Origin of the sequence: Microbacterium nanhaiense, from assembly GCF_014646015.1 — a bacterium.
GTDB lineage: Bacteria > Actinomycetota > Actinomycetes > Actinomycetales > Microbacteriaceae > Microbacterium > Microbacterium nanhaiense.
Genome location: NZ_BMMQ01000010.1, coordinates 1 through 57117 on the forward strand (window position 1 = coordinate 1; position 57117 = coordinate 57117).

The 57117-nt window shown below is 70.6% G+C and carries 55 protein-coding genes and 1 pseudogene (1 of these 56 only partly in view); 23 read left to right on the plus strand and 33 right to left on the minus strand.

Going from position 1 to position 57117, the window contains the following annotated elements; genetic code table 11:
- The first annotated feature begins 693 nt into the window (after positions 1-693).
- The 8 genes from IEX05_RS13365 to IEX05_RS13400 all read left to right on the plus strand — a co-directional run bounded on the left by IEX05_RS13365 (position 694) and on the right by IEX05_RS13400 (position 8386).
- Positions 694-1284 (plus strand): amino acid deaminase, encoded by a 591-nt coding sequence (locus IEX05_RS13365; RefSeq protein WP_188702682.1) that lies wholly within the window; start codon positions 694-696, stop codon positions 1282-1284.
- A gap of 218 nt (positions 1285-1502) precedes the next feature.
- Positions 1503-2180 (plus strand): HAD family hydrolase, encoded by a 678-nt coding sequence (locus IEX05_RS13370; protein WP_229661321.1) that lies wholly within the window; start codon positions 1503-1505, stop codon positions 2178-2180.
- A 31-nt stretch (positions 2181-2211) separates the two neighbouring features.
- Positions 2212-3192, plus strand: coding sequence for a phosphate/phosphite/phosphonate ABC transporter substrate-binding protein (locus tag IEX05_RS13375; RefSeq protein WP_188702686.1), 981 nt, complete (start codon positions 2212-2214; stop codon positions 3190-3192).
- 2 nt (positions 3193-3194) lie between these two features.
- A complete protein-coding gene (phnC, locus tag IEX05_RS13380; protein ID WP_188702688.1) occupies positions 3195-4010 on the plus strand; it encodes a phosphonate ABC transporter ATP-binding protein in 816 nt (271 codons plus the stop codon).
- Positions 4007-4801 carry a phosphonate ABC transporter, permease protein PhnE gene (gene phnE / locus IEX05_RS13385; RefSeq protein WP_229661322.1) on the plus strand — a complete coding sequence of 265 codons (795 nt, stop codon included), beginning with the start codon at positions 4007-4009 and terminating at the stop codon, positions 4799-4801. Before phnC ends, phnE (IEX05_RS13385) begins: the two co-directional genes overlap by 4 nt.
- Positions 4798-5610, plus strand: coding sequence for a phosphonate ABC transporter, permease protein PhnE (gene phnE, locus IEX05_RS13390; protein WP_188702690.1), 813 nt, complete (start codon positions 4798-4800; stop codon positions 5608-5610). Before phnE (IEX05_RS13385) ends, phnE (IEX05_RS13390) begins: the two co-directional genes overlap by 4 nt.
- The gene (locus tag IEX05_RS13395; protein ID WP_188702692.1) at positions 5588-6448 is read left to right on the plus strand and encodes a MurR/RpiR family transcriptional regulator; all 861 of its coding nucleotides are present in this window, start codon (positions 5588-5590) and stop codon (positions 6446-6448) included. Before phnE (IEX05_RS13390) ends, IEX05_RS13395 begins: the two co-directional genes overlap by 23 nt.
- 465 nt (positions 6449-6913) lie before the next feature.
- On the plus strand, positions 6914-8386 hold the full coding sequence (locus tag IEX05_RS13400) for a DEAD/DEAH box helicase (protein WP_188702694.1): 1473 nt from the start codon (positions 6914-6916) through the stop codon (positions 8384-8386).
- Positions 8387-8652: 266 nt separating this feature from the next.
- Here the strand turns inward: IEX05_RS13400 and IEX05_RS13405 are convergent, their stop codons facing one another.
- The 4 genes from IEX05_RS13405 to IEX05_RS13420 all read right to left on the minus strand — a co-directional run bounded on the left by IEX05_RS13405 (position 8653) and on the right by IEX05_RS13420 (position 13367).
- Positions 8653-10026 (minus strand): FAD-dependent oxidoreductase, encoded by a 1374-nt coding sequence (locus tag IEX05_RS13405; RefSeq protein ID WP_188702696.1) that lies wholly within the window; start codon positions 10024-10026, stop codon positions 8653-8655.
- A gap of 27 nt (positions 10027-10053) precedes the next feature.
- Positions 10054-11115 (minus strand): polyprenyl synthetase family protein, encoded by a 1062-nt coding sequence (locus IEX05_RS13410; protein WP_188702698.1) that lies wholly within the window; start codon positions 11113-11115, stop codon positions 10054-10056.
- Complete coding sequence (locus IEX05_RS13415; protein WP_188702700.1) at positions 11112-11837, minus strand: class I SAM-dependent methyltransferase; 726 nt, start codon at positions 11835-11837, stop codon at positions 11112-11114. The genes IEX05_RS13410 and IEX05_RS13415 overlap by 4 nt, the downstream gene beginning before the upstream one ends.
- A 273-nt stretch (positions 11838-12110) precedes the next feature.
- Positions 12111-13367, minus strand: a complete 1257-nt coding sequence (locus IEX05_RS13420; protein WP_229661323.1) for an isochorismate synthase — start codon at positions 13365-13367, stop codon at positions 12111-12113.
- Positions 13368-13434: 67 nt separating this feature from the next.
- Between IEX05_RS13420 and IEX05_RS13425 the strand changes: the two genes are divergently transcribed.
- On the plus strand, positions 13435-13989 hold the full coding sequence (locus IEX05_RS13425; RefSeq protein ID WP_188702702.1) for a DUF402 domain-containing protein: 555 nt from the start codon (positions 13435-13437) through the stop codon (positions 13987-13989).
- A gap of 122 nt (positions 13990-14111) precedes the next feature.
- Here IEX05_RS13425 and IEX05_RS13430 read toward each other — a convergent pair whose 3' ends face one another.
- From IEX05_RS13430 to IEX05_RS13445, 4 genes are all read right to left on the minus strand, one after another.
- On the minus strand, positions 14112-15224 hold the full coding sequence (locus IEX05_RS13430) for a glycerate kinase (RefSeq protein WP_188702704.1): 1113 nt from the start codon (positions 15222-15224) through the stop codon (positions 14112-14114).
- A gap of 147 nt (positions 15225-15371) precedes the next feature.
- Complete coding sequence (gene menD, locus IEX05_RS13435) at positions 15372-16895, minus strand: 2-succinyl-5-enolpyruvyl-6-hydroxy-3-cyclohexene-1-carboxylic-acid synthase (protein ID WP_188702706.1); 1524 nt, start codon at positions 16893-16895, stop codon at positions 15372-15374.
- Entirely contained in the window at positions 16882-17286 is a 405-nt protein-coding gene (locus IEX05_RS13440; RefSeq protein ID WP_188702708.1) for a PLD nuclease N-terminal domain-containing protein, read from the minus strand. The genes menD and IEX05_RS13440 overlap by 14 nt, the downstream gene beginning before the upstream one ends.
- Positions 17287-17316: 30 nt before the next feature.
- Complete coding sequence (locus tag IEX05_RS13445; RefSeq protein ID WP_188702710.1) at positions 17317-18105, minus strand: GntR family transcriptional regulator; 789 nt, start codon at positions 18103-18105, stop codon at positions 17317-17319.
- 98 nt (positions 18106-18203) lie between these two features.
- On the opposite strand from IEX05_RS13445, the gene IEX05_RS13450 reads away from it, so the two are divergent.
- Positions 18204-18533 (plus strand): DUF4229 domain-containing protein, encoded by a 330-nt coding sequence (locus IEX05_RS13450; protein ID WP_188702712.1) that lies wholly within the window; start codon positions 18204-18206, stop codon positions 18531-18533.
- Here the strand turns inward: IEX05_RS13450 and IEX05_RS13455 are convergent.
- The 3 genes from IEX05_RS13455 to IEX05_RS13465 are packed head-to-tail and all read right to left on the minus strand — an operon-like array spanning position 18489 to position 21573.
- Positions 18489-19445 (minus strand): 1,4-dihydroxy-2-naphthoate polyprenyltransferase, encoded by a 957-nt coding sequence (locus IEX05_RS13455; protein ID WP_188702714.1) that lies wholly within the window; start codon positions 19443-19445, stop codon positions 18489-18491. The two genes, IEX05_RS13450 and IEX05_RS13455, sit on opposite strands and share 45 nt — an antisense overlap.
- Positions 19446-19482: 37 nt before the next feature.
- Entirely contained in the window at positions 19483-20607 is a 1125-nt protein-coding gene (locus IEX05_RS13460; RefSeq protein ID WP_188702716.1) for an AMP-binding protein, read from the minus strand.
- A gap of 54 nt (positions 20608-20661) precedes the next feature.
- The gene (locus IEX05_RS13465) at positions 20662-21573 is read right to left on the minus strand and encodes a 1,4-dihydroxy-2-naphthoyl-CoA synthase (protein ID WP_188702718.1); all 912 of its coding nucleotides are present in this window, start codon (positions 21571-21573) and stop codon (positions 20662-20664) included.
- A gap of 180 nt (positions 21574-21753) precedes the next feature.
- Here IEX05_RS13465 and IEX05_RS13470 point away from each other — a divergent pair, with 180 nt between their 5' ends.
- On the plus strand, positions 21754-22755 hold the full coding sequence (locus tag IEX05_RS13470; protein WP_188702720.1) for an o-succinylbenzoate synthase: 1002 nt from the start codon (positions 21754-21756) through the stop codon (positions 22753-22755).
- Here IEX05_RS13470 and IEX05_RS13475 read toward each other — a convergent pair.
- The gene (locus IEX05_RS13475) at positions 22725-23348 is read right to left on the minus strand and encodes a TetR/AcrR family transcriptional regulator (RefSeq protein WP_188702721.1); all 624 of its coding nucleotides are present in this window, start codon (positions 23346-23348) and stop codon (positions 22725-22727) included. The genes IEX05_RS13470 and IEX05_RS13475 overlap by 31 nt on opposite strands.
- Before the next feature lie 69 nt (positions 23349-23417).
- Between IEX05_RS13475 and IEX05_RS13480 the strand changes: the two genes are divergently transcribed.
- Together IEX05_RS13480 and IEX05_RS13485 are read left to right on the plus strand one after the other, a co-directional pair.
- On the plus strand, positions 23418-26141 hold the full coding sequence (locus tag IEX05_RS13480; RefSeq protein ID WP_188702723.1) for an MMPL family transporter: 2724 nt from the start codon (positions 23418-23420) through the stop codon (positions 26139-26141).
- Positions 26138-29278: a YhgE/Pip family protein gene (locus IEX05_RS13485; protein WP_188702726.1), complete on the plus strand. Its 3141-nt coding sequence runs from the start codon at positions 26138-26140 to the stop codon at positions 29276-29278. The genes IEX05_RS13480 and IEX05_RS13485 overlap by 4 nt, the downstream gene beginning before the upstream one ends.
- A 164-nt stretch (positions 29279-29442) precedes the next feature.
- On the opposite strand, the gene IEX05_RS13490 is transcribed toward IEX05_RS13485, so the two are convergent.
- The 12 genes from IEX05_RS13490 to IEX05_RS13545 form a co-directional block, all read right to left on the minus strand.
- Entirely contained in the window at positions 29443-30402 is a 960-nt protein-coding gene (locus IEX05_RS13490; RefSeq protein ID WP_188702727.1) for a putative endonuclease domain-containing protein, read from the minus strand.
- 131 nt (positions 30403-30533) lie between these two features.
- A complete protein-coding gene (locus tag IEX05_RS13495; RefSeq protein WP_188702729.1) occupies positions 30534-32084 on the minus strand; it encodes a hypothetical protein in 1551 nt (516 codons plus the stop codon).
- Between the two features lie 13 nt (positions 32085-32097).
- Entirely contained in the window at positions 32098-32715 is a 618-nt protein-coding gene (locus IEX05_RS13500) for an ABC transporter ATP-binding protein (protein WP_188702731.1), read from the minus strand.
- A 119-nt stretch (positions 32716-32834) separates the two neighbouring features.
- Complete coding sequence (locus IEX05_RS13505; RefSeq protein WP_188702733.1) at positions 32835-34808, minus strand: PTS fructose transporter subunit IIABC; 1974 nt, start codon at positions 34806-34808, stop codon at positions 32835-32837.
- A 10-nt stretch (positions 34809-34818) separates the two neighbouring features.
- Positions 34819-35805 (minus strand): 1-phosphofructokinase family hexose kinase, encoded by a 987-nt coding sequence (locus IEX05_RS13510; protein ID WP_188702735.1) that lies wholly within the window; start codon positions 35803-35805, stop codon positions 34819-34821.
- Positions 35802-36581 carry a DeoR/GlpR family DNA-binding transcription regulator gene (locus IEX05_RS13515; RefSeq protein ID WP_188702737.1) on the minus strand — a complete coding sequence of 260 codons (780 nt, stop codon included), beginning with the start codon at positions 36579-36581 and terminating at the stop codon, positions 35802-35804. The genes IEX05_RS13510 and IEX05_RS13515 overlap by 4 nt, the downstream gene beginning before the upstream one ends.
- A gap of 121 nt (positions 36582-36702) precedes the next feature.
- A complete protein-coding gene (gene ccsB, locus IEX05_RS13520; RefSeq protein WP_188702740.1) occupies positions 36703-37692 on the minus strand; it encodes a c-type cytochrome biogenesis protein CcsB in 990 nt (329 codons plus the stop codon).
- Positions 37693-37710: 18 nt separating this feature from the next.
- On the minus strand, positions 37711-39363 hold the full coding sequence (gene resB, locus IEX05_RS13525) for a cytochrome c biogenesis protein ResB (RefSeq protein ID WP_188702742.1): 1653 nt from the start codon (positions 39361-39363) through the stop codon (positions 37711-37713).
- Complete coding sequence (locus tag IEX05_RS13530; protein WP_188702744.1) at positions 39344-40093, minus strand: cytochrome c biogenesis CcdA family protein; 750 nt, start codon at positions 40091-40093, stop codon at positions 39344-39346. Before IEX05_RS13530 ends, resB begins: the two co-directional genes overlap by 20 nt.
- On the minus strand, positions 40090-40698 hold the full coding sequence (locus tag IEX05_RS13535) for a TlpA family protein disulfide reductase (RefSeq protein ID WP_229661324.1): 609 nt from the start codon (positions 40696-40698) through the stop codon (positions 40090-40092). Before IEX05_RS13535 ends, IEX05_RS13530 begins: the two co-directional genes overlap by 4 nt.
- Positions 40699-40744: 46 nt before the next feature.
- Positions 40745-41467: a Fic family protein gene (locus tag IEX05_RS13540; RefSeq protein ID WP_268237878.1), complete on the minus strand. Its 723-nt coding sequence runs from the start codon at positions 41465-41467 to the stop codon at positions 40745-40747.
- Positions 41468-41671: 204 nt separating this feature from the next.
- Complete coding sequence (locus tag IEX05_RS13545) at positions 41672-42076, minus strand: DUF3054 domain-containing protein (protein WP_188702746.1); 405 nt, start codon at positions 42074-42076, stop codon at positions 41672-41674.
- A gap of 23 nt (positions 42077-42099) precedes the next feature.
- On the opposite strand from IEX05_RS13545, the gene IEX05_RS13550 reads away from it, so the two are divergent.
- Entirely contained in the window at positions 42100-42720 is a 621-nt protein-coding gene (locus tag IEX05_RS13550) for a histidine phosphatase family protein (protein WP_188702748.1), read from the plus strand.
- Positions 42721-42727: 7 nt separating this feature from the next.
- Here IEX05_RS13550 and IEX05_RS13555 read toward each other — a convergent pair whose 3' ends face one another.
- Positions 42728-43420: a DedA family protein gene (locus IEX05_RS13555; protein WP_229661326.1), complete on the minus strand. Its 693-nt coding sequence runs from the start codon at positions 43418-43420 to the stop codon at positions 42728-42730.
- A 103-nt stretch (positions 43421-43523) separates the two neighbouring features.
- On the opposite strand from IEX05_RS13555, the gene IEX05_RS13560 reads away from it, so the two are divergent.
- The 3 genes from IEX05_RS13560 to IEX05_RS13570 all read left to right on the plus strand — a co-directional run bounded on the left by IEX05_RS13560 (position 43524) and on the right by IEX05_RS13570 (position 47605).
- A complete protein-coding gene (locus IEX05_RS13560) occupies positions 43524-45227 on the plus strand; it encodes an FUSC family protein (RefSeq protein WP_188702749.1) in 1704 nt (567 codons plus the stop codon).
- Positions 45228-45288: 61 nt separating this feature from the next.
- On the plus strand, positions 45289-47061 hold the full coding sequence (aspS, locus tag IEX05_RS13565) for an aspartate--tRNA ligase (RefSeq protein WP_188702751.1): 1773 nt from the start codon (positions 45289-45291) through the stop codon (positions 47059-47061).
- A 244-nt stretch (positions 47062-47305) separates the two neighbouring features.
- Positions 47306-47605: a Dabb family protein gene (locus IEX05_RS13570; protein ID WP_188702752.1), complete on the plus strand. Its 300-nt coding sequence runs from the start codon at positions 47306-47308 to the stop codon at positions 47603-47605.
- A 41-nt stretch (positions 47606-47646) separates the two neighbouring features.
- Here the strand turns inward: IEX05_RS13570 and IEX05_RS13575 are convergent, their stop codons facing one another.
- The 7 genes from IEX05_RS13575 to IEX05_RS13605 all read right to left on the minus strand — a co-directional run bounded on the left by IEX05_RS13575 (position 47647) and on the right by IEX05_RS13605 (position 52072).
- On the minus strand, positions 47647-47901 hold the full coding sequence (locus IEX05_RS13575; RefSeq protein ID WP_188702755.1) for a glutaredoxin family protein: 255 nt from the start codon (positions 47899-47901) through the stop codon (positions 47647-47649).
- A complete protein-coding gene (locus tag IEX05_RS13580; RefSeq protein WP_188702757.1) occupies positions 47898-48188 on the minus strand; it encodes a rhodanese-like domain-containing protein in 291 nt (96 codons plus the stop codon). The genes IEX05_RS13575 and IEX05_RS13580 overlap by 4 nt, the downstream gene beginning before the upstream one ends.
- A gap of 86 nt (positions 48189-48274) precedes the next feature.
- Positions 48275-48373, minus strand: a complete 99-nt coding sequence (locus IEX05_RS13585; RefSeq protein ID WP_005504750.1) for a 30S ribosomal protein bS22 — start codon at positions 48371-48373, stop codon at positions 48275-48277.
- 132 nt (positions 48374-48505) lie between these two features.
- A complete protein-coding gene (locus IEX05_RS13590; protein WP_229661327.1) occupies positions 48506-49111 on the minus strand; it encodes a response regulator transcription factor in 606 nt (201 codons plus the stop codon).
- 25 nt (positions 49112-49136) lie between these two features.
- Positions 49137-50234 carry a sensor histidine kinase gene (locus IEX05_RS13595; protein ID WP_229661328.1) on the minus strand — a complete coding sequence of 366 codons (1098 nt, stop codon included), beginning with the start codon at positions 50232-50234 and terminating at the stop codon, positions 49137-49139.
- 159 nt (positions 50235-50393) lie between these two features.
- Positions 50394-51155, minus strand: coding sequence for an ABC transporter permease (locus IEX05_RS13600; RefSeq protein WP_188702761.1), 762 nt, complete (start codon positions 51153-51155; stop codon positions 50394-50396).
- Positions 51152-52072: an ABC transporter ATP-binding protein gene (locus IEX05_RS13605; protein ID WP_188702763.1), complete on the minus strand. Its 921-nt coding sequence runs from the start codon at positions 52070-52072 to the stop codon at positions 51152-51154. The genes IEX05_RS13600 and IEX05_RS13605 overlap by 4 nt, the downstream gene beginning before the upstream one ends.
- 118 nt (positions 52073-52190) lie before the next feature.
- Between IEX05_RS13605 and IEX05_RS15535 the strand changes: the two are divergent.
- The 3 genes and pseudogenes from IEX05_RS15535 to IEX05_RS13615 all read left to right on the plus strand — a co-directional run.
- Positions 52191-52664 (plus strand): annotated as a pseudogene (locus IEX05_RS15535) (DNA topoisomerase IB-related protein); the annotation flags it as partial.
- Positions 52665-52794: 130 nt separating this feature from the next.
- A complete protein-coding gene (locus tag IEX05_RS15345) occupies positions 52795-53160 on the plus strand; it encodes a hypothetical protein (protein WP_229661329.1) in 366 nt (121 codons plus the stop codon).
- Between the two features lie 108 nt (positions 53161-53268).
- The gene (locus IEX05_RS13615) at positions 53269-54078 is read left to right on the plus strand and encodes a sigma-70 family RNA polymerase sigma factor (RefSeq protein WP_188702765.1); all 810 of its coding nucleotides are present in this window, start codon (positions 53269-53271) and stop codon (positions 54076-54078) included.
- On the opposite strand, the gene IEX05_RS13620 is transcribed toward IEX05_RS13615, so the two are convergent.
- Entirely contained in the window at positions 54053-55012 is a 960-nt protein-coding gene (locus tag IEX05_RS13620) for a glycosyltransferase family 9 protein (RefSeq protein WP_373286307.1), read from the minus strand. The genes IEX05_RS13615 and IEX05_RS13620 overlap by 26 nt on opposite strands.
- 68 nt (positions 55013-55080) lie before the next feature.
- Here IEX05_RS13620 and IEX05_RS13625 point away from each other — a divergent pair, with 68 nt between their 5' ends.
- The 3 genes in view from IEX05_RS13625 to IEX05_RS13635 are tightly spaced (each overlapping or abutting the next) and all read left to right on the plus strand, a layout consistent with a single transcriptional unit that may run on beyond the window.
- Positions 55081-55617, plus strand: coding sequence for an HAD-IIIA family hydrolase (locus tag IEX05_RS13625; RefSeq protein ID WP_188702769.1), 537 nt, complete (start codon positions 55081-55083; stop codon positions 55615-55617).
- Entirely contained in the window at positions 55614-56627 is a 1014-nt protein-coding gene (locus tag IEX05_RS13630) for a glycosyltransferase family 9 protein (RefSeq protein ID WP_188702771.1), read from the plus strand. The genes IEX05_RS13625 and IEX05_RS13630 overlap by 4 nt, the downstream gene beginning before the upstream one ends.
- Positions 56624-57117 carry the 5' portion of a glycosyltransferase gene (locus tag IEX05_RS13635; protein WP_188702773.1) on the plus strand. 466 nt of this gene lie beyond the right edge of the window, so the window shows 494 of its 960 coding nt (coding positions 1-494); it begins with the start codon at positions 56624-56626; its stop codon lies off the right edge, out of view. The genes IEX05_RS13630 and IEX05_RS13635 overlap by 4 nt, the downstream gene beginning before the upstream one ends.

The following is a 57117-nucleotide window of genomic DNA, read 5'->3' on the forward strand; positions in this document are numbered from 1 at the left end:
GTACCACCGCCAACGCGCCCAAGACGCCCTCGGCGGCTTGACGCCCATCGAGTTCGAAGCCAAGCTAGCCAAGCCGCTCACACTCGCGGCCTAAACCGAACCTGTCACCAATTCGTTCCTCACGCCCCACGGATCCTCGGATGCGAACGCTCGTCGCGTTGGTCTATGCGCGAGGTGAATCCACCCACCAACATCGACATGTCAGCATGCTCGCCGGATACGGCGAAGCTCCATACGGGCTCGGGCCTTATGGCGGTGGGTGGCTCTGGCAGCCCTGCCCTACAAAGCGCACTGGCTACGAAGAGAGCCAGCGGTTGTACGACGAGCACGTTGTGTGGCAGCCGTTGATTGCTCCTCTTCGCGATGCACCGCCTCTGATTGCGGAGCTCTACAAGGTTCGATTGTCTGCGTCGTAGTCCGCAGATAGTCCGCAAAAGTGTCAATCACGGCCATTAATACACCGTAAGCCTCATCAAATAAATGCCTGGTCAAGTAGATTATCCATCATCTGCCAACAACCCCCATTACGTGGGAGACTGTGCCAGAACTACCGGTGATTCTCTCTGAGGCCCCGCCTCCGCGGGGCCACAGGTGTATTCACTCGGAGAAGTTCGCTTCTGACGGATCCCCTCTCCTGATAGATGCTCGCGGAGCAAACGCCTCTTCCCGGAGCCCTCGCCTAGGGTGAATCCCATGCACACGCCTCCCGACATGGACGCCGTTCTTGATTGCGTCGCCCGCGACCGCGCCGACGGGCTGATCGGACGCTGGAGTTCGTCGACGGTGATCGATGAGAACGTCGGCGAGGCGGTTGTCGAGTGCGGCGTCTTCGAGCGGATCCACGAAACCGGGGGTGTGAACGCGCGTTTCCCGATCGGGAATGCGGGGCTCATCCACGTGTACGGATACCTGTTCTCGACCGTGTTAACCCCCTACGGATACAAGAGCGAGCGCTGGACCGACGGTGTGCTCGCGGCCGCACTCGGGCGGCCCGCGGGCTATTTCCGACTGGGCGACGGCGACGAGACGCCGCTCGCGCGCGTGCTCGGATCCGCGGAGCCGCTACTACTCGATCCCCCGGCGAACGCACGCGTGGCCGAATGGGATGCCGATGGCGTGCGTCAGCGCGCCATCGTGACCGGCGGCGTGCTCGTGTCGGGGCTCGACGACGGCGAGGGCATGCGTCTGCTCACGATCTTCCCCGTTGCGGACGAGGAAGCGTTCCTCCGCGACTTGGCGACGGAACCACCGCGCCTCCGCTGGAACGCGGCCCTCCCCGCGTGAGCGTGTCCCAGTTCCGGCGGGAATAACCCCGCCATACCCGCACCAAGTGGGACACGGGTCGAAGCGTGTCCCAGTTCCGGCGGGAATAGCCCCGCCATACCCGCACCAAGTGGGACACGCCTCCCGGGTTGCACCAAACGTTAACCTCCCCGTAAACGATCCGTCCATGTAGCCTGCTTACCGTGGACGCATCGTCCATCAGCGAGCGAGGAGACTACGTGACATCGACGATCGTCTTCGACTTTGACGGCACCGTCATCGTCGGCAACGGACCGGTATTGGCCTACGCGCAGGAAATGGCGCGCTACGCGCCAGAGGGATTCCTCGCGCGCGCCGAGGCGACGATCTCCGCGTTCGAATCGGGCGACGTCACGAGCTACCGCGACGGCTACGACGCCGTGGGTACCCTCGCGGCCGAGGCCGGCGTGAGCCCGGCCGAGCGCCAGCTCGCCTACCTTGCGAGCCGCGAGCTCCTCGGATCCGCGCAGCCCGCAGCCCCCGCAACGGGGCTCGCCGACATTCTCACCCGGATCCCCGCGGCGACGCGCGTCGTGCTCGCGACCAACGCCCCCGACGCGGGCGTCGAGGAGGCCCTCGCCGCGTGGGGGATCCGCGAGCACTTCGACGAGCTCATCTTCAACACCGGCAAACCCGCGGGCCTCGCAGCCATCATTCAGCGCGCCCTGAAGGACGGCCCCGTTCTCTCGGTCGGCGACATCGTCGTCAACGATCTCGCGCCGGCGACCGAGCTCGGCGCCGACACGGCGCTCGTCGGAGCGACGGCCGTGACCTCCCCCGCTTCCGTGACCATGCGGGCGACGACGCTCGCCGAGCTCGCGGATCAGATCGTGGCGTGGGCACACGCCGCGGAGTTGTCCACCGCACCCACCCTGTAAAAGATCACCCTGTAGAAAAAGGATGAACCACATGCGCAAGTCCCTCCTCGCCGCGGGCTCCGTCGCGATTCTCGGCCTCGGACTCGGCCTCGCCGGATGCAGCAGCGCCGCCGAAGAGCCCGAATCGATCACCATCTCGCTCGTGCCCTCCGTGCAGGGCGAGGACCTCGCCGAGGCGCTCGATCCGCTGACCGAGTACCTCTCGGACGGCCTCGGCATGGACGTCAAGGGCGTCGTCGCCGACAACTACAACGCCACCGTCGAGGCCCTCGGCGCCGACCAGTCGCAGGTCATCATCAGCGACGCCGGCTCGCTCTACAACGCCATGGGGCAGTACGACGCGAAGCTCATCCTGCGCGACGTCCGCTTCGGCGCCACGAGCTACGCGGCCGTGGCCTACACGAACAACCCCGACAAGTACTGCGACGACGCCCCCGTCATGGCCACCTACGAGGCCGGCCCCGTCGAGCTGTCCTACTGCAACGGACTCGAGGACGGCACTGCCACGGGACAGGGCCCGAAGGGCGTCGAGCACCTCGCCGATGCGAAGGGCGCCAAGGTCGCACTGCAGGCCGCGACGAGCCCCGCCGGATACCAGTACCCGATCGTCGCCTTCCAGGATCAGGGTCTCGACACCGACGCCGACATCGAGCAGATCCCGGTCGAGGGCAACAACAACGCCGTCATCGCCGTCGCGAACGGCGACGCCGAGATCGGCTTCGCCTACTGGGACGCCCGCGTTACCGTCACCGAGGAATTCCCCGACATCGCCGACAAGGCCGTCGCCTTCGCGTACACGGAGATGATCCCGAACGGCGGCGTCGCGGTCAGCGACTCCCTCTCGGACGAGACGGTCGAGAAGCTCACGCAGCTGCTCGACGACTACGCCGACTCCTCCGACGAGGCGAAGGACGTCATGTTCGAGCTCGTCGGCCTCTCCGACTGGACGGCCGACACCGCCGAAGACGAGATCACCCGCTACGGCGAGATCCTCGAGAAGTTCTCCAACTGACGATGACGAACACCGCTCACGCCGCGGGGGCCTCGGCCTCCGCGGCGTGGCCGATCCGTCTCGAGAACGCATCGGTCACGTACCCCAATGGCACCGCCGCGCTGAAGAACGTCACGCTCACGATCGAGCCGGGCGAGATGGTCGCCATCGTCGGTCTCTCCGGATCCGGAAAGTCGACGCTCATCCGCACCGTCAACGGTCTCGTCCCCGTGACGAGCGGATCCGTCACCGTCGGCCCGCACGAGGTCTCCCGCCTGCGCGGCCGCGCGCTGCGCGAGCTGCGCAGCAACGTCGGCATGATCTTCCAGGCCTTCAACCTCGCCGAGCGAGTGAACGTCTACCGCAACACCCTCGTCGGCCGTTTCGCCGGTCAGAACGCGTTCCGCTCCTTCTTCGGCATCGCGTCGCCCGAAGACCGACAGATCGCCCTCGACGCCCTCGACTCCGTCGGCATGCTCGACAAAGTGTGGACGCGCGCCGGATCCCTATCGGGCGGACAGAAGCAGCGCGTCGCGATCGCGCGCGCCCTCTCGCAGGATCCGCGCGTGATGCTCGCCGACGAGCCCGTCGCGAGCCTGGATCCGCCCACCGCGCACGCGGTGATGCACGAACTCACCCGGCTCAACGCCGAACGCGGCCTCACGGTGCTCGTCAACCTGCACCTCATGGATCTCGCGCGCGACTACACGACGCGCATGATCGGCCTGCGCTCCGGCGAGGTCGTCTACGACGGCCCCGCGGCGAGCGCCAGCGACGCCGATTTCGAGCAGATCTACGGCCGCCGGATCCAGCCGCAGGATCGCCTGGGAGCATCGTGACCCTCGTCCTGCCCCCGAAGCCGCGCACGTGGCCGAAGACGCTCGGCATCGCGGCCGCCCTCGCGGTGTTCACGCTGCTCACGTGTCTTCCGGCCATCGGCGGCGTCGAACTCGACTTCGCGGCGATCGCGAAGAACTGGCGCCACGGCGCATCGAAGCTGGCGCAGCTCGCGCAGCCGGACTTCTCGTTCCTGCCGCGGACGTGGATCCCGATGCTCGAAACCATTCAGATGGCGATCATCGGCGCCGCGGCGGCGGCGCTCGTGTCGGTCCCGCTGACGCTGTGGGCGGCACGGCCGAGCAACCCGAACTCCGTCACGCGAGGGATCGTGCGCGCGGTGATCAACGTGATCCGCTCGGTGCCGGACCTCGTCTACGCGACGATCCTCGTCGCCCTCACGGGCGTCGGGGCGCTGCCCGGCCTCATCACGCTGTTCCTCTTCGACCTCGGCGTCGTCGTGAAGCTCGTGTCGGAGGCAATCGACTCCGACAAGCACGCCTACCTCGAAGCGGGGCACGCCGCCGGCGCCACCCAGTTCCAGCTCAACCGCGCTCTCACCCTGCCGCAGTCGCTGCCGCTGTTCGCGAACCAATGGCTGTACGCGCTCGAGCTGAACGTGCGCATCTCGGCGATCCTCGGCATCGTGGGCGCCGGAGGCATCGGTCGCCTGCTCAACGAGCGATTCGGCTTCTACGCCTACGACGACGTGTCGATCATCATCCTCGAGATCCTCGTCGTGGTGATCCTCATCGAAGTGGTCTCCAATCTGTTGCGAAGGAGGCTCGCATGAGCGCGCTGCCCGCTCCCCCGTCCAAGGCAAGGACCACAGTCTGGTCGCTCATTGCGGGGCTCGTCATCCTCGCCTGCCTCGTCTTCCTCGACGTCGACTGGGCCGCCCTGCTGGGCCTACCGCGCTCGACGTGGGAGTACGGCGTGCTGATGTTCTCGGATCCGACGTGGGAGAAGCTGCCCCGCGCTCTCTTCGAGACCTGGCGGTCGATCTCGATGGCCTGGCTCGGCGCGATACTGTGCGTCGCGGCGTCGATCCCGCTCGGCATGCTCGCCGCCCACGGGGTCGGTCCGACGTGGCTGCGGACGATCCTGCGCGGGGTCTTCGCCGTGATCCGCGCCGTGCCCGAGGTGATCATCGCCCTCATCCTGCTCACCGTCACGGGCCTGACCCCCTTCACGGGCGCGCTCGCCCTCGGCATCGCCGGCATCGGCACGCAGGGCAAGTGGGTGTACGAGACGATCGAGTCGCTCAGCGACGACGCGTCGGAGGCCGTCGCGGCAGCGGGCGGCGGGAAGATCGCGGTGCTCCGCTGGGCGCTGTGGCCGGCGGCACTGCCCACGCTGATGTCCTTCGCGCTCTACCGCTTCGAACTCAACATCCGCATGTCGGCGGTGCTCGGACTCGTGGGGGCCGGCGGCATCGGATCCATGCTGTCGAACTACACGAACTTCCGCGAGTGGGGTACCGTCGGGATGCTGCTGATCGTCGTCATCGTCGCCACGATGCTCGTCGACCTCGTCTCGGGTGCCATCCGGCGCCGCATCATGGAAGGATCCCGTGCCCGTGGTCTGGTCCGGAGCCGCTGACGCGCCCCTCACCGCCCGGATCCGCTCGCTCGCCCCGTCGTTGCACGCGGGCGAGCGGCGGGTCGCCGAGTTCGTCGCGGGCGACCTCGCCGGTGCGATCGAGTCGACGGCGCAGGACATCGCCGACGCGGTCGGCGTCGGCCGCGCGACCGTCGTGCGCACGGCGCAGACGCTCGGTTACGACGGATTCCCGCAGCTGCGCGTGGCCGCCGCGCAGGAGCTCTCGCACGCGCCCGCTGCTGCGTCGTCTGACGACAGCCTCGTGGGATCCCTGCGCGCGGCCGCCGAGCGATTCGCCGCCCGCATCGGCGACTCGGTCGCGGCCCTCACTGAGCAGTCGCTGAGCGACGCGATCACGGCGCTCGACGAGGCCGGGCGCGTGCTCATCGTGTCGAACGGTCTCAGCGCGCCGCTCGGGCTCGACCTGCAGATGCGCCTGACGGCCGCCGGCCGGCCGGCCGAGATCCTGCAGGATGCGCTCGCGCAGCGGATCGCCGCGCGCCAGCTGTCCGCGCGCGATCTCTGCGTGATCGTCTCCGGATCCGGCGCCAATGAGTCCTCGCTCGCCGTCGCGCGGGCGGCGCGCGATGCGGGCGCGACGGTGCTCGCGATCACGTCGTTCGCGCGCTCGGCGCTCGTATCGGGATCCGATACCGCCCTCGTCGTGCCGTCCACGTCTGATTCCTTTCAGGACGAGCTCCTGTATGCATCGCGCGTGGCCCTGACTCTCGTCATCGAGAGCCTTGTGGACGCGCTCATCACCCACCGCGGCCCGCGCGGCCGCGACGCCCGCGACGCCGTGCTGCGGGAGCTGGGCACAGCCATCTCGGAGCCCTGACGCGGGTCATTCGCGCAGTACGTGGGACATGGGTGGGGGCGTGTCCCAGTTGAGGAGGGAATAGGAGGGAAATTCCCGCATTAATTGGGACACGGGCCGGGGCATGTCCCAGTTGAGGAGGGAATTGCACGCCCATACCCGCATCAAGTGGGACACGGGTGGGGGTGTGTCCCACTTAACGCGGGAATAGCACCCCCATACCCGCACCAACTGGGACACGCCCCGAGGCATGTCCCACTTAACGCGGGAATACCACCCCCATACCCGCACCAAATGGGACACGCGCCCGCGCCGGGGATCCGCTCAGGCGACGCGTGTAAGCTGGCCCCGAGCGCTTCTTGCGCTCGTCGTCGCGGTTTGCTCGAGCTGAAGCTCGCACCGCTCCCCGTGGCGAATCGGATTCGGCACCCGCCGCGTTCGCCTCCGCCGGCTCATTGTTCCGGCATGCACTGAGAAGAGACAGCTATGTCTGCTGCCCCGTCCTTCGCCGACCTCGGCGTTCCCGCGAACCTCACCGACGCACTCGTCGCCATGGATCGCCCTACCCCCTTCCCCATCCAGGCCGCCACGCTGCCGTCGACCCTCGCCGGCATGGACGTGCTCGGTCGCGGAAAGACCGGATCCGGTAAGACGCTCGCGTTCGCGATCCCGCTCGTCGCCCGCCTCGCGGGCCAGCGCCGCATCCCGGGCGAGCCCACCGGCCTCGTCCTCGCACCGACGCGCGAGCTCGCGACGCAGATCGCCGCCTCGGTCGCCCCGCTCGCGAAGGCGGCCGGTCTCACCGTGACCACCGTCTTCGGCGGCGTCTCGCAGCGTCCGCAGGAGCAGGCGTTCCGCGCCGGAGTCGACATCGTCGTGGCGTGCCCCGGCCGTCTCGAAGACCTCATCAGCCAGAAGATCGTGTCGCTCGGAAACGTGCAGATCACGGTCCTCGACGAGGCCGACCACATGGCCGACCTCGGGTTCCTGCCCGGCGTGACCCGCCTGCTGTCGCAGACCCCGACGCAGGGCCAGCGCATGCTGTTCTCGGCGACGCTCGACAACGGCGTGGACAAGATCGCCAAGCGCTTCCTGTCGAACCCCATCGAGCACTCGATCGACCCGGCGGATTCGCCCGTTCCCGACATGACGCACCACGTCTTCGAGGCCGAGGATCAGGACGCGAAGAAGGACCTCATCAAGCTGCTCGCATCGGGCACCTCGAAGCGGATCCTGTTCTCGCGCACCAAGCACCAGGCCAAGCGCCTCGCCAAGCAGCTGACGGCGGCCGGCATCCCCGCCGTCGACCTGCAGGGAAACCTCTCGCAGAACGCCCGCGACCGTAACCTCGCGGCCCTCTCCGACGGCAGCGTGCGCGTGCTCGTGGCGACCGACGTCGCGGCCCGCGGCGTGCACGTTGACGGCATCGACCTCGTCGTGCACATGGATCCGCCGGCCGACCACAAGGCCTACCTGCACCGCTCGGGCCGCACCGCCCGCGCGGGCGCATCGGGCGATGTCGTTACCCTCATGACGCCCGACCAGCGCCGCGAGGTCAAGGATCTCCTCCGCCGCGCCGGCATCAAGGCGCAGCCGCAGCAGGTGACCGCCTCGAGCCCCTCCGTCGTCGAGCTCGTCGGCGAGATCGCCGAGCACGTCGCACCGCGCCCGGGCGGCCCCGGATCCGGCAACGCCCCCGCGGCCGCGCCGGCCGGCACCTCGCAGGGTGCCAACGCGCAGCGCAAGCGCGCGGCGCGCGAGCAGCGCGAGCGCCAGGGCGGATCCCGCGGCGGCCAGTCCCGCGGCGGCCGCGGCAGCGGATCCGGTGAGTCGCGCGGAGGACGCCCGGCGGGCGCCGGACGCGGCCAGGGCGGCGGACGTCCCGCAGGCCAGGGCGGACGCCCCGCCGGTCAGGGTGGACGTTCCGGCGGCGGCCAGCGCCGCGGAGGCCAGCGCTAACGCCAGCCCGCAGGGCTGGACCCAGCCGTCAGGGTCGCCAGAAAACGCCCGTGCGCAGAGCGCACGACCCGCGTTTTCTGGCGGCCCTTTCCCGTGGATTCTGAGCACCGTCGCCTCGAGCGGGTCGCCCGCTCCCGGCGCGAGCGACACCACGCCGCGTCGCCCGAAGCCACATGTCGCAGATGGCGCGTGCGACATAGGTCGCCCCACAACGTCGGCGCAGCTCGCGCTACCGCCGCGTTGTGTGGCGACCCATGAGGTCGGGGTTACTCGCCGCGGGAGATCTTCACCATCTCGTCGCGCGGGACCACCTTGATGCGGGCGCGGCCGTGGGGCTCGCCGAGCGCGATCTCGTGCTCGTCGAGGCGGTGCCAGCCCTCGAGGTCCGTCCACTTCACACCGCGCTCCGCGAGCAGGGCGGGGATCGCTTCCTCCGAGGGATCCTCGGGGCGCCACCACGACGCCTGGTCGTTGACGAGGTGGGTGACGGTCTCCATCGCGTCGGACTTCGTGTGGCCGATGAGGCCGACCGGTCCGCGCTTGATCCAGCCCGTCGCGTAGACACCGGGCATGATGTCGTTCGAATCCTCCGCGAGCACCTGGCCCTCGTGGTTCGGGATCACGCCGTGGCGGTCGTCGAAGGGCACGCCCGGCAGCGGGGATCCGAAGTAGCCGACCGCGCGGTAGAGCTGCGTCAGCGGCTGCTCGCGCAGCTCGCCCGTGCCGACGACGCCGCCGGCGCCGTCGGCCTTCGTGCGCTCGTAGACGAGGGCGCTCACGCGGCCCTCCTCGTCGGTCTTCACCTCGACGGGCTTGGCCCAGAAATGCAGGTGCAGGCGGCGCGACGCGGTGCCCCCGGCGTTGTTCGCGCTCGGCAGCTCGCGCCACTTCTGCAGCACGCGGTCGATCACCTTGACCTGCTTGTTCGAGGCGATCGCTTCACGCGAGGCCTCGTCGTAGTCGAAGTCTTCGTCGTACACGACCATGTCGACGTCGTTGAGTTCGCCGAGTTCGCGCAGCTCGAGCGGCGTGAACTTCACCTGGGCGGGGCCGCGACGGCCGAAGACGTGCACGTCGGTGACGGGCGACTCCTTGAGCACCCGGTAGACGTTGTCCGGGATCTCGGTCGGGAGCAGGTCGTCGGCGTGCTTGGCGAGCATGCGCGCCGCGTCGAGCGCGACGTTGCCGTTGCCGATCATGCCGACGTGCTGGCCCTCGATCGTCCACTCGCGCGGGACGTCCGGGTGCCCGTCGAACCAGCTGACGAAGTCGGCGGCGCCGAAGGATCCCTTCGCGTCGATCCCCGGGATGTCGAGCGAGGCATCCCGGATCGCGCCGGTCGAGAAGATGACGGCGTTGTAGTGCTTCTTCAGGTCATCGAGGGTGATGTCCTGGCCGAACGTCACGTTGCCGAAGATGCGGATATCGCCTCGGTCGAGCACGTCGCGGAGGGCGTTCACGACGCCCTTGATCCGCGGGTGGTCAGGCGCGACGCCGTATCGCACGAGGCCGTACGGCGCCGGGAGCTGCTCGAACAAGTCGATCGATACCTCGAAGCTGCGCTCGGTGCGCAGCAGAATGTCGGCGGCGTAGATTCCGGCGGGGCCGGCGCCAACAATGGCAAGACGAAGCTTGGTCATATCGCGGATCCTTCTGGTGAGGAGGGGTCAGGCGTCGCGGTCGGCGAGCTGACGGGCGAATCGGGTGAGCGCCTCGCGAACGGTGCCGCGCGGAAGTGCCTTCAGCGCGTCGACGGCCTCGTTCGTCCAGTCGAGCGCGAGCTGGTGCGTGCGCGCCGTGACGGCGTGATCGCGCAACTCGGCGATCTCGCGATCGAGCACGGATGGATCCGCCCCCTGCCGGATCGCCTCCGCGCCCTCGTCGATGCGTCGCGCGAGATCGACATCGGCGGGATCATCGCTCGTCTTCAGGAGCAGGTAGGGCATTGTCACGACTCCGGCGCGCAGGTCGGTTCCCGGCACCTTGCCCGTTGCCTCGGCATTCGCCGACAGGTCGATGACGTCGTCGGCGAGCTGGAACGCCACGCCGACCTTCTCGCCGTACACGCGCAGCGGCTCACGGTATTCGTCCCCGGCCCCCGCGAAGAACGCGCCCGACTGTGCGGCGGCCGCGATGAGGGATCCGGTCTTGTCGGCGAGCACCTGGATGTAGAAATCGATCGGGTCGTCGCCCTCGGCCGGGCCCACGGTCTCGTGGAGCTGTCCCATCACGAGACGCTCGAAGGTTTCCGACTGCAGATCGACCGCGACATCGCCATGGCGACCCATGACACGGCTCGCGCGCGCGAGAAGCAGGTCGCCCGTCAGGATGGCGGTCGAGTTGTCCCACACCCGATGAGCCGCGGGAACGCCGCGACGACGATCCGCGCCATCCATGACGTCGTCGTGGTACAGCGAGCCCAGGTGCATCAGTTCCAGCGCGACGGCGACATCACGCACGGCGGGGGTGATGCCCTCGCCGAGCTGGGCGGTAAGCATCACGAGCATGGGGCGCACACGCTTGCCGCCCGCCTCGTAGAGGTAGCGGCTCATCGCGTCGACCAGGGGATCCGCGGCTCCAAGCTCCTCGGCGATCGCCGCCTCGACGACCTCCAGCGCCTGCTCGATCGTCTCGGCGAGGCGTCGTGCCGCACGCCCGGCGAAAACGCGGTCGCTCAGACCGAAGCGGCTCGCCAGCTGCGTGCCCGGGGAAACGGGGCTCGTACTCACTTCTCCACCCTATCGGCCCCACGAGTGGCCCGGTGCAGGGCCACAATGCCGAACGCGAGGTTGCGGTACTTCGGCTCGGACCAGCCGGTCTCGCGCATCCACGCGGCCAGTTCCCTCTGGTCGGGCCAGGCGCGGATCGACTCGTTCAGGTAGTCGTAGGCCTCACCGTTCGACCCCACGAGGCGCGCGACGCGCGGCAGGACTTTGTCGTTGTAGAAACGGTAGAGGGCGCGGAAGATCCTGTTCGGCGGGGTCGAGAACTCGTTGATCACGATGCGTCCGCCCGGCTTGGTGACACGGTACAGCTCCGCGAGCGCCACCTTGGGCTGCTGCACGTTCCGGAGGCCGTACGACATCGTGACGGCATCGAACTCGCCGTCCGCGAACGGCAGGTTCATCGCGTCGGCCTCGACGAAGCTCAGCCCGCGCACATCGCCGTAGCGCTTCCGGCCCTGCGCCAGCATGCCCGGCGAGAAGTCGGCCGCCACGACCTGTGCCCCGCTGGCGGCGAGCGACGCCGACGAGCGGCACGTACCCGCCGCGAGGTCGAGGATCTTCTCCCCCGGCCGCGGGTCTACGGCACGCGTCGTCGCTCGACGCCACACGGCGTCGAGCCCGAACGTCATCGCGATGTTCGTGAAGTCGTATCGCTTCGCGACGAGATCGAACATGCCGCTGACAGTCTTCGGATCCTTGGCCAGATCGGCCCGCTGCGAGGTCACCCAACGAGTCTACGCGGGGGTAGCTTGAGGTTGGATCCGCCCGCCGGGATCGGCGCGCGCGGGGCCGGTTTTCTCCCGGATCCGCGGGATCCCCGCCGCGCTCGCTCGGCCGCTCGCGCGCCCGAGTCCGCTCGCCCGAGCCCGCGAGATCGCAACCATTTCGCGAGATCGCATCGAAATGGGTGCGATCTCGCGAGAAAGGTGCGATCTCGCGGAGGGGGTGCGAGCGGATCCGCGCGCCGGGGCGTTGCGTGAGGGCGTCGTGTGAGGCCGTTACGCCAGGGCATCGACGATGGGGCGGAACTTGACGCGGGTCTCGAGCAACTCGGCTTCCGGCACGGATCCGGCGACGATGCCGCCGCCCGCGTGCGCCGCGACGGTGCGCGTCGGAGCGTCCCCGACGGGGCCGAACTGGGCGCAACGCAGCGCGATCGCGAATTCGCCGTCGCCGTTGCCATCGATCCAGCCGACGGGCCCGGCGTATCGGCCGCGGTCGAAGGGCTCGATCTCGCGGATCGCCGCAACCGCGCGAGGCGTCGGTGTGCCCGCGACCGCGGCGGTCGGGTGCAGGGCCCGCACGAGATCGAGCGCCGACGCCCCGCCGTCGAGCTGACCCCGGACGTCGGTCGCCAGGTGCCAAAGGTTCGGCAGCTCGAGGGCGAAGGGCTCCGCCGCCTCGAGGGAACTCGTGTGGGGCGCGAGCGCGTCGATCACGCTGTCGACCGCGAAACGGTGCTCGTTGCGATCCTTCTCGCTCGCGCGCAACTCGGCCGTGATGATCTCGTCATCGCTCACGTGGGCGCCGCGCCCGCGCGTGCCGGCGAGGACGCGTGCCGATACCTCGCCGCCCCGCACGGTGACGAGCGTCTCGGGGCTTGCACCGACGATGCCGTCCACGGAGAAGGTCCAGGTGTCGGCGTACTCCTCGGACAGCGCGCGCACGAGACGACGAATGTCCGCGCTCGCGGGAACCGTGCCCACGACGTCGCGGGCGACGACGATCTTCTGCGCCTCGCCGGAGTCGATGATCTCAAGCGCTCGACGCACGGCGGTGTCGTGGGTTTCGGGATCCATCGCGCCCGGCCCGAGCGACGCCGACCACGAGGGTCCGAAGGCGACCGGACGGGGCTCCGCGATATCGTCCGGGCGCTCCATCAAGCGGATCCGTGTCTTCCACGCGCGGCCCGCGCGGATCCCGATCACGGTCGTCGGCACGATCAGCGTCGACGGCGATGTGGAGGCGTCGTCGAAGGCGAGCGCCGCAAAGGCCACGAGCCCCGTGCCCGGAAGCTCGACCTCGTCGTACACGTCTGCGGTCTGGCTGAAGGCGCGCCATAGGTCGGCGATGGCAGCGATGCGCCCGTCCTCGCCCACGTCGATGTGCAGCAGGTCGGGGCCCGCGGCGACCAGGATGTCGCCGTTTCGGGTCCAGACCAGCGGGTTCGCCGGATCCGCGTACTCGAGGGCATCGACGGGGCTGATCTCGCGCGTCGTGGCGACGAGGCGCGGCAATGTGAGCGGTTCGGTCACGGTAACGATCCTATGGATGGGCGGCGTCGCTCCGCCTGGGAGGCGTTCAGCGAATTAGGGTCGAGTAATGAGTACCTCTATCCGCCCCGGAACACGGACGCACATTCATTGGCGAAAATGGGACGGCGCACCGCACTGGGTTCACGAGGTCGTGTACCTGGGTCGCGACGAATGGGGAGCGTGGTTCGGCCAGCGCCCCGGGTGGCGCAGCCATCGCCCCGGTCGTGACACGCTGCTGAAGACCAGCTGCGTGATGCTGCTCCCGGATCCGGAACCCGGCAGCGACCACGGCGCCGAATGGCTGCTGACGGTCAACGCTCCTCCCCAGCGCACGCGCATCTACATCGATGTTGCGTGGGACGTGCGCTGGGACGACGAGTTCCCGACCGCGATCGACATGGACCTCGACGTGGTGCGCCGCACGGATCAGCGCGGCATCTACATCGACGACGAGGACGAGTGGCAGGAGCACCGCGTCGAGTACGGCTATCCCCTGCATGTCGTGAACCGCCTCGAGGCGGTCACGCAGGAGCTGAAGAAGAAGGTGACCGACCGCGTGGCGCCGTTCAACGAGGCCACGACCCGCCCCTGGTTCGACGTCCTCGCTGCCCTCGATCTCTGAGGCGTGTCCCACTTGGTGCGGGAATAGGGGCGCCATTCCCGCCGTAAGTGGGACACGCACCCGAGCATGTCCCACTTAATGCGGGAATAGGGCCTTCATTCGCGCACCAAGTGGGACACGCCTCAGCGGGCGAGGCGCTCGCCCGCGTCGCGGAGCCAGCGGAGCGGATCCGCCAGCGCCGCTTCGGTGGATCCGGCGATCTCGGTGAGCGATTCCGCGGCGGAGAAGCCCGAGGTGTCGGCCTGGATGGCGCCCGCGACGAGCGCCACGGGCACGCCCGCCGCGCGCGCGAGCTGCGCCACGTGGGCCGGCGCCTTGCCCGCCTCCGACTGCCCGTCGTAGCGTCCCTCGCCCGTGACGACCAGGTCGGCGCGGGCGATGTCCGACGCGAGGCCGGTCAGTTCGGCGATCGCGGCGGATCCGGGAACCAGCTGGGCGCCCCAGACGAGCAGCCCGAATCCGGTGCCGCCCGCCGCGCCGGCACCCTCGACATCCGCGAGATCGGCGCGGTCCAGCGCCGCGACCAGCCGGCCGAGGCCGGCGTCGGCGCGCTCCACGCCCTCCTCGTCGAGCCCCTTCTGCGGCCCGAAGATCGCGGCCGCTCCCGTGGATCCGCGCAGGGGGTTCGTCACGTCGCTCAGCACCTGCACGCCACCGGCCGGCAGCGGCTTCAGCGCCGAGAGGTCGGCGCTCACGAGTTCCTCGAGACCGGCGGCACCGGGGGCGACCGAGGCGCCGAAATCGTTGAAGAATCGGGCACCGAGAGCCGTGAGCATCCCGACCCCGCCGTCGGTCGAGGCGCTGGATCCGATGCCGAGCACGAGCTTCGAAACACCCGCGGCGAGCGCGGCGGCGATCGCCTGCCCGAAGCCGAGCGTCGAGGCGTCGAAGGGGCGGCGCTCGTCGCCGAGGAGTTCGATGCCCGAGGTGCTGGCGATCTCGACCACGCCCGTGCCGCCGGGGAGTTCCTCGGTCGCGGGCAGCCTCAGCCACGACGTGGTCACGGCCGTTCCCGCGGGGCCCGTCACGCGCACGGACATCCGCTGGGCGCCCGGCACCGCCTTCTCGAACGCGTCGAGCGTCCCCTCGCCGCCGTCCGCCATGGGCCGGAGCACGAAGCTGTCGGAGGGCGCGGTGCGCACCCAGCCCTCCGCGATCGCGACGGCGGCGTCGGCCGCGGTCGCGGATCCCTTCAGACTGTCGGGTGCGATCACGATGGTGCGGGGCGAGGTCATGGGTCTATCCTGCCGCATCCCGCGGAATGCGCTTACCGCGCGCGAGGCAGGCGGCGCCGCCGTCACAGAGATCGGAGAAATCACGAGACTCGGGCGTTTTGCCGGCATTCCTCCGACATTCGTGATTTCACCGACATCCGCGCGCGCCTACCGTGGCAACGGCACCTCGATGATCGCGGATCCGCCACCGAGCGCCGCGTCGAGCTCCGCCCGCGACTGCGCGCGCACGTAGTCCCATCCGTAGGCCGCGGCGAGGGCCGCGATGTCGGCGCGCTGCGGGGTGAGCTGCACACGGTCCATCGCCTCGCGCGACGCGACCTGGGCGACCTCGAGGCCGTCGAAGATCGTGCCGCCGCCATCGTTGCCGACGATGATCTGCAGGCGGGGACGTTCCTCGGATCCGGACCGCAGCAGGGCGCCGGCGTCGTAGAGAAAGGCGAGGTCGCCCAGGATCACGCGGGTCGTGCCGTCGTCGGCCGCGAGCTGCACCCCCATCGCCGTGGCGACCGTGCCGTCGATTCCCGCCAGCCCGCGATTGGCGTGCACTCGCGCTCGCCCCCAGAGCCGGTCGTCCGCGACCCGCACGAGGCGGCTGGATCCGAAGACGATGCGGTCGCGCTCCCCCGTCGCGCGCCACACGGCGTCGACGAGTTCGGCGCGGTGCGGCTCCGCACCCTCCGGCGCGGGAAGCTCGAGCCATGCGGCCAGCCACTCCGCGTCCACGGGGGTGCCCGTGTCGATGTCGATGTCGGGAACCGCGCGGGTGCGGCCGTTGAGGTTCAGCGCCTCATCGGTGTGCTGCAGCGCGAGAATCTCGAGGTCGTCGCGTCGCAGCAGCACCGTCACCTCCCGCCCGATTGTCGGGTGTCCGATGACGACGACGCGTTCGATGCGTCCGCCGAGGCGCGGATCCGCGAGCCCCGCGCGATAGCCGCGCACGACGGTCGCGCCGTGGCGGGATCCGCTGACGACCTCCGCGAGCAGCGGCCAGCCGCCGCGCTCGGCGAGGTGCGCCGCACGCGGGCCCGCGTCCGCGCCCGCGACGACGACCGTCCGCGGACCGCGCTCGAGCACAACGGGATCCGCGCGGACGGGCACCGGTTCGATGCGGGCGGATCCCCCCGCGACGAACCACTCGGGAAGCGCGCCCGCGAGCGGTTCGCGGAACGGCAGGTTGAGATGCGCGACGGATCCGCCGCGCGCGGCGTCGAAGGCGCGGTCGGCCAGCTCGGCGTACCCGTTCGCCCGTCCGTCCGGGGTCGGCGCATCCGCGGCGAACCGTGCCGCGTCGCCGAAGAAACCCGGCTGATGTGTCGTCTGGTTCGCGCCGACACCGCGCAGCTCCGGCGGGCGGTCGGCCGTCAGGAGCAGCATCGGGACGCCCGCGTGGTGCGCCTCGAGCGCCGCGGGGAACAGGTTCGCGACGGCGGATCCGGAGGTGCAGATCACGGCGGCGGGCACGCGCGATTCGCGGCCGATGCCGAGGGCCGTGAAGCCCGCGACGCGCTCGTCGAGGCGGACGTGCAGGCGGACGCGCCCCTGCCTCTCCAGCTCGGCGGCGGCGAGGGCGAGGGCCTGCGAGCGGGATCCGGGGCTGACGACGAGGTGCTGCACGCCGCGGGCGACGAGCCGGTCGAGGAGCTCGCAGGCGGCGTCGCTACTTGCGGTCATCGTCGCGAGCGTCGTCGTCCTCGCCGGGCTTGTTCGCGTCGGGCTTCTTCGCGTCGGGCTTCGTGGCGTCGGGCATATCGAAGGCCGCCTCCATGTCGAGGAGGGCGATCTCCTCCTCGAGGCGGCGGATGCGGTCCTCGGCGAGCTGCTGACTGAAGGTGGGGTCGTCGTCCGGTGCGATGGGCCTCGGCTCCGCGGTCATCTGATTTCTGCGGGCACGCCCGATCGTCCACCAGAGCACGCCGCCGATCACCGGAATGATCGTGATGAGCACCCAGACCTTCTTCGATGCGCCGCGGTGCCGCGTCGGCGGCTGCATGGCGCAGTCGACGAAGCTGACGACCCAGAAAGCCAGGGCGATCAGAACCAGAGGTATCAGCAGGCGTCCCACGTACCCAGTCTAGGCCGCGGGGTTATGCCCTTACTCCACCGTCTCGATACGCGCGAACGATGCCGTCTCGGTGCCGATGGGCGACTCGATCGTCTCGGTCGAATCGTCGAGCCCCGTGAGGCGCGCGATCGCCGCCTCGAATTGACGCGAGAGTGCGTCAGCGGCCGCTTCGCCGTCGCCCGCCACGATGGCGTCGATCAGCTCGCGATAAGTGGGCGACACCTCGCGCGGCATCGTGTAACCGTCGTGCGTCGACAGGTTGGCGATGCGCGTCTCCGCGAGCAGGGTCTCGATGCGCTTGGACATCCGGGTGCTGCCGACGAGGTCGACGAGCTGGCGGTGGAAGGCGAGGTCGGCGTCGCCGATCGGTACCGCCTCGTCGCCCGCGCTGACCGCGACTAGGCGGGCGAGGCAGGCCTCGAGCTCGGCCGTCTCGACCGCGTTCGGGCGCTGGGCGAGGCGGCGGGCGGCGTGGGATTCGACGGCGAGCCGTGCCTCGTACAGATCGGGCACCTCCTCGGCGGGGATGCGGCGCACCCGCAGGCCCCGGCCCGGGATCGACACGAGCAGCCCCTCCTGCACGATCCGCTGCGCCGCCTCGCGGAGGGGGCCGCGGCTCACGCCCAGCTGGGTGGCGATCTCGACCTCACGCAGGGGCTCACCGACGGCGAGATCGCCCGCGAGGATGGCCTTGCGCAGCTCGGCGACGATCAGATCGACGGTCGACATGCGCGACACGGGAACGACCGAGCGGGTGGCGCCGAAGCGCGAGACCGGCGCGACACTGTCGCGACGCCGAAGACCGAGGAGCTCTCTCACCCGTCGATTGTCTCACTTCGCTTGTCGAGTGGACACTGATAAGCACCGCGCGAGGTGCGGCAGGGGAACCCTAAGGAGGGCCGAACTACGATGGGCAGGTGAAGATCCGCTCGCTCCTGACGTACACGATCCTCCGACTGGCGTTCTTCCTCGTGCCGCTCGGGATCATGATGCTCTTCCCGGCGTTCCGCAACATGTGGTGGCTCGCCGTGATCTTCGCGGGTCTCATCGGCATCGCGCTCTCCGTGATCCTCCTCCAGAAGCCGCGCGCCCAGCTGAGCGAGGACCTGTACGAGCGCAAGCAGCGCCGCGCATCGAAGTCGGCTCGCGAGATCGACGAGGAGATCGAGAACGACGCCAACGAGTCGGCGCAGGCGAACGGATCAGCCCCAGAAGGCCCAGGCGAGGAAAAACCCGTAGACCGGTGAGCTCAGCGACGTGAGCGCGAGCGCGGTGATCAGCTCGCGCGGCGTCTTGTAGCTCCAGATGATCGCGAGCGCGGGCCCGGCCAGCAGCAGGGCGAAGCCCGTCAGCCAGGCGATCGGGTAGAACAGCGCGAGGTATCCGGCGATCGCGAACGGCAGGACGATGAAGACCGTGAAGAGGATCTTCGTGCCGGTTCGCCCGATGAACGTCGACAGCGTGCGCTTGCCCGCCTTCTTGTCCTGATCGATGTCCCGCAGGTTGTTCGCGAGCAGCACGGCGCAGGCGAGGAAGCCCGCCGCGACGGCGCCGAACCACGCCTCCTGTGGGAGGTAGAGCGCCTGCACCCACGTCGTGCCGAGCGTTGCGACGAGGCCGAAGAAGACGAAGACGAACAGCTCGCCCATGGCGTTGTAACCGTAGGGGCGCTTCCCGCCCGTGTAGAACCAGGCGGCGACGATGCACACCGCACCGACGGCGAGCATCCACCACTGGCCGGTCCGGATTACGATCGCGAGCCCCGCGAGCGCGGCGAGCGCGAAGAACGCGAGCGCGACGGAGAGCACCCGCTTGGCCGGGATCCGCCCCGAGGCCGTCAGCCGCGCCGGGCCGACGCGGAAGTCGTCGGTGCCCTTGACCCCGTCGGAGTAGTCGTTCGAAAAGTTCACGCCGATCTGCAGGAACACCGCGACGGCGAGGCACGCGAGTGCGATGAGCCAGTGGAATTCGCGCTCGGCGTCGGCGAGCACCGCCGCACCCGTCCCGATGAGCACGGGTGTGACCGCGAGCGGGAGTGTGCGTAGCCGCGCCGCGCCGATCCAGTCGCCGAGGGTTACGGGTTTCGACGCGGGGCGCGCCGCCGTGCCGCGGTGAGCGGGATTGCCGCTGACGTGTCCATAGTTCTTCGCCACGAGCATCCATCGTACGCGCGGGACGCCGGGAGAACGGGCGATGTCAGCCGTCGCCGCGGACGATCTCGCGGAGGACCCGCCGGTCCGGCTTGCCGCTCGGCAGGCGCGGGATCTCGTCGAGTCGGACGATGCGGTCGGGCCGGGCGGGCTTGCCGATCTCGCGTTCTACGGCCGAACGGACGGCGTCGAGGTCGCCGCCGAGTGCCGTGACGATCACCGGCGTCTCACCCCATCGCTCGTGCGGCGCGCCGACGACGACGGCATCGGGAACGATGCCCTGGGCAACCGCCTCCACGCGATCGAGCGAGACGTTCACGCCACCCGAAATGATCACGTTGTCGATGCGTCCCGTGACGCTCACGAGGCGCCCGTCGACGGATCCCGCGTCGCCCGTGCGATACCAGCGGAGCCCCTCGGAGTCGATCACGAAGGCCTCCGCGGTTCGCTCGGGATCCCCCAGGTATCCGTCGGCGAGGCTCGGCCCGTTGATCCGCAGCTCCCCGTCGATGACGCGCACGGTCGTGCCGTCGAGCGGCACACCGTCGTAGACGCACCCGCCGCTCGTCTCCGTTGACCCGTAGGTGCGGACGGGGTTCGCGCCGAGCGCGATCGCCCGCTCGCGGAGGGGATCCGGCAGGCGTTGCCCGCCGACGAGGATCGTGTGGAAGGACGCGAGCGCCCGCGCCACCCGCGGATCCTCCTCCCCCGCGTCAACGAGGGTCCGCAGCTGGGCGGGCACGAGCGAAGTATATGTCGCGACCGGCATACCCGAGGCGAAGGACCGCATGCCACTGGCGGCATGCGCGAAGGCCTCCGCCGTGAACCGCCCGGAGAGGATCGCTGGATCCCGGCCCGAGACGAGCGCGCGCACCATGACCTGCACGCCCGCGATGTAGCCGCCGGAGAGCGGAAGAAGCCACTGCCCTTCACCGATCCGCGCCGACGTGGCCATCGCCGATGCCGTGAGCGCCGAACGCGAGAGCGCGACGGACTTCGGGACGCCCGTGGATCCGCTCGTCGTGAGCACGACGGCGGTGCCCGCGGGAACGTCCGCGGGAAGCTCCCCCGCGGATCCGAGGGCGATCGCCGGGCCGGATCCGAGGACCGCGCCGCGCAGCGCGCGGAGCAGCGCGCGCGGATCCGAATCTTCAAGACGCTCGAGCCTCATGGTGCCTCCCATCGAGCCGACTCCGCGAATCTCCGGCGCCGGAGACCTGCGGAATTAGAAGTGGTACGGGAACGCGGACCAGTCGGGGTCGCGCTTCTCGAGGAACGCGTCGCGGCCCTCGACGGCCTCGTCGGTGCCGTAGGCCAGGCGCGTCGTCTCGCCGGCGAACATTTGCAGGCCGACCATGCCGTCGTCCGTCGCGTTGAACGCGTACTTCAGCATGCGGATCGCGGTGGGCGACTTCGTGAGGATCGTGCGGGCCATCTTCAAGGCCTCCGCCTCGAGCTGCTCGTGCGGCACCACACGGTTCACGGCGCCCATCTCGTACGCGCGCTGCGCCGAATACTCCTCGGCCAGGAAGAAGACCTCGCGGGCGAACTTCTGGCCGATCTGTTTGGCGTAGTAGGCCGAGCCGTAGCCCGCGTCGAACGAGCCCACGTCGGCATCCGTCTGCTTGAACTTCCCGTGCTCGCGCGAGGCGATCGTCAGGTCGCACACCGCGTGCAGCGAGTGACCGCCGCCCGCCGCCCAGCCGGGCACCACGGCGATGACGACCTTCGGCATGAAGCGGATCAGGCGCTGCACCTCGAGGATGTGCAGGCGCCCCGCGCGCGCCGGGTCGGTGACGCTCGAGTCGTCGTCCGAGTACTTGTACCCATCGCGCCCGCGGATCCGCTGGTCGCCGCCCGAGCAGAAGGCCCAGCCGCCGTCCTTCGGGCTGGGGCCGTTGCCGGTCAGCAAGACGCAGCCGATGCGCGGATCCGTCCGGGCCGCCTCGAGCGCGCGATACAGCTCGTCGACGGTGTGCGGGCGGAAGGCGTTGCGCACCTCGGGCCGGTTGAACGCGACGCGGGCGATGCGACCGTCGCGCGAGACGTGCGACGTGATGTCGGTGTAGCCATCGGCGCCGGGCGCAGGCACCCACTCGGAGGGATCGAACAGCTCGGAAACGGCGGAGGAAGTCACCACTGAAGCCTACGCCCGGCCTGTGACACTCGCCCCAGGTACACAACGACGCAGATTTTTGGCTGAGATGCGCCAGACACCGGTTCCCCGGCCCCGACCACCGAAAAATTGCGTCGTTGTGTACGGGGAGAAGTTGTTATGGACGGGGAGGACGTGCCCGGAGGAGGGGATGATGGGAGTATGTTGCCGCCGCTCCCAGAAATCCTCAGCACCCTCCGCGTCGTGTCCGTTCCGCTCGCGACAACCTTCCGGGGCGTCGACCACCGCGAGGCGGCGCTCTTCGAGGGGCCGGAGGGGTGGGCGGAGTTCTCGCCCTTCCTCGAGTACGAGGCCGCCGAGGCGCGCACCTGGCTCGCCGCGGCGATCGACTTCGCCTACGAGCCCCAGCCCGTCGCGCACCGCCAGAGCATCGGGGTCAACGCCACCGTCCCGGCCGTCGCGGCCGAGCGGGTCCCGGCGGTCCTCGCCCGCTATGGCGCATGTCGTACCGCGAAGGTCAAGGTCGCCGAGCGCGGGCAGACGCTGAGCGACGACATCGCCCGCGTGGCAGCCGTGCGCTCGGCGACGGGACCCGAGGGACGGATCCGCATCGACGCGAACATGGGCTGGAACGTCGACGAGGCCGAACGCGCCCTGCACGCCCTCAGCGAGTTCGACCTCGAGTACGCGGAGCAGCCGTGCGCGAGCGTCGAGGAACTCGCGGAGCTGCGCTCGCGGCTGAGGAAGTGGGACATCCCGATCGCCGCCGACGAATCGGTGCGCAAGGCGGAGGATCCGCTGCGCGTCGCCCGCGCCGGCGCCGCGGACCTCATCATCGTGAAGACCCAGCCCCTCGGGGGCGTGCGCCGCGCGCTCGACATCGTCGAACAGGCGGGGCTTCCGGCCGTGGTCTCCTCGGCGATCGACACGAGCGTCGGCCTCGCTCAGGGCGCTCACCTCGCGGCCGCGCTGCCTAGTCTCGACCACGACTGCGGGCTCGGGACGGCGGCGCTGCTGACCGCCGACGTCACGTCGACGCCGCTGCTGCCCGAGCAGGGCATGATCGACGTCCGGCGCGTGACCCCGGACGAGGAGCTCCTCGAGGCGCACGCGGTCGCGGACGACCGCCGCGCGTGGTGGGTGCAGCGGATCCGCGACTGCTACGCGGAGCTTCAGCGGTCGAGCAGCAGATCGACGATCTGACCCAGTTCGCGGGTGCGCTGCTCGGCCATCGCCTCGGCGTTCAACCCGGCGATCGCGGCGCGCGATGAGATGTCGCCCCACACGCCCATGATGATGCGCGCGGCGTCGACCGACGACAGGCGCAGGCGGATCCCGCGGCTCTGGGTGATCTCGTCGATCAGCTGCACCACCTCGCCCGTGACCTCGTCGATCTGGGCGCTGTAGGCGGCCGCGAAGTCGGCGTCGCGCATGGCGTGGATGCTGATCTCGTTCATCAGCATCGTCGAGGCGCGGTCGTCGCCGACGACATCGAGTGCGCGGATGATCACCGTGACATCGGGCACGTCGCAGTCGATGGCGAGCTCGTCGATGCGCGCACGGACGGCGCTGACGCGCTCGCGCGCGACGACCGTCGCGAGTTCGAGGAACATCTCGTCCTTCGAGGCGAAGTTCGAGTAGAAGGCGCCGCGCGTAAACCCGGCGCGCTCACAGATGCGCTCGACGGAGGCCTCGCCGAGCCCAACCTCGGCGAAGACCTCGGCCGCCGCACCGAGAAGCTTCGCCCGCGTCGCCTCGCGACTGCGCCCCCTGGGCGCTTTCTGAGACTCGTTCATATCCACCCGTCCTACGATACACTTCTGTATTGGATACACGTCTGTATCGAACTTCTCGGAGGCCCGTTCGTGTCTACCCTGCTGTCGTCGCTCGGCCGGTGGTCCTACCGCCACCCCTGGCGCGTGCTCGGAACCTGGCTGCTCATCCTCTTCGTGATGGGAGGCGCGGCGCTCGGCCTCAACAAGGGCTTCGACAACTCGATCACGATTCCGGGCACGGAAGCGCAGGATGGCCTGGAGCAGCTCGAGCGCACCTTCCCCCAGGTCTCGGGTACTGCCGCGCAGTTCATCGTCGTCGCCGCCGACGGCGACGAGATCGAGAATGCCGACTACCGCGAGCCGATCGATGCAGCCGTCGAAGAGTTTGCCGACTACGACGACATGTCGAACGCGACGTCGCCGTACGGAGACCTCGTCGACGGGCTGATCTCGGAGGACGGATCCGCCGCAATCGTGCAGCTGCAGCTCGACGGTCAGGCGACGACGATCAGCGACGAGGTGAAGGCCGCGATCACCGATCGAGTGCACGCCCTCGCCGACGAGCTCCCGGACGGATCCACCGTGAAGCTCGGCGGCGACCTCTTCGCCACCGAACTTCCCTCGATCACGCCGACGGAGGCCGTGGGAGTGATCATCGCGCTGCTCGTGCTGATCGTCACGTTCCGCTCATTCGTCATGGCGGGGCTTCCCCTGGGCGTCGCCCTCATCGGCGTGGGCGTCGCGCTCCTCGGAGTCGTTGCGGCGACGGCGTTCACCGACATCAGCGCCACGACGCCGCTCCTCGCCCTGATGCTGGGGCTCGCCGTCGGCATCGACTACGCGCTCTTCATCGCCGCTCGCCACCAGGATCAGATACGAGAGGGCGTGGATCCGGAGGACGCGGCCGCTCGCGCGACAGGCACGGCCGGCAGCGCGGTCGTCTTCGCGGGCGTGACGGTGCTCATCGCGCTCATCGGTCTCGGCTTCGCGGGGATCCCCTTCCTCACGGTGATGGGCATCGCGGCCTCGGTCGCCGTGGCCGTCGCCGTCGCCATCGCCGTCACTCTGACTCCCGCTTTCCTGGGGCTCGCCAAGCACCGCGCCGCCGGCCGCGTCCGCCGCACGAAGGCGGACAAGCCCGCGAAGAAGGGCTTCGCGCTGCGTTGGGTCGGCATGGTTACCAAGCACCCCATCGTGACGACGATCTCCGTCGTCGTCGGGCTCGGCGTCGTCGCCCTTCCCGCCCTGCAGCTCGGCCTCGCACTACCCAACGCCGGCACGCTTCCGGAGGACAGTGAGGCGCGCCAGGCGTACGACCTCACGGGCGAACACTTCGGCGAAGGTTTCAACGGTCCGCTGATCCTCACCGGCTCGATCATCACCAGCTCCGACCCGCTCGGTCTCATGGAGGACCTGTCCGCCGCGGTCGAGCAGATCGATGGTGTGCGGGAGGTTGCGCTTGCAACGCCGAACGAGACGGCCGACACCGGCATCGTCCAAATCATTCCCGAAACCGGCCCCTCGGATCCCGAGACCACCGCGCTCGTGCACGAGCTGCGCGCGCACCACGACGAGTGGCTCGACGAGTTCGGCATCGACCTCACCGTGACCGGCTTCACGGCGGTCGCCATCGACGTCTCCGCGAAGCTCGGACAGGCGCTGCTGCCGTTCGGGATCTTCGTCGTCGGCCTCAGCGTGATCCTGCTGATGATCGTCTTCCGCTCGATCTGGGTGCCCCTCAAGGCCGCCCTCGGCTATCTGCTGTCGATCGTGGCGGCGTTCGGCGTCGTCGCGGCCGTCTTCGAGTGGGGCTGGGGCGCGGACATGCTGCACATCGCCAAGACCGGCCCTGTGATCGCCTTCATGCCGATCGTCGTCATGGGCGTGCTCTTCGGCCTCGCGATGGACTACGAGGTGTTCCTCGTCTCGCGCATGCGGGAGGACTATGTGCACGGCGCGCGCAAGCGCGGCGTGTCTCGCGAGCTCGCGATCGACTCGGTGCGCAGCGGATACGCGGCGAGCGCCCGCGTCGTCACCGCCGCCGCGGTCATCATGTTCGCCGTCTTCGCCGCATTCGTCCCCGAGGGCGACAGCAACATCAAACCGATCGCGCTGGCGCTCGCCGTCGGTATCGCCGTCGACGCCTTCGTGGTGCGCATGACGCTGGTGCCCGCCGTCATGGCGCTGCTCGGCACGCACGCCTGGTGGATGCCGAAGTGGCTCGACCGGATCCTGCCCCGTTTCGACATCGAGGGCGAGGCCGTCGAGCGCGAAGACCAGCTCGCCGATTGGCCCGCTCCCGGATCCACCGCGGCGATCGCCGCCGAGGACCTGTCGATCTCGGTCGATGAGCAGCCCGTCGTGTCCGGCGTGTCGACCTCGGTCGAGCCGGGCGGCGCGCTCGTCATCGCCTCACAGGATCCGCGCGCCGCCCGCGCCGTGCTCCTCGCGATCGCGGGCCGGCTGACGCCCGACGAGGGCAGCAGGCTGCGCGTCGCAGGGCATCTGCTGCCCGGCCGCGGCGCCTGGGTGCGCACCCACGTCGGCGTCGCCCTGCTCTCGAACGAAGCGGATCCGCTCCCCGCGATCCGCGAGGCCGCCCGCGGATCCGACATCGTCGCGATCGACGGTGCCGATCTGCTCGCCCCCGGTATCACCGACCAGGCCGCCGCCGAGCTCGCGGGCCCCGCGACGCTCGTCCTCGCGGCCACCGACGCCGCGGCCGCCGCCGACCTTGCCCGAAACGCCGGCCGAGCCGACGTCACCGTTCTCGAGCTCGCCCCGCGCGAGCAGCTCTCCGAGGTGATCGCATGACGACTTCCATCGAACGCGCCGGCAGCCGCCGGCCCGTCACCTGGCTGACCATCGGCGGCGTCGTGCTGCTTCCCGCCCTGATCGGCGGGGTGCTCGTGGCGGCGCTGCACAACCCCACCGACCGGCTCGAGAACATGTCGGCCGCGATCGTCAACCTCGACGAGGGCACCGAGATCGACGGCCAGCTCGCCCCGCTCGGGCGCCAGCTCGCGGCCGGCCTCGTCGAGGGATCCGACGACGTCGACAGCAACATCCACTGGGTGCTGTCGAACGAGACCGACGCCGACGAGGGCATCGACGACGGCACCTACGAGGCGATCGTCACGATCCCCGAAGGCTTCAGCGACGCCGCAATGAGCTCGGCGAACGCGATTCAGGGATCCGCCGAGCCCGCGCAGGCGACGATCGAGGTCGCGACCTCGGACGAGGCGCGCATCTTCGATCAGGCCATCATGCAGCAGGTCTCGGCGATGGCGGCCGACACCATGAGCGCCGCCCTGTCCGAGGCGACGCTCGAGAACGTCTTCGTCAGCTTCACCGACATGGGAACGCAGCTGGGCGATGCCGCGGACGGCGCGCACCAGCTGGCCGACGGCGCCGGATCCGCGGAGGACGGCGCGACGGCCCTCGCCGACGGCGCGAGCGCGCTCGGCGACGGCGCCGGCGAACTGGGCGACGGGATCCTGCAGCTCGCATCGGGCGCGTACGACGCCCGCGACGGCGCGCTCTTGCTCGCCGACGGCAACGGCCAGCTCGCCGACGGTGCGAGCGCGCTGTCGGGCGGGGCCCTCGCCCTCGCCGACGGCGCCACGAGCCTCGCCGGAGGGCTCGGCGAGTTCTCCGGCGGCGTCTCATCGCTGTCCGACGGTGCCACGCAGTTGTCTGGCGGTGTGACTTCGCTCGCCGAGGGCGCACCGGGTCTCGCCGAGGGAGCCATCCAGCTGTCGGACGGCGTCGCGGCGCTGGCCACCGGCTCGGGAGACCTCGCGGACGGCGTCTCGCAGCTCGCGGACGGCGTCGCACCGCTCGCCGACGGCACCTCCGAGCTCTCGGACGGCGCGGCGCAGGTCGCCGACGGGCTGACCGCCCTCGACGCCGGCGCGACGGACCTCGCCGACGGCGTCTCGCAGCTCGCGGACGGCGCGGCGCCTCTCTCGGACGCCGCGACCGCGGTGAGCGACGGTGCGACCGCGCTGGCCGACGGCGCAACGGGCGTTGCGAGCGGCGCCGACGAGCTCGCGGGCGGCATTACCCAGTTCACCGACGGCACGGCATCGTTGTCGACGGGCGCCTCACAACTCGCAGACGGGCTCGAGCAACTCGTGCCGGGTGCGGCATCGCTCTCCGACGGTGCGACGCAGCTCTCGTCGGGCGCTTCATCGCTCGCCGGTGGCGCGTCCGACGTCGCCGCGGGCACGGGATCCGTGGCCGACGGGCTCGCACAGCTGACGGGCCTCGCCGACGGCACGGCGCAGCTGGCCGACCAGCTCGAGGCCCTCGCCGCATCGTGCACGACGGACTGCGAACAGCTGCAGGCGCTCGCCTCCGCTGCCCGACAGAACGCCGACGGTGCGTCGGGCATCGCTCCCCTCGCCGACGGTGCACGCCAGGCGGCCGACGGTGCGACGGCGCTCGCGGAGGGCGTGAACGGCCTCGTTCCCGGTGCCTCCGAGCTCGCGGGAGGCGCGACCCAGGTCTCCGAGGGCCTGTCCGCCCTCGCACCCGGCGCGCGCGATCTCGCCGACGGATCCGCGGAGCTCGCGGGCAGCGTCGGCCCGCTCGCGGACGGTGCGACGTCGCTGTCCGATGGAGCGTCGGAGCTGTCGACGGGCGCCACGTCGCTCGCCGACGGCGCCACGCAACTCGCGGACGGCACCACGCAGCTCACGGGCGGCCTCGGCCAGCTCGTCGACGGATCCGCCGCCCTGGCCGACGGGATCACGCCGCTCGCCGGCGGCGCCCGCCAGGTGGCCGACGGCGCGAACGAGCTCGCGGACGGCGCCGCGGAGCTCGCACCGGGAGTCTCGGCGCTCGACGACGGCGCCGCTCAGCTGGCGGACGGGCTCGCGCAGCTCGCGCCGGGCGCCGCCCAGCTCGCCGACGGATCCGTCGCCCTCGCGGATGGCGTCGCACAGCTCGCACCGGGGGCCGCGCAGCTCGCCGACGGCGCGGGCCAGCTCGCCGCGAACGCCCCGGCGCTCGTGAACGGTGCCACGCAGCTGGCGACCGGCGCGACGGAGCTCGGCGGAGGCGCCGCGCAGCTGGCGGACGGCGCCTCGCAGGCGCTCGTCGGAACCTATTCGCTCGCGGACGGCATCGGCCAGCTCGGCGACGGCGCGACCACCGCCGGCGAGGGCGCCGCGGCGCTCACGGGCGGCGCGACACAGCTCGCCGAGGGTGCCGGCGATCTGGGCGACGGCATCGGCCAGCTCGGCGACGGCGCGACGGAGCTCGGCGACGGCCTCGGCACCGCGGTTGACCAGCTGCCGAGCTTCACCGACGATGAGGCCGGGCAGCTCGCCTCGGCGGTGCGCGCCCCGGTCGCCGCGGACTCGTCGCTCTCGCTCTTCGGCGACTCGGCCGTCCCGCTCCTCGCGGCGATCGTGCTGTGGTTCGGCGGTCTCGCGACGTTCCTCGCCCTGCGCCCCGTGACGGCGCGCGCCCTCACTTCGCGCCGTTCGTCGTTGGCGCTGAGCCTGCGTTCGTTCCTCCCCGGCGCCCTCATCGGGCTCGTGCAGGGTCTGCTAGTCGGCGGGATCCTCGTGTGGATCGGCGCCTACGAGGTCGGTTCGTCGCTGGCGCTCATGGGAGTCTCGGCCCTCGTGGGTGTGACCTTCGCGGCGATCCATCAGGCCCTCGCGGCCGCCCTCGGAGGCGTCGGCCGGTGGATCGCGGCGATCGCCGGGGCCCTGGCCATTGCCGTCAGCATCGTCTCGACGGCGCCCGGCTTCCTCGTGAGCGCGGCCGGGGCTCTGCCCACGGCGCCCGCCATCGCGGCATTCCTCGCCCCGATTGCCGGTGGATCAGCCGGATCCGCCATCGCCTCGCTCGTCGTCTGGACCGTGATCGCGCTCATCATCACGGTGATCGCCACAACGTTCCGTCGAACAACGACACCCAAGGCGGCGCTGGCGTAAGTCGCCGCGGCCTCGCCGTCACGGCCCCTCCCTCCGGGGAGGGGCCGTTCCGCTGCGCCCTCGCGCGCTCCGGTCGCAGAATCTGCTCCTCCCGGTGGATCAGTCAGCAGTTTCTGCGACCGGAACGGCCGAGCCCGGCCCGCGCCGGGCGGCTCTGGGTCGCACTAGGAGGTGGGGCGCCAGCCTCGTGTGAGGAGCGCCTCGCGCACCCGCCTCACCACCACGTTCGGGTAACGAATGGTGTCTGCGGTGACCTGAATCACGATCCAACCGTCGGCGCGCAGGCGCTCGATTCGCTCGATGTCTCGCGCGTACTGCTGGCCGTGCAACTGACCCTGGTATTCGACGGCGACCTTGAACGCCGGGTAGCTCATGTCGACGCAGGCGAGGAAGCCACCGAAGGCGTCAAAGACGTCCCGGTTCAGCTCGGGCTCGGGCAGCCCGGCCGCCAGCAGAATCAATCGGGTCGTTGTTTCGCGCGGTGACCACGCATCGGTACGGATCAGCGGGTGTGCCTCGCGCAATCGAGCACCCCCGTGACGGCGGCTCGCGTTCATGGCGGCCGCCAATTGCTCGCGTGTCGTGAGCGGCTCTCGCCCCGGATCCGGCCTATTGACCCCGTCGCGCCAGACTCGGCACCCGAAGTCGCCGACCGCGACCAGCTGATCCCGAGTCAGATCTGCACCGAGCATCGCCCACATCGTCGCGAAGGACGCGACGGGCAGGCCCCTCACCGCGCGAATTCGGGCCGAATCGGGATGCGCACGGTGACCCCGAACGCCGCGCCGCCTGGCCACGGCACCGCGCCCCATGACGGAAACGTGCAATTCGATCGGGCCGTCGCCGTAGAGCGGTGCACCCCAGATCGCCGCCGCGGTCTCATGGCTGAAGAACTGATCGCGCCTCAGGCGCGGGGCCAGCGCCGTCGCGAGCCAGCGGATCTCCGCCCGGCGCGTGCCCCATGGATCCTCGCTCGCGGCGGCACGATCACGCGCCCGGATGCCGTGAAACGGGCGCTCGAGATCCGCCCCACGCAGCCGCCCCGCGCCCACGCCCGCGGCGAGCGCATCCCGCACGGCGAACGTCGGCCCCAGCGCGGCCGGAAGCGAGTTTCGCGCACCCATCTCCCCACCCTGCCGAATCCGCCGGATCCCTGCAGAACTTATCCACAGCCCCGGTTCCGGTCGCAATTTCTGCTCCTCCCGGCGGATCCTTCAGTAGTCTCTGCGACCGGAACCGTGAGGCCCCCGGTGCGTCAGCCCGCAACCGACGTCCTCTCGCGGACGAAGGAGCGGTGGGCCCAGAGCACCGCGAGCAGGAGCACGGCGGCGAGGAGAACCACGCGGGCGGGCGGTGGGAGCAGCAGCGCGAGCCACCAGGTGCCGACGAGAAAGAGGTGGGTGCGGATCCACCAGGCGACCACCACCGCCGAGCTGAGGTCTCCCGCGGGGGTGTTGATCGGGCCCATGAGGGCCTCGGGCGGGCGGAATCGGTAGGCCGCCGGAATGAGCAGCACGAGCGCGTTCACGACGACGAGCACCGCGCAGAGCGCGGCCCAGCCGTCGGTGCCGACGACGAGACCCGCGAGCAGGCCGACCGCCCCGACCGCGGACGGCAGCCCGGTGTGCGCCCAGGCGGCGCGCTCGATCGGCGGATCCAGGTGGTTCGCGCGCCCCAGGTTCTCGGCATGGGCACGCAGCCCGCCGGCGGCGCGCCCGGTTCCGACGGTCACGAGCGCGACGGCGGCGAGCGACCAGTTCGTGTCGGGAGCGGCGGCGAGGATCCCGCTGCCCAGCGCCACCAGCGCCGCCCCGGTCGCGAGCTCGGGCCAGCGGCGGATCCCGCCGACGAGGTCGCGCGCGAAGACGGCGCGAAGCATTCCGGAGCCGCCGAGCACGCGCGAGAGGCGCATCGTGCGGAAGAAGCGCGGCGTGCGGTCGCCGAGCGCGCCCGCCGCCGTGCGGAGATCGAGGGTGGTCGCGGCGGAGCGGGCGCGATCCCAGCGGTCAGCCTGGCGCCGGAGCCGCTCCCCCGGCGCACGCACGAGGAGAATCCGCTGCGCGACGATCGCGATGCCCGCGAGGGCGACGACGACGAGGGCCGTGAACGGCGCGTGCCCGCTGCTCGCGAGCGCCGCGCCCCACAGCGGCGGGGTCCCCGCCATCGCCCAGGCGGCCCGCGAAGGATCCGCGACCGCCCACGCCGCGAGCGCGAGGCCCGGCACGCACAGTAGCGCGTACCGGCGGCCCGCCTCGCCGAGGGTCCACGCGATGAGCACGCCGACCCCGAGGCCGATCCCCCCGAGCGTCCCCTCGACGATCGCGGCGCCCGCTCCGGGATCCGGCGGTTGCACGGGCGCGAGCACGATGGCCCCCACAAGGGCGCCGACCGACGCGAACACGAGCGTCAGCAGCGCGGGCCGCCAGCGCGCGGTTGCGGTGCGCGGTGCGGGGCTTGCGAGCAGGAGGTCGACATCGGCGACGGTGAACATCAGCGGTCCGCGCGAACGCCCGGCGGCGAAGAACGCGATGCTCAGCGCGAGACCCGCGATGACGAGGGAGACGGGCGAACCGGCGCCCGCGCCCCACCCGTCTCGCGAGGCGATGAGGGCGGGGGTTCCGTAGATGAGGGCGACGAGCACGACCGTGTACACCGTGAGCGCCTTCTCGCTGCGCGGGATCCGTGACCGGGCCTGGCGGAGCCGCTGCGCGCTCGCGACCCGCGCCCGCCCCGCGCGCGCCTCGGGCCTCATGCGGCGCGTTCCGGCGCCGCGAGCCTCGCGCGCACCGGGCGGTCCGTCGCGCACGGGTCGCCCGTTTTCACGCGCCCTCCTCGAGCGCGACGACGTGATCGGCGATGCGGTCGCGGAGCGCGTCGTCGTGGGTGGCGATGACGATCGCGGCCCCCTCGTCGCGCCGGGCGGCGAGGATCTCGCCGAGTGCCACGCGGTACGCGGCGTCAAGGCGCTGCTCGGGCTCGTCGAGGACGAGCAGCCGGGAGGGCCGCGTGAGCGCGAGCGCGAGGAAGGCGAGCTGACGCTGACCCGACGACATCTCGTCGATGTACCGCGTCGACAGGTGCAGCGCGCCGAGTCGTTCGAGCTCCGCGTGAGTGTCGGCGACGTCCCAGAGGCGCCCGAGGAAGTCGAGGTGGTCGCCCAGCGTGAGGTCGCCGTAATAGCCGGGTGCCCCGAGCAGTTCGCTGAGATCGGCGCGGAAGCCCGCGTCGCGGTCGTCGGGCACCCGGCCGAACACCGTGACGGATCCGCGGCTCGGCGACAGTCGGCCGCAGACCATGCGCAGCAGGGTGGTCTTGCCGGATCCGTTGGGTCCGACGAGCGCGGTCGCCGTTCCGTCGGCGACGCTGAAGGACGTCTCCGCGAGGATCTCCGCGCCGTCGACGATCCAGCTGGCGCGGGTCACCTCGACGGCACTCATGGCTCCAGCGTATCGTCGCCCCGCGACCATCCTCGAGGGCCCCGAGGGCGTTCCGGTATGAAAAACTGCTGCTCCCCGGGGAGGGGAACAGCAGTTTTTCGAACCGGAGTGGACCGGCGCTACGCGACGACCTTCTTCTTCAGCAGGCTCACGAGCACGCCCGTGACGACCGTGCCGGCGAGCAGCGCGACGAGGAAGCCCCAGATCGGGCTGATCGCGAAGGCGACGAACAGGCCGCCGTGCGGCGCCTGGGATCCGACGTGGAAGAGCATCGTGAGGAAGCCGGTCAGCGCACCGCCCACCATCGACGCCGGGATGACGCGCAGCGGATCGGCCGCGGCGAAGGGAATGGCGCCCTCCGAGATGAACGCGAGCCCCATGGGCCAGGCCGCAACGCCGTTCTGGCGCTCGGCGGCGGTGAACTTGGTGCGCGCGAGGGCCGTGGAGGCGAGCGCCATGCCGAGCGGCGGCACCATGCCCGAGATCATCACGGCGCCCATGATGTAGTACGGGATCGGGTTGTCTGGCGAGCCGTCCGCGAGGGAGGCGACGGCGAAGGCGTACGCCACCTTGTTAATGGGTCCACCGAGGTCGAAGCACATCATGAGGCCGAGGATGATGCCGACGACGGGCAGCAGGCCCGACTCGGCGAGGTTCGTCAGCCCGCCCTCGAGCAGGTTCATGAGCGCGGCGATCGGGGCGCCCAGCACGAGCAGCAGCAGGCCCGAGGCGAAGATGGATCCGAGCAGCGGGATGATCACGACGGGCATCAGCCCGCGCACCCAGCGCCACACCTTGAGGCGACCGAGCCACCAGGCCGCGAGTCCCGCGAGCAGACCGCCGACGATTCCGCCGATGAAGCCGGCGCTCATGATGAGCGCGACGGATCCGGCGACGAAGCCCGGCGCGATGCCCGGGCGGTCGGCGATCGCGAAGGCGATGTAGCCGGCCAGCGCCGGCACGAGGAACGCCATCGACGCGTTTCCGATCGCGAAGGCGACCGCGCCGAGGTACTCGGACAGCCCACCGTCGGGCAGGTTCCAGAGCGCGTTGTTCACGACGATGTCGCCCGCGACGCCGTTGATCTCGAAGCCGCCCAGCAGGAAGCCGAGCGCCATCAGCAGGCCGCCGCCCGCGACGAAGGGGATCATGTAGCTGACGCCCGTCATCAGGATGCGCTGGATCCGCTTGCCCCAGCCCTCATCCGCCTGCGCGGGGGCGGACTCCGAGGCGGATCCCGACACGCGCTCCGCGTTCGGGTCGTCGGCTGCGGCGACGGCGAGGTCGATGAGCTCGGCCGCGTGCTCGATGCCGGCCTTCACGGGGCGGCGGATCACGGGCTTGCCGCCGAAGCGGCCAGGCTCACGCACGTCGACGTCGACCGCGAAGATCACGGCGTCGGCGTCGGCGATGACCGTGGGGTCGAGCGGCTCGTAGCCGCTGGATCCCTGGGGTTCGACGTGGAACTCGACACCCGCGTCCTTCGCGGCCTTCGTCAGCCCGTCGGCCGCCATATAGGTGTGCGCGATGCCCGTCGCGCAGGCCGTCACCGCCACGATCTTCTTCGCACCGGTGGCCGCCTGCGCGGTCGCGGGTGCGGCGGATGATTCGGAGGCGGCCGGTGCGGCGACCGCCTCCGAGCTGGGCGCCTCGCCGATCGCCTCGCGCACGATCGCGACGGCCTCGTCGGCGGTCGCGGCGGCGCGGAGCGCGGCGAGGAAGTCTTCGTCCATGAGGTGGCGGGCGAGCTGCGAGAGCACGGCGAGGTGCTCCTCCGCGGCGGTGTCGGGGGCCGCGATCATGAAGACGATGTCGCTCGGGTCGCCGCCGCCGAAGTCGACCCCCGGCGACAGGCGAGCGAAGGCGAGCGACGCCTGCGTCACCGTGGCCGTCTTTGCGTGCGGGATCGCGATGCCGCCCGGAAGCCCGGTCGCGTCCTGCTCCTCGCGCGCCCATGCGGCGGCGAAGAGCTCGTCGGCGTCGCCGGCGCGCCCCGCGTCCACGAAGCGCGCGGCGAGCGCGCGAAGCACCTGTTCCTTATCGGCACCCAACTCGACATCGAGGCTGACGAGCGCCGGTGTGATTGTTGACATGAGCTGATCCTTAGAGGGTCGTGAGGGCGACTGCGCCCTCGGGGAGGTCGGAGGGCGTCGCGAGGCGCGTGCCCGGAAGGGAGGCGGTCGCGGATCCATGGCGCACGGCCGCGTCGAGCGCGGCGCCGTCCGCGGATCCCGCGACGCGGGCGTGCAGGTAGCCGGCGAGCGAGCTGTCGCCCGCGCCGACGGTCGAGCGCACCGCGATGTGCGGCGGGATGGTCGCGTGGATCGCGCGCTCGGGGGTGACGAGCACGGCGCCGTCGCCGCCGAGGGTGACGAGCGCGGATCCGATCCGCGCCGGAACGAGCGCGCGCGCGATCTCGGCGACCGCCGCGGGCTCGGAGCGGACCGGCACGCCCGCGAGCTCGGCGAGCTCGATCTCGTTCGGCTTGATGAGATCGGGCTTCCCGGAGGCGACGGTGGCCGCGAGCGCGGGGCCGGAGGTGTCGACCGCGATCAGCGGCGGGCTCGCGATGCGGCCGCGCACCGCCTCGATGATCCGCACGTAGAAGTCGTCGCCGGCGCCGGGGGGAAGCGATCCGCAGAGGGCGAGCCAGTCGGCCCCCTCGCTCGCCGCCACGACGGCGTCGATGAGCGGCTCGGCCGCGTCACTCGAGAGCGCCGGGCCCGGCAGGTTGAGCTTCGTGGTCTCCCCGGCCGGGTCGGTGATCGCGATGTTGGCGCGGGCGCGGCCCGTGATCGGCACGGCGACGACGTCGAGGGCGGCCGCCGAGCCGGTCGGCGCGGGTTCCTCGGCTCGGCGGATCCGCGCGCCCCCGGCCTCCAGTGCCGCCGCGTACGGATCCGTCGACGCGAGCGGCAGCACCGCGCGCACCTCGTCGCCCGCCGCCGCGAGAACCCGCGCGACGTTCACGCCCTTGCCCGCCGCGTCCTCGCGGATCTCCGAGGCAGGCTGGACCTCGCCGACCGAGAGGGGCGCGGGCAGAGAGACCGTGCGGTCGAGCGCCGGGTTCATGGTGAGTGTGACGATCATGCGACCCACACCTCCGCATCTGCATTGTCGAGCGCCGCCGCGAGGTCCGCGGGCGGCTCGGCGTCGGTGACGACGACGTCGATGTCGTCGAGACCGGCGAAGCGCGTCAGCGACTCGTCGCCGAACTTCGACGAGTCGCTCAGCACCACCACCCGGCGCGCGGCGCGCACCATGGCGTTCTTGACGGCGGCCTCGTCGACGTCGGGCGTGCTGAGACCGAAGTCGGCGGAGAACCCGTTCGTGCCGATGAAGGCAACATCGGGGCGTAGCCGGTCGATGTCGCGCACCGTCTCGATGCCGACGGCGGCGCCGGTGACCGAGCGCACGCGCCCTCCGAGCACCGTGACCGAAACGCCGTCGCGGCCCGCCAGCGAGGCCGCGTGGGCGACGGCGTTCGTCACGATCTGCGCGGATCCGCCCGCGATGCGAGCGAGCAGCGGATCCAGAAGCGCCGCGGTGGTCGTACCCGCGTCGATCAGGATGGATCCGGAGAAGCCGGGCGCGATCGCCCGCGCGGCGCGCTCCGCGATCCGCTTCTTCTCCTCGCCCTGGGCGGCGAGGCGCTCGCCCACCCCGCGCTCGACGAGGCTCGCGCGCCGCACGGCGATCGCTCCCCCGTGCACGCGCTGCAGGGATCCGGCCTCTTCGAGCCCCTGAAGGTCTCGGCGCACCGTCTCGGTCGTGATGTCGAATCGTTCCGCGAGTTCGCGCACCGACACGCGTCCCGCCTCGCGCACCGCGCGCGCAATGAGATCGAGCCGCTCTGCCTGATACATAACCCACACGTTACAACACAAACACAGACAAAACAACACCCTCGGTGTGGGCCGGCGCGACCCCGGAACCGCACAAACGGACCCTCCCGGAGGGGAGGATCCGTTTGCGGGGCGCCGGGGGTCAGTCCGGAAGGCCGGCGTAGGAGTGCAGGCCGTCGAAGAACATGTTCACGATCGTGAAGTTGAACAGCACGGCGATGAAGCCGACGATCGCGAGCCACGCCGAGCGGGTGCCGCGCCACCCGCGCGTCGCGCGCGCGTGGATGTAGCCCGCGTAGAGCACCCAGATGATGAAGGTCCAGACTTCCTTGGTGTCGAAGCCCCAGTAGCGGCCCCACGCGTCCTGCGCCCAGATGGCGCCGGCGATGAGCGTGAAGGTCCACAGGATGAAGCCGATGATCGCGACCCGGTAGGCGAGCGATTCGAGGGCATCCGCGTTCGGGACCGTGCGCAGCATGTTCTTCTTCTCGTCGCGGGAGGGATCCTCGCGCTCGAGGCGCTCGCGGCGCGCCTGCAGCAGCTGCAGCACGCTAAGCGCGAAGGCGAGCGCGAGGAACGCCGTCGACAGCGATGCGACGAAGACGTGGATGACGAGCCAGGTCGACTTCAGCGGATCCGCGAGCGGGGTGATCTGCACATAGATGTTCGGCATCGACGCCGCGCCCAGGAGCACCGTGACGAGGCCCGTCATGAACGCGCCGACGAAGCGCAGATCCTTCCAGAACAGCACCACGAGGTACACCGCGATGAAGAGCATCGTGGACGTCATCGCGAACTCGTACATGTTCGACCACGGCACGCGCCCCGCGCCGATTCCGCGCAGCACGACGGCGACGAGGTGCAGCAGGAACGCGATCCACGTGAGGGTCGTGCCGATGCGCGCCATCACGTTGTTCGTGTGCGCGACGGGCTCGTCGGCGGCGAGCGCCAGGCGCGGGGCGGATCCGCCGCCGGCGACGACCAGCTCGCGGTCGCGCTGCTTGATCGACGAGTCGGAGCGCTTGGCGAGATCCATCGCGTAGCAGATGAACGCCAGCGCGTACACCGCGATCGCGGTCCACAGCGAGATCACCGACCATGTGTCGAAGGTGAGCGCATTTTCAGCAGGCATATCCCGATCCTAGGTTCGTTACTTGGCGTTCAGCTCGGACGTGAGGGCGCCGGCGAGATCGTCGACCGCGCGACGGATGGCGGGGTCCTCGCCGCGGGCGAGGCCCGCGAACTCGATCCGGGAGCCCTCCCCGTCGGGGGTGACCTTCACCCACATGCGGCGACGGGGCACGAGCAGCGCGGTGATCAGGCCGCCGACGATGAGGATCGCGAAGGCGAGAACCCACAGCTTCGTGCCGTCGTGATGCACCTGCAGCGAGACGAAGCGCTTGACCGACTCGGTCAACCCCACCTCGGCGCTGTCGACCCCCTCCGGGGTCTCGTCCTCGAAGGTGATGGATCCGCGCCCGCCCGGCAGCTCGACCGTCTCGCCCGGCGTGAGTTGCAGCGAGGTGACGTCCGAATCCGGCCCGGCGATCTCGGTCATCCCGCTCGGGTCGAGCTCGTACACCGAACGCGGAATGCCGTCGTCGATACCGAGGTCGCCGACGTACGCGCGGAACGTCAGCACGGGGTTGTACAGGTCGGGATAGCCGGACGTCAGCGCACCCGACTCGAGCTCGGCCGCCGTCGGGTAGAAGAAGCCGATGAGCCCGAGCTGCTCCTCCAGGCCGTCGGCCACCTTCACGACTCCCGTCGAGGTGAGGTTTTTGTCACTCGACGGGAGGAACGGCACGGAGCGCTTGAACACGACGTCACCGTCGGCACCCCGCACCGTGATCGTCGGCGCGTAGCCGTTGCCGAGCAGGTAGACGTCGTCGCCGTGCACGTTCAGCGGGTGGTTCACCCGCACGGATCCCGTCTGCTCGTCGCCCTCGGGTTCGCGGATCGTGACGTTCGCGGCGAAGTCGCCCGCCTGGCCCGCGCCGTTCTCACCGAAGGGAACATAGGAGACGTCGAAGGAGTCGAGGGTCATCGAGTAGGGCGTGAGCGCCTCGTCGCCCACCAGGCGACCCTTGTTCATCGACGAGTAGTTGATGAGCGAGTTCACGAAGGTCTCGCCCTCGACGATCACCGACTGGCCCGTGTACTTGACCTGCCCGCCGATGCCGACGCAGATCAGCACGCCCACGAGCGCGGCGTGGAAGACGAGGTTGCCCGTCTCGCGCAGATAGCCGCGTTCGGCCGACACGCTGGATCCGTAGCGTTCCGTGCGATAGCCGAGTCGCTTCAGGCGCTTCTCGGCGGCGTCGAGCGCGACCGCCGGATCCGCCTCGCTGCGCTCCTCCCGGAAGTCCGCGAGCCGGTTCAGGCGCGCGGGCGTGCGCGGCGGCTTCTGACGCAGCGCCTTCAGGTGGTGCTTCGTGCGGGGCAGGATGCAGCCGATGAGCGAGACGAACAGCAACAGGTAGATCGCCGAGAACCACGCGGATCCGTAGACGCCGAAGAGCTGCAGCTTGTCGACGATCGGGAACCAGTCGGGGTTGTCGTTCTGCCACTGCACGACGCCGTTCGGGTCGGCCGAGCGCTGCGGGAAGATCGAACCGGGGATCGCCGCGACCGCGAGGAGCAGCAGGAGCACGATGGCCGTGCGCATGCTCGTGAGCTGGCGCCACCCCCAGCGCAGCCACCCGACGAAGCCCAGCTTGGGCTCGTTGACGCCGGACTCGACCTCGGAGTCGTAGTGGTCCGCCGGACGTTTCGGATCGTTGCTAGATCGGGAGGTTGACACTGCCGATCACCCCCTGCAGTCGCGCCATGATGATGCCCCAGATTCCCGACACCATGAGGGCGCCGATGAGGATCAGCAGCGATCCTCCGATGACGTTGATCGTGCGCACGTGGCGGCGCATGAACGCGAGCGACTTCGTCGCCCACCCGAGCCCAAGGGCCGCGATGAGGAAGGGGATCCCGAGCCCCAGCGAGTAGGCGAGGCCGAGCAGGCCCGCCCGCCAGACGTCTCCCGTGTTCCACGACAGGCTCATGATCACGGCGAGGGTCGGGCCGATGCACGGCGCCCAGCCGAGACCGAGGGCGAGCCCCAGAAGCGGGGCGCCCACGAGTCCGAGATTGGAGTTGAGGCTCAGCTTCGCCTGGCGCTGCGCGAAGCCGAACAGACCCAGGAAGACGAGTCCCATCAGGATGATGACCACGCCGAGGATGCGCGTGATGAGGTCGTTGTACTTCAAGAAGAAGACCCCGAGCCCACCCGAGAAGATGTTCATCGCCATGAAGACGACGGTGAAGCCGGCGATGAACAGCAGCACGCCGCCGACGAGGCGCCCGCGGGGCGCGAGCTCGCCCTGCTTGTCCTTCGGCAGCACCGCCCCGGAGATGTACCCGAGGTACCCGGGCACGAGGGGCAGCACGCACGGCGAGAGGAACGACAGCAGTCCGGCGAAGACGGCGATCGGGATCGCGGCCCAGAGCGCGCCGACGCCGACGAGCTGCTCGAGGCTCACGCCGCCTCTTCGAGGACGTCGTCGACGAGCGTGTTCAAGACCGAGGGCGAGTCGATGGCGCTGATGATGCGCGCGGCCACGCGCCCCTCACGGTCGAGGACGAGAGTGATCGGGGTGGCCTGCAGCGGCGTCGCGGCCGCGAAGGCGAGCTTCGCCTCGCCGCCCTTGCCGTCGATGAGGCTCGGGTAGGTGATGCCGAAGGTCTCCGCGAACGCGCGCGCCGTCTCGGCCTCGTTCTCGATGTTGATGCCGACGAACGCGACGTCGCCGTCCTGGTGGTCCTGCCAGACCTTCTCGAGGTGCGGCGCCTCGGTGCGGCACGGCGCGCAGTCCGCGTACCAGAAGTTCACGACCGTGACCTTGCCCGAGGTGTCGTCGCTCGACAACTCGTCGCCGTGCTCCGTCACCCCCGACCACGCGACGGGTTCGCCGCGGTCATCGGGAGCGATCTCCTGCACCTGGAACTCGCCCGAGATATAGCCCTTGGTGTCGCCCGAGAGATACTGCTCGGCGACGGGGTCGTTAGCGCAGGCGGCGAGCGTCGCACCGAGGGCCACGATCGACGCAAGCGCGGCGGCGCGACGGATCAGCTTCTTCGAGGGCACGCCACAATTCTACGGAGTGTAGTAGTAGGAGGAGGCTGAATGCGGATCAGCGATGGTCACCCGCGAGGATGCCGAGGAAGCGGGCATTGATGAAGAGGCGCTCCCGGCCGATCTTCGTCGTCAGGAGCGCACCGGTAGCGACGAGCGCATCCAGCCATGCGGTCGCGGTAGGCCGAGAGACTCCGCATCGCTCGATGACATCCGAGATTCGCGCATACGGCTTCTCGAAGAGGAGGTCGAGTAGGTCGGCGTTACTTCCCGCGGAGGTCGACTCGCGCATTGCATTGCGCACCTGCTCCTGCAGCTCCTGAACCTCGTCGATCTTCGCGATCGTCTGTTCCGCCGTTTCCGCGATGCCGCGGAGGATGAATCTGATCCATTCTTCCCACGAGCCGTCGCGCGTCACGCCGAGTAGCAGCCGATAGTAGGTCTGCTTGCTCTGGATGATGTATCGCGAGAGGAAGAGAATCGGAGCGTGCAGAAGGCCCGCCTCGACGAGGTAGAGCACGTTCAGGATGCGCCCCGTGCGCCCGTTGCCGTCCTCGAACGGGTGGATCGCTTCGAACTGGTAGTGCGCGACGGCCATCTTCACGAGGGGGTCGACCCCATCCTGCGCATGCAGATACTCCGCCCAGTTCGACAATTTGTCGCGGATGATCCGCTCCCCCGTCGGCGGTGTGTAGATGGCGCGTCTCGTCGTCGGGTTTCCGATGAACGTGCCCGGGAGAGTGCGGACGGTCATGCGCCGATGATGGATCCGCTCACACACATCAACCGCCGTCGTCGCGGAAAGCGGCCGATCGCGGATCGCCTCCAGCCCGGCGAAAAGCGCCTCACGGTATCGCAGCGTCTCCTTCGTCGCAGGGTTGTTCGCGGCGTCGGGATCCTCCGCAAAGCGTATTGCAGTGTCGCCGTAACGTGTAAGAAATTGCTCGATTCTTTTACACGTTATCGCGACGTGCAAAGAAATTTGTTACCTCGCGTCGACCGGACGCTCGCTCCGCGACGAGACGCGGTGCGAGCGCCGCCACGCCACGAGCGCCGCGAGAGCGCGCCAGCCGATGAGGAGGACGGCGAGCACGATGAGCGTCACGACGAGGAACGGCACGGCGAAGCCGCCGCCGGTCGCCACGCGCAGGATCATTCCGCCGCCGGCCGCGAGGATCCACACCGGCAGACCGGTGCGCAGGGGTGCGGCGGGGTTCCGCCAGGCGAGGCTCACCAGCCATCCGATCGCGCCGCCCGCGAGGAACGGCCAGGCGACGGTCGCGAGCGTCGGGGCGCTGATGCTCTCCTCGTGACTCGACATCCCGATGGCGGCGAAGGCCACGATGACGACGACGTCGATGAGGGCGGGGATCCAGGGGCGGCGGCGCATCCCTTCACGGTACCGTGGTGAGCATGCCAGCCGAGCGCCTCCACCTCGTCCGCCACGGAGAGGTTCACAACCCCACGCGAGTTCTGTACGAACGAATCGACGGCTTCGGGCTGAGCGAAGCGGGCCGCGGCATGACCCGCGCGGCCGCGGGCTATCTCGCGGATCGCCCCGTGACGCGGCTCGTGTGCTCGCCTTTGCAGCGCACACAGGAGTCCGCGGAGCCCTTCGCCGAGCAGTTCGGCCTCACCCCCGTGCTCGACGAGCGGGTGGTCGAGCCGTGGAACTCCTTCGCCGGTAAGCGGATGAAGCGCGCCGTGCTGAACCCGCTGAACTGGCGCCTGCTGATCGACCCCTCCAAGCCGAGCTGGGGCGAGCCGTTCGCGTCGATCGCCGCCCGAATGATCGACGCGATGGCGGACGCCTGGGACGAGACAGACTCGGGCGACGTCGTCATCGTCTCCCACCAGGCGCCCATCTGGATCGCGCACCTCGCGATCGCGGGTGAGAAGCTCGCGCACTCCCCCACGACCCGCCGCTGCGCCCTCTCGAGCGTGACGAGCTTCGCGCGGCGCGCCGACGGATCCTTCGACGAGATCGGCTACGCCGAACCGGCCTCGGCGGGCGTCGATCTCGGCGCGGTGTGACGCCGGCCTAGGCCTCGGTCTCGCGCTCGCGCCGGATCTGACGCACGCGGGCGACCACGAACCAGACGAGCAGCGCGGCGACGACGACGATCACGACGTTCTGCGCGATGCCCATGTATTCCTCGACGACGTGCCACGCCGATCCGAGGAACCATCCGATCATGATGAAGACGGTGTTCCAGATGAGGCTGCCGAGGCCCGTGTAGAGCAGGAATCGCCAGATCGGCATGCGCACCACGCCGGCCGGGATGGAGATGAGACTGCGGAAGATCGGCAGGAACCGCCCGAAGAACACCGCCGCGGAGCCGTGCCGCGTGAACCACGCGACGGTCTTGTCGATGTCCTCGGCGCGCAGCAGCGGGATCTTGTCGAACAGCCAGCGCAGGCGTGCGACGCCCACGAGCATGCCGATGAGGTACAGCGCGAGCGCGCCCACGAGAGAACCGGCCGTCGCCCAGGCGATCGCGGGCACGACGCCGAAGGCTCCCTGGTGAGCGGCGAAGCCCGCGGCGGGCAGGATCGCCTCGCTCGGGATCGGCGGGAAGATGTTCTCGAACGCGATCGCGATGCCGACGCCGATCGGACCGATGAGGTCCATCAGCGACACGGCCCACTCGACGAGCGCGCCGAGCCACGATTGCTGTTCGGGCGCGGCGTCGGTCGCGGCGGCGAGAATGTCGGTCAGGCGGCGGTGGTTCACGGGGAATCTCGTTTCCGTCGTCGGTTCCCGACCGAGCTTAGTGAATCTCGTCTATGGAACGCCCCTCTGTCCGCCTTCAGGTCGCCGGAATACGCTTTCCGCTGTGACATCTCGGCGGGGCTTCCAGGAAACGACCACTCTTCCGCGCGTGAAGCCGCAGTTCGCGCTGTGGCCGGCGCTGCGCTCCGTGCGCGCCCCGCAGGACGCGTGGTATCTGCGTTCCGCCGCGCTCATCCCCTCGGCGGTCATCGCGATGGGCATTCTCCTCGCCTTCGGGCGCCTCGACCTCGCCGGCTACACGATGGCGGGATCGATGTGCGCGCTCTTCGCACACGCGCTGCCCTATCGCCGACGCGCCATCACCCTTGCCGGCTTCATCGCGATGCTGACACTCGGGTGCGCGATCTCCATGGCCGTCGCGGCGGCGACCGACAGCATGCTGATCCGCATCCTCGTCGCCGCCATCCTCGCCGCCGTCATCAAGGTCGCCCACGACGCCTCCAGCGTCGGCATGCCGCCCGCCGTCATCCCGATCTTCCTCGTGACCGCGCTGGGCTTCGCGCCCGAGACATGGAGCGGCCTCGCGCTGCACGTCGCCCTCATCGCCGGCGCGGGCGCGATCTCGTGGCTGGTCAGCATGGCGCCCGCGCTCATCCGCCGCGATGGACCGGAGCGGCGGGCCGTCGCGACCGCGATGCGCGCAACCGCGCGCGTCGGCCGGAACCCCCAGGATCCGGTGGCGAGAGACGCTCTCGCGGCCGCCATCACCGCCGCCCATCGCACCCTCGCGTTCGCGCGCGGCGCCGACCGCGCGGCGCTCGCGGCGCACCTCGTCGCGTGCGAACGGATCCTCGCCGACCCCTCACAGTCCCACCCCGAGCGCGCGGAGGCGAACGCCCGCGCGCTCGTGCGCTCGCGCACGCGGATCCCCTCCCCACCGCTCACCGAGGCGGAACAGGACCGGATCCGCGGTGCGAGGCTCGCGCACGACGCGCCGCGGTCGTTTGCCGAACGGCACCGGATCCTCGCCGCGTTCCACCCCCTGTCTCCGTCCGCGCCGTACTTCTGGCGGGTCCTGCTCGCGGGCCTCGTCGCGGCGCTCGTGTCCTGGGCGTGCGGCGGCGACCGCCCGTTCTGGGCCATCACGGCCGCGGCGGTCATCGTGCAGCCGAACCTGCTCCTCACCTGGCGCAAGGCCCCGCCGCGCGCGCTGGGCGCGCTCATCGGCGTGTGGCTGTACGCCCTGATCGCCCCCGTCGCGCAGATTGACCTGATCGTCGCCGCCGTGCTCGTGATCGTGCTGAACACCCTCACCGAGGCGTTCATCGCACGCAACTACCTGATCGCGCAGGTCTTCGTCACGCCCCTCGCGCTGCTCATGAGCCAGTTCGGCGGCCAGCTCTCCTCCGCCGAACTCATCTGGGAGCGCTCGGTCGACACGGTCGTGGGCGTCATCGCGGGCGTGCTCGCCGCCTTCCTGATCCGCAACGGCCACCTGCGCCGCCACGCGAAGGAGGCCGTCGAGCGGCTGGAGGCGGCGACCGCCTCCGCCCTGAGGCTCGCGGATCCCGCCGCGGAATCCCCGGCGTCCGAGCCGGGGGACGCGGCGCCGGATCCGATCCGCGACGCCCTGCCGGCGGATCCGCACGCGGCGGGACGCGCGCGGCGGGAGATCATCGCCGCCCTCGCCGAGCTCACCGCCGCCGTGCGCACGGCGGACAACGAGTGGTGGACGCACCGCGTCGACGAGGCACGGGTGATCGCCGCGCAGAACGAGGCATACGAGGCCATCGCCCGTCTGGGATAGTTCAGCCTGCACGACTAGGATCGACGGGATACGTTGTTTCCTATTCAGGAGGATCACAGAAGTGCTGCGCACCCACAAGGCCGGCTCTCTTCGAGCCGAGCACATCGGTCAGACCGTCACCCTCACGGGTTGGGTCGATCGTCGTCGCGATCACGGTGGCGTCGCCTTCATCGATCTCCGCGATGCCTCGGGCATCGCCCAGGTGGTCATCCGCGACGAAGAGACCGCGCACCCCCTGCGCAGCGAGTTCGTGCTGCGCGTGACGGGCGAGGTGTCCCGGCGTCCTGAGGGCAACGCCAACGACAACCTTGCGACCGGCGACATCGAGGTCATCGCCGCCGAGGTCGAGGTGCTCAACGAGTCGGCCCCGCTGCCGTTCCAGGTCTCGACGGCGCTCGACGGTCAGGAGACCGTCGGCGAAGAGGCACGCCTCAAGCACCGCTACCTCGACCTGCGCCGCCCCGCCCCGGCGCGCATGCTTCGCCTTCGCTCCGACGCCGCTCAGGTGGCCCGCCGCGTGCTGAACGACGCCGAGTTCACCGAGGTCGAGACCCCGACGCTCACCCGCTCGACCCCCGAGGGCGCCCGCGACTTCGTCGTCCCCGCGCGTCTGAGCCCCGGATCCTGGTACGCCCTTCCGCAGTCGCCGCAGCTGTTCAAGCAGCTGCTCATGGTCGGCGGCGTCGAGCGCTACTACCAGCTCGCCCGCAGCTACCGCGACGAGGACTTCCGCGCCGACCGCCAGCCCGAGTTCACACAGCTCGACATCGAGATGGCATTCGTCGACCAGGAAGACGTGATCGCGCTCGGCGAGAAGCTCGTCTCCGAGCTCTGGAAGCTCATCGACGTGCAGGTCCCGACGCCGATCGAACGCATCACCTTCGCCGACGCCATGCGCCTGTACGGCTCGGACAAGCCCGACCTGCGCTTCGGCAACCCCATCGTCGAACTCGCGGAGTACTTCGCCGAGACGACGTTCCGCGTGTTCCAGCAGGAGTACGTCGGCGCCGTCGTCTACAGCGGCGGTGCCTCGCTGCCGCGTCGCCAGTTCGACGCCTGGCAGGACTGGGCGAAGTCGCGCGGCGCCAAGGGCCTCGCCTACGTGACCTTCCAGGAGGACGGCACGCTGGGCGGCCCCGTCGCGAAGAACCTGTCCGACGCCGAGCGCGACGGCCTCGCCGCCGCGACGGGCGCGAAGCCCGGCGACGCCGTGTTCTTCGCCGCCGGATCCACCACCGAGGCGCAGGCTCTCCTCGGCGCCGCGCGCGTCGAGATCGCCAAGCAGACGGGTGAGATCAACAACAAGGACTGGGCCTTCGTGTGGGTCGTCGACGCCCCGATGTTCAAGCCGACGGGCTCCGACCCCGACGACGTCGACCTCGGCCACTCGGCCTGGACCGCGGTGCACCACGCGTTCACCTCGCCCAAGCCGGAGCACCTGGACACCTTCGATCAGGATCCCGGCGGCGCGCTCTCGTACGCGTACGACATCGTCTGCAACGGCGTCGAGATGGGCGGCGGCTCCATCCGTATCCACCGCCGCGACGTGCAGGAGCGCGTCTTCGAGGTGATGGGCATCGGCGAGGAGGAGGCCCAGGAGAAATTCGGCTTCCTGCTCGACGCCTTCGCCTTCGGCGCGCCGCCGCACGGCGGCATCGCGCTCGGCTGGGACCGCACCGTCTCGCTGCTGGCCGGCGTCGACTCAATCCGCGAGGTCATCGCGTTCCCCAAGACGGGCAACGGCTTCGACCCGCTGACCGCCGCCCCGGCGCCGATCACCCCGGAGCAGCGCGCCGAGGCCGGCGTCGACTTCGTGCCGGAGGACGAGGACTAAGCCCGCAGCTCGGCCTTCCTCCGGAGCGCCGTTCGCCACCGCGAACGGGGCTCCGCCATCTCCACCCCGCCCGTCCCCGCGCGTCCACGCGCGTCCCCGCGCCTCCCCCGTCCGTGCCCCAGCCGTTCATATGACACCTTTCGCCACTTGTTTGCCTCGACACTGCGCAAAGGTGTCATACGAACGGTGTGGGGAGGGCGTCCGAACGGTGTGGGGAGGCGTGGCGATCCCCTAGGCTGAAGGCATGATCCGCCACATCGTGATGTTCGGCGTCGAGGCCGACAACGCAGACGACCGCAACGCCAAGATCACCGAGGCCGCCGTGGGCCTCGAGAAGCTCGTGGGCGTCGTTCCCGGCCTTCGCTCCATGACCGTCGGCGCGAACGGCGTCGACCTCGAGGGCAACTACGACTTTGCCCTCATCGCGGACTTCGACGACGCGGATGCGCTGGCGGTGTACGCCACGCATCCGGCGCACGTCGAGGTGGCGAACTTCATCGGCACGTTCAAGACGAGTCGCGCCGCGATCGACATCGAGCTCTAACACCCGCGCGAGAAGGCCGCCCCCGAGGGCGGCCATCTCCGTCAGCCCTGAAGCGCCGCGGCGAGGCGATCCTGCGACACGCGCCAGTGGGCGTGGAGTTCGCCGTCGACCAGCACAACGGGAATCTTCTCCCACCACTTCTCGTAGAGGGCCTGGTCGTCGAGGATCGACACCTCGGTCACCTCGACGGTGTCGGCGACGGAATCCGGCAGGCCCGCGAGCGTCACGTCGATGACCTCGCGCGCGACGTCACAGAGGTGGCACCCGGGCTTCGTGAGGAGCGTGACCTCGGTCATCGCTCGACGTCGTAGCCGGCCAGGATCCACGCGTCGGTGCCGCCCGCGACGTTGGTGACGTCGTAACCGCGGGGCTCCAGCGCCATCGCGACCTGAGCCGAGCGCCCGCCCGACTTGCAGATCACGTCGAACTCCATCGGCAGCTCCTCGAGGCGCGCCCCGATCTCGGACATCGGGATGTTGATCGCCCCGGGGGCGTGCCCCTCGACGTACTCGAACTCTTCGCGGACGTCGATCAGGGGGGTGTTGGTGCGCGCCTTCAGCTCGGCGACGGTGATCTCCTGCATGTGTCCATTCTCTCGCAGGGCCCGAGGGAAAGGCCCGGATACACGAAAACGCCGACCCCCTCGGGGATCGGCGCTCGCACAGTCGCTTACTTCTTGTTGCGACGCTGGTGACGAGTCTTGCGAAGCAGCTTGCGGTGCTTCTTCTTCGACATACGCTTGCGGCGCTTCTTGATGACTGAACCCATGGGAACCTCACTAATAGTTAGGGGGCTGGAAGCCTGGCACAGGAGTTGTGCCGACGTCCGGGAACGGAACGGCAGAAAAAGTGCCTCAGAGGATCGTACCCCATGCCGGCGGCGATACCACTCAGCTAGGTATCAGAGCCAGCCGTTCGCCTCGGCCGCGCGGGCCGCGGCCACGCGATTCACGGATCCGGTCTTCGCGATAGCGCTCGACAGGTAGTTGCGCACGGTGCCCTGCGAGAGGTGCACCGCGCGGGCGATCTCGGCGATCGGATCCCCCGCGAGCGCGGCGCGCAGGATCTCACGCTCGCGATCCGAGAGCGGGTTGGATCCGCCCGCGAGCGACTCGGTCGCGAGCGCCGGATCCACGACGCGGCGCCCCGCATGCACGGCGCGGACGGCGTCGGCGAGTTCGCCAGCCGGGGTGTCCTTGACGACGAAGCCGCTCGCTCCCGCCTCGAGCGCGCGCCGCAGATAGCCGGGACGGCCGAAGGTCGTCACGATGAGCGAACGCACGCCGGGCAGTTCCCCGCGGATCCGCGATGCCGCCTCGATGCCGTCGGCGCCCGGCATCTCGATGTCGAGCAGGCACACCTCGGCGCCGGATTCTCGGGCCGCCGCGACGACAAGGTCGCCCCGCCCCACCTGGGCCACCACCTCGATGTCGGGTTCGAGGTCGAGCAGCGCGGCGAGCGCGCCGCGCACGAGCGCCTGGTCATCGGCGAGCAGGATCTTGATCACGATGTGTTCCTCCGTTCGTGCGCGGTCACCAGCGCACCTCGAGTCGCGTGCCAGGCCCCGCGGGCTCCACCCTCAGCGTCCCGCCCGCCGCGGCGACCCGCTCCCGGATGCCGCGGAACCCGTGCTCGATCGCCTCCCGCGTGAGACCGACGCCGTCATCGGCGACGACGATCCCGTCGGACGACAGGGTCACCTCACACCGGAGGGCGCGCGAGTGGCGTACGACGTTCGTGATCGCCTCGCGCAGCACCCACGCGACGACGATGCGGTGTCGCGGATCGACGATCGACGGATCCGCCGGTACCTCTCCCGCGATTCCTGCGCCCGCGAGCGCGACCCGCGCGGCGTCGAGCTCGTCGCCGAGGCGGGCGACGCGCAGGCCCGCGACGGTCGCCCGCACCTCGGCGAGCGCCTCGCGCGAGAGGCTGCGGATCTCTGCGAGCTCCGCCCTGGCGCGCTCGGGATCGATGTCGATGAGCCGCTCGGCGAGCTCGGCCTTGACGGTCACGACGGTGAGGCTGTGGCCGAGCACATCGTGCACGTCGCGGGCGACGCGCTCGCGCTCTGCGACGAGGGCCATCTGGCGTTCGATGACGTCGTGGCGCTCCTGGGCCGCCACGATCATGCGCACCACGCCCACCGAGACGAACACGATCGCGGGCGGCATGAAGAGGACCCCGTACTCGTCGAAGCCGTTCGGCACCGCCGACAGCACGATCGCGAGCGCGGCGTACTCCGCGATGAGGAGCCCCGTGGCGAAGAAGAGCGACGCGCGCACGGGTCCGCTGAACATCGCGAGCGAGAGCAGGAAGGATCCGGCGCCGAGGGCGCCAGGGCCGACGAGCAGGGCGGCGGCGGCCATCAGCGCGATCATCACGACGATCGCCGTGAGGCCTCGACGGGCGGCGATGCCCCAGTCGTCGCTCCGGATCATCCAGATGTAGCCCGCGATGTACACGACCGCGTAGGCGAGGAGCAGCGCGACGGCGATCCCCCGCGCCGTCACCGACACGTCGGCGTGGACGGCCGATGAGATCGGGAAGCCCATGAACACGACCCAGACGACGCCCATCACCCAGGCGAAGCGCTCCCACGGTCCCTGCCGGTCGGCGTCCACTGTCACACCCTCCATGGTGTCACCCACCTTGCTGTATCGGCCGCCCCGTACACAACGACGCAGATTTTCCGGTCAGCCGGCCGGGAAACCGGTGTCGGGGCCATTTCATCCAAAAATCTGCGTCGTCGTGTACGAACGGAAGGGACGGAACGGCGGCGGCGGGGGTTACTGCCGGGAGCGGCCGCGGCGGGCGAGGAGGATCGTGGCGATCACGAGGACCGCGCCCCAGAAGACGACATTCGCGATCGGTACCCAGAGCGACTCCTGCGACACGGATCCGTCGGTCATCGATGCCGCGAACCCCTCCGTGAGTGGGTAGCGGGCGAGCGCGACGATCCCGTAGAGGGGTGTGAAGCGCGCGATGTCGAGCATCACGCCGTCGAGCGGGAAGAAGACGTTGCCGAGGAATCCGAGGATGACCAGGGATCCGCTGGCCGCGCCGACCGCGCCCTCGCTGCGGAACAGCAGGCCCGCGAGGAGGCCGAAGAAGCTGAACACGGCGGCTCCGACGAGGACGAGAACTCCGCTCAGGATCCACACGTGCGGCTCCGCCTCCGCGCCGGTGAGGGCCCCGATGACGAAGATCGCGACGACCGGGATGATCGCGATGACGAAGCCGACGGCGGCCTTCGTCGTCACGCGCTGCGCGTCGCTCATCGGTGTGAGCCCGAGCTGGCGGCCCCAGCCCTGCATCTGCTCGACAGCGGCGGATCCACCCACGCCGACCGTCGCGGTCACGGCGCCGTACGCGGCCATGCCGATCATCACGTAGGCGGCCACGTTGCCGTTTCCGATGTCGGCGGAACCGTAGTCCTGCACGGCACCGAAGATCACGTACATGAAGGCCGGGAGCACGGCGACGAAGAACATCGAGACGACGTCGCGCATCACCCGGGCGAGTTCGATGCGGAAGTAGGTGGCGTTCATGAGGCGCTCCGTTCGGTGAGCAGGCGGAAGGCGTCGTCCATGCTGCCGGCCGTGATCTCGAGATCGTGGGCGCCCAACCGGGTCAACAGCGCCCGCGCGACGGCATCGGAGTCGGCGGCCGTGACGACGAGGCGCCCGGCGTCGGCGGCGACCGCCCGCACCTCCGGCATGGCCTCGAGCTCGGCGACCACGGCCGCCTCGCGGTCGGCGGGCACGTACGCCTGCACGCGGCGGCCCGTTGCCGTCGCGCGGATCTCGGCGGTCGTTCCGTCGGCGACGATGCGCCCTCCCGCCATCATCACGATCCGCTGCGCGAACGCGTCGGCCTCCTCGAGGTAGTGCGTCGCGAAGACGATGGTGCGCCCGGCGCGCGCGTCCTCGCGCATCGTGTCCCAGAACTCGGCCCGCGCGGTCACGTCCATTCCCGCCGTGGGCTCGTCGAGGACGAGCAGCGCGGGATCCGGCAGCAGCGCGAGCGCGAAGCGCAGGCGCTGCTGCTCGCCGCCGGAGCACTTCGAGACCCTCCGCTTCGCGATCCCCGTGATGTTGGCGCGTTCCATCACCGCCTCGACCGGCATCGGATCCCGGAACGTCGACGCGACGAGCGTGACGGTCTCGCGCACCGAGAGGTCGCGCAGCAGCCCACCCGTCTGTAGGACGGCCGAGACGCGGCCGGCGCGAACGGACCGCCGGGGCGGCTCCCCGAAGACGGTCACGTCACCGGCGGACGGGTTCGTGAGCCCGAGGACCATGTCGAGGGTCGTCGTCTTGCCCGCGCCGTTCGACCCGAGGAGTGCGACGATCTCGCCACGCGGGATGCTCAGGTCGACGCCGTCGACCGCTCGGAAGGACGCACCTCCCGCGCGGAACTCCTTCACGGCGCCGCGCAGCGCGACGGCCTCTGTCTGCGTATTCATGGTTCAAGCCTCGCGCCGCGGCGGCCGCGGATCGATCCCCCGCTGTCACCCGGCGCACATGACGAATGTCACCCGCAAGCGCCTTGACCGGTCGCCTCCCGGCCTGTTACCTCGTCGCATGCGTCTACGCCGTACCCGCCCGAGCGATCCGGGCATCACCAGGATCCGCCGGGGGCGGGGCTTCGAGTATCGCGACCCGAGCGGCTCGCGCGTCGGCGACGAGCAGACGCTCGCGCGGATCCGCTCGCTCGCGATCCCGCCGGCGTGGCGGGACGTGTGGATCTGCACGCGCGCCAACGGTCACCTTCAGGCCGTCGGGGTGGACGACGCGGGCCGCGCGCAGTATCTCTACCATGCCGACTGGTCGCGCCGAATGGCCGCGCGGAAGTTCGACCGCGCGCTCGAACTCGCCGAGCGACTGCCCTCCGTGCGCCGCGGGGTCACGCGAGACCTCCGACGCGAGGGGACGGGCCGCGAGCGGGTCCTGGCGGGCGGGTTCCGCCTGCTGGACGCGGCGCTGCTGCGCGTCGGGTCCGAACGCTACGCGCAGGAGAACGGCACGGTCGGTTTGACGACCCTCCGCGGTGAGCACGTCACCGTCGCAGGGAACACGGTCTCGCTGTCGTTCATCGGAAAGAGCGGCGAGCCGTGGGAGCGCTCCTTCGACGACCCGGATCTCGCGGCGCTGCTCGCCGAGCTGAGCGCGCGGGCGCGACGCGCAGGTGCTGTCGTGGCGCGACGACGCGGGCTGGCATCCGATCCGCTCCGCCGACGTCAACGACGATCTCCGCGCCCGCACCGGCGGGGACGCGACGGTGAAGGACATCCGCACGCTGCGCGGCACGGCGGTCGCGGCCCGTTCCCTGGCGCGGTGGGGCGTGGAGACGAGCGATGCGGGCCGAAAGCGCGCCGTCGCGGCGGCGGCGCGCGATGCCTCCGAGGTGCTCGGCAACACCCCGGCGGTCGCCCGGAGCTCGTACATCGACCCGCGTGTAATCGACCGCTACGAGCACGGGATCGTCGTCGACGACGGCACGATCGCGCACGTCGAGGGGCAGCTCGCGGCCCTCGTGGGCGCGCGCTCCTGATACTCCTCCTTCTCCTCCCCCGCAAGCCCCTCCTCCTTCTACGGCGCCGGGGCGACCCTGTGCAGACCCCCTGTTTCACGCCCCACACGGAAGGATCCGGACCGAGTCATGCGTGCCACACCAGCCCCCGAGAACGCCGTCGACCTCGCCCGCGAACGCGACGACCGCCGCGTGCGGGCCTGCCGCGCCCTGATCCACGCGCGCACGGCGAGTGCCGCCGAGCGTCGCCGTATCCGTCAGAAGGTCGTGCTCGAATACCTCGACGTCGCCGACGCGGTGGCCCACCGGTTCCGTTCCGCGCACGAAGACCCGCGCGACCTGCGACAGGTCGCGTACATCGGTCTCACGAAGGCGGTGTCGCGGTACGAGCCCGAGCGCGGTGACGACATCGTCGCCTTCGCCGTGCCGACGATCTCCGGGGAGATCAAGCGGTATCTTCGCGACTCCACGTGGATGGTGCGCCCGCCGCGGAAGCTGCAGGAGCGCGGTCTCGACGTGAGTCGGCGCATCTCCGATCTCGGCCAGCGGCTCGGACGCGAACCCGGCATCGGGGATATCGAGCGCGACACCGGGTGGAGCCGCGACGAGGTGTCGGCGGCGCTCGGCTGCCTGGGCGGGCGCCGCCCCGTGTCCCTCGATGCGCCGTCGAACGACGCCTCGGGGGCGTCCCTGGGCGAGCTGATGGCGAGCGAGAACTCCTCCCTCTCGCACTTCGAGCTGCGCATGGCGCTATCCATGGCGTGCCGCGACCTCTCCCACCGCGACCGGCTGGTGCTGCGAATGAGGTTCGCCGAGGAGATGACTCAGGCCGAGATCGCCCGTGAGATCGGCGTCACGCAGATGCAGGTCTCGCGGATCCTCACCCGGGTGCTGAGCGCCCTGCGCGAGCGCCTCACGCCCGAACTTCTGGCCGCCTGAGGAGCGTCCGCGCCGCCCGGATCACGTCGGGGGCGGTGACGGCGAGCAGCGCCGGATCCGGTTCGGCGGCGAAGGCGTCACCGCGCCGCACGCTCGCGTCCGTCAGCGCGATGTGCGGACCGGGCGGCGGCCCCCACTCCTCGACGGGAGCGGGGCCGAAGACGACGACCGAGGGCGTGCCGTAGGCGGACGCGAGGTGCGCCGCGCCCGTGTCGGCCGTGCAGACGATCGCCGCGCCCGCGATGACGGCGGCGAACTCGTCGAGGCCCGCGCGCCCCGCGAGCACGTCGTCCTCGGGGATCCCCGCGAGCTCCGCGACGCGGCGCGCCCGGGCCTCGTCCGCGGATCCGCCGGTGACGACGACGCGGAGGCCGTCGTCGAGCAGCGCCCGGGCGAGCTCCGCGAATCTCGCCACGGGCCATTGCCGCGCCCCGTAGAACGCGCCGACGTGCACGACGGCCGCGCCCGGGGCCGGGTTCCGCAGCCGCGGCACGGCGATCGCGACATCCAACGGATCCGCGGGGATGCCGTGCCCCGAGAGGAGGGACGCCCAGCGCTCGCGCTCGTGGATCCCGTCGCGCCACGGGACGCGCCCGCCGTGCGCGATCGTGCGCCGCGCCGCAAGGGCGTCGATGATCGCGCGGCTCTCGGGCCCGTTGCCGTGCAGGTTCACGGCGACATCGACCGTGCCGGGATCGATCGGCAGGGGCGCGTCGAGCCCCGGCGTGGGCAGGAGGGTGTCGATGCTGCCGACGAGGCGCGCGATCGGTTCGAGCCACCCGGGCGCTGCGAAGACGATCTCGTGCTCCGGGAACCCGCGCCTCAGCGCGTGGAGCGCGGGGACGGCGACCAGAAGGTCGCCGAGCTTGAGCGCGCGCAGCGCGAGGACGGCGGGCCGGGTGCCGCTGGGTGGGGAGATGCGCATGCCGGGCATGATGCACCATTCGGCGCCGGAACGGAACCCCCGTTTCGGAAGCACGGGGCGCGGGCACTGCTGGGGGCATGACCGCACCCACCGCTCCCGCCGCGATCCTGTTCGACCGCGACGGCACCCTCATCGTCGATGTTCCGTACAACGACGACGAGCGGCGCGTCGTGCCCATGCCGACGGCCGTCGCGGCCGTGACGCGGGCGCGCGCGGCCGGGTGCCGCGTCGGCGTCATCACCAATCAGTCGGGCATCGCGCGAGGCCTCGTCTCCCGGGAGGGACTCGCCCGCATCCACGACCGCGTCACCGCCCTCTTCGGGGAGTTCGATGTCTGGCGGGTGTGCCCGCACGGGCCGGACGACGGTTGCTCCTGCCGCAAGCCGGCTCCCGGCATGGTGAGCTCCGCCGCCGCCGAGCTCGGCGTTGCGCCCGAACGGGTCGTCGTGATCGGCGACATCGCGGCCGATATCGACGCGGCGAGCGCGGCCGGTGCGTCCGGGATCCTCGTGCCCACCCCGCGAACCCTGCCGGAGGAGGTCGCGCGCGCCCCGTGGGTCGCGGCGAACCTCGACGAGGCGGTCGTCTCGGCGCTCGAGGGGGCGCGATCATGAGCCGGCGGGTGCTCGTGGCGCGGCTCGACAGCGCGGGCGACGTGCTCGTGTGCGGGCCCGCGGTCCGCGCCATCGCCCGCGACTCCGAGGTTGTCATGCTCGTGGGCCCTCGAGGCAGGGCCGCGGCGGAGCTTCTTCCGGGAGTCGCCGAACTGATCGTGTGGGACGCGCCCTGGATCGCGAACCCGGCCCCGCCGGCCACCCCCGTGCACATGTCGGATCTCGTCGAGCGGGTGCGTGCCGCCGGCGTGGACGAGGCGGTCATCCTGACGTCGTTCCATCAGTCACCGCTTCCGCTCGCCCTCGCGCTGAGGCTCGCCGGGGTCGGCCGGATCACGGGAGTCTCGACGGACTACGCCGGGTCCCTGCTCGACGTGCGTCTGCGCCCGGGCGAGGATCTTCCCGAGGACATCCCGGAGCCCCTGCGCGCGCTCGCGATCGCCGAGGCGGCGGGCTGGCCCTCGGAAGACTCGCGTCTCGCGGTGAGCGACCTGCGCGTGCCGCCCGGCCTGCCCCCGCGCGGCGGTTACGTGGTGCTACACCCCGGCGCGAGCGTCCCCGCACGGCAGGCGCCGGTCGAGCTGTTCGCGGCGGCGGCTCGGATCCTCGCCTCCCGGTGCTGGGAGATCGTCGTCACGGGTTCGGCGGACGAGCGCGGGCTCGCGGCGCGCATCCCGGCGAGCCTCGACCTGTCCGGGTCTCTCGACCTGGCGTCCCTCGCGGGCGCCATCGAGGGCGCCGCCGCGATCGTCGTCGGCAACACCGGCCCGGCGCACCTGGCCGCGGCGGTCGGCACGCCGGTCGTCAGCCTGTTCTCGCCCGTCGTTCCGGTTGCGCGGTGGGCGCCGCACGGGGTGCCGGTGCGGATCCTGGGCGACCAGGACGCCGCGTGCCGGGGCACCAGAGCGCGCGAGTGCCCCGTGCCCGGCCATCCCTGCCTGTCGACCATCGCGCCCGAGGAGCTCGCCGACGCGGTCGAGGCTCTCGCACGAGAGGAGGTCCCCGCATGAGGATCCTGGTGTGGTACGTGCACGGCGGGTGGATGAACGCCTTCACCCGCATCGGTCACGAGTGCGTGGTGCCGGCGGAGCAGACGCCGCCGGGCGCGACGGGCGTCGTTCGCGTTCCCGAGGCCGAGCTCGCGGAGGCGGGCATCGATGTCGTCGTGCTGCAGCGCACGGGCGAGCTCGCCGAGGCGGAGCGGCTGCTCGGCCGCCACCTCGGGCGAGACGTGCCCGCGATCTTCGTCGAGCACAACACTCCGCAGCGCTCGCCGGTCGCGCAGCGGCATTTCCTCGCCGACCAGGACGAGATCACCGTCGTGCACGTGACGCACTTCAACGCGCTCGTGTGGGACACGGGCCGTGCGCCAAGCCGCGTCATCGAACACGGCGTGCCGGATCCGGGCGCGCTGTACACGGGAGAGCTCCCGTCATTCGGCGTCGTCGTCAACGAGCCGGTGCGCCGGGGGCGCGTCGTCGGAACCGACCTGCTCCCCCG

Bases quoted from the DNA above. Each gene is read 5' to 3' on its own strand.
- IEX05_RS13585 (WP_005504750.1), bottom strand. From the start codon at position 48,373: ATGGGTTCAGTCATCAAGAAGCGCCGCAAGCGTATGTCGAAGAAGAAG.
- IEX05_RS13455 (WP_188702714.1), bottom strand. From the start codon at position 19,445: ATGCTCGTGGCGAAGAACTATGGACACGTCAGCGGCAATCCCGCTCAC.
- menD (WP_188702706.1), bottom strand. From the start codon at position 16,895: ATGACCGCAAGTAGCGACGCCGCCTGCGAGCTCCTCGACCGGCTCGTC.
- IEX05_RS13475 (WP_188702721.1), bottom strand. From the start codon at position 23,348: ATGAACGAGTCTCAGAAAGCGCCCAGGGGGCGCAGTCGCGAGGCGACG.
- IEX05_RS13515 (WP_188702737.1), bottom strand. From the start codon at position 36,581: ATGTATCAGGCAGAGCGGCTCGATCTCATTGCGCGCGCGGTGCGCGAG.
- IEX05_RS13580 (WP_188702757.1), bottom strand. From the start codon at position 48,188: ATGCAGGAGATCACCGTCGCCGAGCTGAAGGCGCGCACCAACACCCCC.
- IEX05_RS13470 (WP_188702720.1), top strand. From the start codon at position 21,754: ATGTTGCCGCCGCTCCCAGAAATCCTCAGCACCCTCCGCGTCGTGTCC.
- IEX05_RS13405 (WP_188702696.1), bottom strand. From the start codon at position 10,026: ATGACCAAGCTTCGTCTTGCCATTGTTGGCGCCGGCCCCGCCGGAATC.
- IEX05_RS13400 (WP_188702694.1), top strand. From the start codon at position 6,914: ATGTCTGCTGCCCCGTCCTTCGCCGACCTCGGCGTTCCCGCGAACCTC.
- IEX05_RS13460 (WP_188702716.1), bottom strand. From the start codon at position 20,607: ATGAGGCTCGAGCGTCTTGAAGATTCGGATCCGCGCGCGCTGCTCCGC.
- IEX05_RS13625 (WP_188702769.1), top strand. From the start codon at position 55,081: ATGACCGCACCCACCGCTCCCGCCGCGATCCTGTTCGACCGCGACGGC.
- IEX05_RS13545 (WP_188702746.1), bottom strand. From the start codon at position 42,076: ATGCGCCGCCGCCCCTGGATCCCCGCCCTCATCGACGTCGTCGTCATC.
- IEX05_RS13630 (WP_188702771.1), top strand. From the start codon at position 55,614: ATGAGCCGGCGGGTGCTCGTGGCGCGGCTCGACAGCGCGGGCGACGTG.
- IEX05_RS13375 (WP_188702686.1), top strand. From the start codon at position 2,212: ATGCGCAAGTCCCTCCTCGCCGCGGGCTCCGTCGCGATTCTCGGCCTC.
- IEX05_RS13365 (WP_188702682.1), top strand. From the start codon at position 694: ATGCACACGCCTCCCGACATGGACGCCGTTCTTGATTGCGTCGCCCGC.
- IEX05_RS13570 (WP_188702752.1), top strand. From the start codon at position 47,306: ATGATCCGCCACATCGTGATGTTCGGCGTCGAGGCCGACAACGCAGAC.
- IEX05_RS13575 (WP_188702755.1), bottom strand. From the start codon at position 47,901: ATGACCGAGGTCACGCTCCTCACGAAGCCCGGGTGCCACCTCTGTGAC.
- IEX05_RS13600 (WP_188702761.1), bottom strand. From the start codon at position 51,155: ATGAACGCCACCTACTTCCGCATCGAACTCGCCCGGGTGATGCGCGAC.
- IEX05_RS13550 (WP_188702748.1), top strand. From the start codon at position 42,100: ATGCCAGCCGAGCGCCTCCACCTCGTCCGCCACGGAGAGGTTCACAAC.
- IEX05_RS13505 (WP_188702733.1), bottom strand. From the start codon at position 34,808: ATGTCAACAATCACACCGGCGCTCGTCAGCCTCGATGTCGAGTTGGGT.
- IEX05_RS13430 (WP_188702704.1), bottom strand. From the start codon at position 15,224: ATGACCTCGCCCCGCACCATCGTGATCGCACCCGACAGTCTGAAGGGA.
- IEX05_RS13615 (WP_188702765.1), top strand. From the start codon at position 53,269: ATGCGTGCCACACCAGCCCCCGAGAACGCCGTCGACCTCGCCCGCGAA.
- phnE (WP_188702690.1), top strand. From the start codon at position 4,798: ATGAGCGCGCTGCCCGCTCCCCCGTCCAAGGCAAGGACCACAGTCTGG.
- IEX05_RS13510 (WP_188702735.1), bottom strand. From the start codon at position 35,805: ATGATCGTCACACTCACCATGAACCCGGCGCTCGACCGCACGGTCTCT.
- phnC (WP_188702688.1), top strand. From the start codon at position 3,195: ATGACGAACACCGCTCACGCCGCGGGGGCCTCGGCCTCCGCGGCGTGG.
- ccsB (WP_188702740.1), bottom strand. From the start codon at position 37,692: ATGCCTGCTGAAAATGCGCTCACCTTCGACACATGGTCGGTGATCTCG.
- IEX05_RS13425 (WP_188702702.1), top strand. From the start codon at position 13,435: ATGAGTACCTCTATCCGCCCCGGAACACGGACGCACATTCATTGGCGA.
- IEX05_RS13500 (WP_188702731.1), bottom strand. From the start codon at position 32,715: ATGAGTGCCGTCGAGGTGACCCGCGCCAGCTGGATCGTCGACGGCGCG.
- IEX05_RS13620 (WP_373286307.1), bottom strand. From the start codon at position 55,012: ATGCCCGGCATGCGCATCTCCCCACCCAGCGGCACCCGGCCCGCCGTC.
- IEX05_RS13485 (WP_188702726.1), top strand. From the start codon at position 26,138: ATGACGACTTCCATCGAACGCGCCGGCAGCCGCCGGCCCGTCACCTGG.
- IEX05_RS13605 (WP_188702763.1), bottom strand. From the start codon at position 52,072: ATGAATACGCAGACAGAGGCCGTCGCGCTGCGCGGCGCCGTGAAGGAG.
- IEX05_RS13490 (WP_188702727.1), bottom strand. From the start codon at position 30,402: ATGGGTGCGCGAAACTCGCTTCCGGCCGCGCTGGGGCCGACGTTCGCC.